This is a genomic window from Rhizobium sp. CAU 1783 (assembly GCF_054551725.1).
The window spans coordinates 1-57,061 of record NZ_JBTOLM010000006.1 but is presented as its reverse complement, the minus strand read 5'-3'; the positions used below and the strand labels follow the sequence as shown (position 1 = coordinate 57,061).

49 protein-coding genes (1 of these 49 cut by a window edge) are annotated in these 57,061 nt (G+C 62.7%); 17 read left to right on the top strand and 32 right to left on the bottom strand.

What is annotated here, in order from left to right:
- From mog to minE, 4 genes are all read left to right on the top strand, one after another.
- Nucleotides 1–238, top strand: partial view of a molybdopterin adenylyltransferase gene (mog, locus tag ACX93L_RS20055; protein ID WP_459406478.1) — the final stretch only. It extends 284 nt beyond the left edge of the window; only the last 238 of its 522 coding nucleotides appear in the window; the start codon falls outside the window, past its left edge; it ends in the stop codon at nt 236–238.
- Between the two features lie 563 nt (nt 239–801).
- Entirely contained in the window at nt 802–1,539 is a 738-nt protein-coding gene (gene minC / locus ACX93L_RS20050; RefSeq protein ID WP_459406477.1) for a septum site-determining protein MinC, read from the top strand.
- Between the two features lie 30 nt (nt 1,540–1,569).
- Nucleotides 1,570–2,385: a septum site-determining protein MinD gene (minD, locus tag ACX93L_RS20045; protein WP_459406476.1), complete on the top strand. Its 816-nt coding sequence runs from the start codon at nt 1,570–1,572 to the stop codon at nt 2,383–2,385.
- Nucleotides 2,382–2,642 carry a cell division topological specificity factor MinE gene (gene minE / locus ACX93L_RS20040; protein WP_459406475.1) on the top strand — a complete coding sequence of 87 codons (261 nt, stop codon included), beginning with the start codon at nt 2,382–2,384 and terminating at the stop codon, nt 2,640–2,642. The genes minD and minE overlap by 4 nt, the downstream gene beginning before the upstream one ends.
- Before the next feature lie 83 nt (nt 2,643–2,725).
- Here minE and ACX93L_RS20035 read toward each other — a convergent pair whose 3' ends face one another.
- On the bottom strand, nt 2,726–3,187 hold the full coding sequence (locus ACX93L_RS20035) for an Lrp/AsnC family transcriptional regulator (protein WP_169595184.1): 462 nt from the start codon (nt 3,185–3,187) through the stop codon (nt 2,726–2,728).
- Nucleotides 3,188–3,314: 127 nt separating this feature from the next.
- On the opposite strand from ACX93L_RS20035, the gene alr reads away from it, so the two are divergent.
- From alr to recQ, 3 genes are all read left to right on the top strand, one after another.
- Nucleotides 3,315–4,433 (top strand): alanine racemase, encoded by a 1,119-nt coding sequence (gene alr / locus ACX93L_RS20030; protein WP_459406474.1) that lies wholly within the window; start codon nt 3,315–3,317, stop codon nt 4,431–4,433.
- 23 nt (nt 4,434–4,456) lie between these two features.
- Nucleotides 4,457–5,707, top strand: a complete 1,251-nt coding sequence (locus tag ACX93L_RS20025; RefSeq protein ID WP_459406473.1) for a D-amino acid dehydrogenase — start codon at nt 4,457–4,459, stop codon at nt 5,705–5,707.
- 131 nt (nt 5,708–5,838) lie between these two features.
- Nucleotides 5,839–7,698 carry a DNA helicase RecQ gene (gene recQ / locus ACX93L_RS20020; RefSeq protein ID WP_459406472.1) on the top strand — a complete coding sequence of 620 codons (1,860 nt, stop codon included), beginning with the start codon at nt 5,839–5,841 and terminating at the stop codon, nt 7,696–7,698.
- Nucleotides 7,699–7,711: 13 nt separating this feature from the next.
- Here the strand turns inward: recQ and ACX93L_RS20015 are convergent, their stop codons facing one another.
- The 9 genes from ACX93L_RS20015 to ACX93L_RS19975 all read right to left on the bottom strand — a co-directional run bounded on the left by ACX93L_RS20015 (nt 7,712) and on the right by ACX93L_RS19975 (nt 19,143).
- Nucleotides 7,712–10,117: a polysaccharide biosynthesis tyrosine autokinase gene (locus tag ACX93L_RS20015; RefSeq protein WP_459406471.1), complete on the bottom strand. Its 2,406-nt coding sequence runs from the start codon at nt 10,115–10,117 to the stop codon at nt 7,712–7,714.
- A 106-nt stretch (nt 10,118–10,223) separates the two neighbouring features.
- Nucleotides 10,224–11,129 (bottom strand): UTP--glucose-1-phosphate uridylyltransferase, encoded by a 906-nt coding sequence (locus ACX93L_RS20010; protein ID WP_459406470.1) that lies wholly within the window; start codon nt 11,127–11,129, stop codon nt 10,224–10,226.
- Nucleotides 11,130–11,134: 5 nt separating this feature from the next.
- Nucleotides 11,135–12,139: a glycosyltransferase family 2 protein gene (locus tag ACX93L_RS20005; RefSeq protein WP_459406469.1), complete on the bottom strand. Its 1,005-nt coding sequence runs from the start codon at nt 12,137–12,139 to the stop codon at nt 11,135–11,137.
- Nucleotides 12,136–13,065 carry a glycosyltransferase gene (locus ACX93L_RS20000; protein ID WP_459406565.1) on the bottom strand — a complete coding sequence of 310 codons (930 nt, stop codon included), beginning with the start codon at nt 13,063–13,065 and terminating at the stop codon, nt 12,136–12,138. The genes ACX93L_RS20005 and ACX93L_RS20000 overlap by 4 nt, the downstream gene beginning before the upstream one ends.
- A gap of 14 nt (nt 13,066–13,079) precedes the next feature.
- On the bottom strand, nt 13,080–14,102 hold the full coding sequence (locus ACX93L_RS19995) for a glycosyltransferase family 2 protein (protein ID WP_459406468.1): 1,023 nt from the start codon (nt 14,100–14,102) through the stop codon (nt 13,080–13,082).
- Nucleotides 14,092–15,309, bottom strand: coding sequence for a glycosyl transferase family 1 (locus ACX93L_RS19990; protein WP_459406467.1), 1,218 nt, complete (start codon nt 15,307–15,309; stop codon nt 14,092–14,094). The genes ACX93L_RS19995 and ACX93L_RS19990 overlap by 11 nt, the downstream gene beginning before the upstream one ends.
- Before the next feature lie 33 nt (nt 15,310–15,342).
- Nucleotides 15,343–16,125 carry an endo-1,3-1,4-beta-glycanase ExoK gene (gene exoK / locus ACX93L_RS19985; protein ID WP_459406564.1) on the bottom strand — a complete coding sequence of 261 codons (783 nt, stop codon included), beginning with the start codon at nt 16,123–16,125 and terminating at the stop codon, nt 15,343–15,345.
- Between the two features lie 15 nt (nt 16,126–16,140).
- Nucleotides 16,141–17,259, bottom strand: coding sequence for an acyltransferase family protein (locus ACX93L_RS19980; protein WP_459406466.1), 1,119 nt, complete (start codon nt 17,257–17,259; stop codon nt 16,141–16,143).
- 405 nt (nt 17,260–17,664) lie between these two features.
- Nucleotides 17,665–19,143, bottom strand: a complete 1,479-nt coding sequence (locus tag ACX93L_RS19975) for a lipopolysaccharide biosynthesis protein (RefSeq protein WP_459406465.1) — start codon at nt 19,141–19,143, stop codon at nt 17,665–17,667.
- Nucleotides 19,144–19,264: 121 nt separating this feature from the next.
- Between ACX93L_RS19975 and ACX93L_RS19970 the strand changes: the two genes are divergently transcribed.
- The gene (locus ACX93L_RS19970) at nt 19,265–20,230 is read left to right on the top strand and encodes a glycosyltransferase family 2 protein (protein ID WP_459406464.1); all 966 of its coding nucleotides are present in this window, start codon (nt 19,265–19,267) and stop codon (nt 20,228–20,230) included.
- Between the two features lie 74 nt (nt 20,231–20,304).
- Nucleotides 20,305–21,258 carry a polysaccharide pyruvyl transferase family protein gene (locus ACX93L_RS19965; protein WP_459406463.1) on the top strand — a complete coding sequence of 318 codons (954 nt, stop codon included), beginning with the start codon at nt 20,305–20,307 and terminating at the stop codon, nt 21,256–21,258.
- Here the strand turns inward: ACX93L_RS19965 and ACX93L_RS19960 are convergent.
- Both ACX93L_RS19960 and ACX93L_RS19955 read right to left on the bottom strand, forming a co-directional pair.
- Nucleotides 21,249–22,265, bottom strand: a complete 1,017-nt coding sequence (locus ACX93L_RS19960) for a glycosyltransferase family 2 protein (protein ID WP_459406462.1) — start codon at nt 22,263–22,265, stop codon at nt 21,249–21,251. The genes ACX93L_RS19965 and ACX93L_RS19960 overlap by 10 nt on opposite strands.
- Before the next feature lie 128 nt (nt 22,266–22,393).
- Nucleotides 22,394–22,675, bottom strand: a complete 282-nt coding sequence (locus tag ACX93L_RS19955) for an exopolysaccharide production repressor protein (RefSeq protein WP_459406461.1) — start codon at nt 22,673–22,675, stop codon at nt 22,394–22,396.
- A 753-nt stretch (nt 22,676–23,428) separates the two neighbouring features.
- Between ACX93L_RS19955 and ACX93L_RS19950 the strand changes: the two genes are divergently transcribed.
- From ACX93L_RS19950 to ACX93L_RS19935, 4 genes are read left to right on the top strand one after another with little or no spacing between them, the layout of a single operon-like run.
- A complete protein-coding gene (locus ACX93L_RS19950) occupies nt 23,429–24,106 on the top strand; it encodes a sugar transferase (RefSeq protein ID WP_459406460.1) in 678 nt (225 codons plus the stop codon).
- 58 nt (nt 24,107–24,164) lie between these two features.
- Nucleotides 24,165–25,433 carry a polysaccharide biosynthesis/export family protein gene (locus tag ACX93L_RS19945; RefSeq protein ID WP_459406459.1) on the top strand — a complete coding sequence of 423 codons (1,269 nt, stop codon included), beginning with the start codon at nt 24,165–24,167 and terminating at the stop codon, nt 25,431–25,433.
- A gap of 7 nt (nt 25,434–25,440) precedes the next feature.
- Nucleotides 25,441–26,748 carry an O-antigen ligase family protein gene (locus ACX93L_RS19940; protein WP_459406458.1) on the top strand — a complete coding sequence of 436 codons (1,308 nt, stop codon included), beginning with the start codon at nt 25,441–25,443 and terminating at the stop codon, nt 26,746–26,748.
- Nucleotides 26,745–27,719, top strand: coding sequence for an acyltransferase family protein (locus tag ACX93L_RS19935; RefSeq protein WP_459406457.1), 975 nt, complete (start codon nt 26,745–26,747; stop codon nt 27,717–27,719). Before ACX93L_RS19940 ends, ACX93L_RS19935 begins: the two co-directional genes overlap by 4 nt.
- Nucleotides 27,720–27,740: 21 nt before the next feature.
- Here ACX93L_RS19935 and ACX93L_RS19930 read toward each other — a convergent pair whose 3' ends face one another.
- The 11 genes from ACX93L_RS19930 to ACX93L_RS19880 form a co-directional block, all read right to left on the bottom strand.
- Nucleotides 27,741–28,934 (bottom strand): saccharopine dehydrogenase family protein, encoded by a 1,194-nt coding sequence (locus tag ACX93L_RS19930; RefSeq protein WP_459406456.1) that lies wholly within the window; start codon nt 28,932–28,934, stop codon nt 27,741–27,743.
- Between the two features lie 48 nt (nt 28,935–28,982).
- Nucleotides 28,983–30,494, bottom strand: a complete 1,512-nt coding sequence (locus ACX93L_RS19925) for an aldehyde dehydrogenase family protein (RefSeq protein WP_459406455.1) — start codon at nt 30,492–30,494, stop codon at nt 28,983–28,985.
- A complete protein-coding gene (locus ACX93L_RS19920) occupies nt 30,491–31,528 on the bottom strand; it encodes an aminoglycoside phosphotransferase family protein (RefSeq protein WP_459406454.1) in 1,038 nt (345 codons plus the stop codon). Before ACX93L_RS19920 ends, ACX93L_RS19925 begins: the two co-directional genes overlap by 4 nt.
- Nucleotides 31,529–31,578: 50 nt before the next feature.
- The gene (locus ACX93L_RS19915; protein ID WP_459406453.1) at nt 31,579–31,926 is read right to left on the bottom strand and encodes a cupin domain-containing protein; all 348 of its coding nucleotides are present in this window, start codon (nt 31,924–31,926) and stop codon (nt 31,579–31,581) included.
- Between the two features lie 16 nt (nt 31,927–31,942).
- Entirely contained in the window at nt 31,943–32,284 is a 342-nt protein-coding gene (locus tag ACX93L_RS19910; protein WP_459406452.1) for a cupin domain-containing protein, read from the bottom strand.
- Nucleotides 32,285–32,296: 12 nt separating this feature from the next.
- Nucleotides 32,297–32,659: a cupin domain-containing protein gene (locus ACX93L_RS19905; protein WP_459406451.1), complete on the bottom strand. Its 363-nt coding sequence runs from the start codon at nt 32,657–32,659 to the stop codon at nt 32,297–32,299.
- A complete protein-coding gene (locus ACX93L_RS19900; RefSeq protein WP_459406450.1) occupies nt 32,652–33,947 on the bottom strand; it encodes a nucleotide disphospho-sugar-binding domain-containing protein in 1,296 nt (431 codons plus the stop codon). Before ACX93L_RS19900 ends, ACX93L_RS19905 begins: the two co-directional genes overlap by 8 nt.
- Nucleotides 33,948–33,964: 17 nt before the next feature.
- Nucleotides 33,965–35,023: an ABC transporter ATP-binding protein gene (locus tag ACX93L_RS19895; RefSeq protein WP_459406449.1), complete on the bottom strand. Its 1,059-nt coding sequence runs from the start codon at nt 35,021–35,023 to the stop codon at nt 33,965–33,967.
- Nucleotides 35,020–35,808 (bottom strand): ABC transporter permease, encoded by a 789-nt coding sequence (locus tag ACX93L_RS19890; protein ID WP_459406448.1) that lies wholly within the window; start codon nt 35,806–35,808, stop codon nt 35,020–35,022. The genes ACX93L_RS19895 and ACX93L_RS19890 overlap by 4 nt, the downstream gene beginning before the upstream one ends.
- The gene (locus tag ACX93L_RS19885) at nt 35,805–36,668 is read right to left on the bottom strand and encodes an ABC transporter permease (protein WP_459406447.1); all 864 of its coding nucleotides are present in this window, start codon (nt 36,666–36,668) and stop codon (nt 35,805–35,807) included. The genes ACX93L_RS19890 and ACX93L_RS19885 overlap by 4 nt, the downstream gene beginning before the upstream one ends.
- A gap of 129 nt (nt 36,669–36,797) precedes the next feature.
- A complete protein-coding gene (locus ACX93L_RS19880) occupies nt 36,798–37,868 on the bottom strand; it encodes a polyamine ABC transporter substrate-binding protein (RefSeq protein WP_459406446.1) in 1,071 nt (356 codons plus the stop codon).
- Between the two features lie 215 nt (nt 37,869–38,083).
- Here ACX93L_RS19880 and ACX93L_RS19875 point away from each other — a divergent pair, with 215 nt between their 5' ends.
- Genes ACX93L_RS19875 through ACX93L_RS19865 form a run of 3 tightly spaced genes read left to right on the top strand, consistent with a single transcriptional unit; the run spans nt 38,084 to nt 41,834 of the window.
- Nucleotides 38,084–39,016: a GntR family transcriptional regulator gene (locus ACX93L_RS19875; RefSeq protein ID WP_459406445.1), complete on the top strand. Its 933-nt coding sequence runs from the start codon at nt 38,084–38,086 to the stop codon at nt 39,014–39,016.
- 18 nt (nt 39,017–39,034) lie between these two features.
- Entirely contained in the window at nt 39,035–40,303 is a 1,269-nt protein-coding gene (locus ACX93L_RS19870) for a glycosyltransferase (protein ID WP_459406444.1), read from the top strand.
- 55 nt (nt 40,304–40,358) lie between these two features.
- A complete protein-coding gene (locus tag ACX93L_RS19865) occupies nt 40,359–41,834 on the top strand; it encodes an aldehyde dehydrogenase family protein (RefSeq protein WP_459406443.1) in 1,476 nt (491 codons plus the stop codon).
- A gap of 88 nt (nt 41,835–41,922) precedes the next feature.
- Here the strand turns inward: ACX93L_RS19865 and ACX93L_RS19860 are convergent, their stop codons facing one another.
- The 6 genes from ACX93L_RS19860 to ACX93L_RS19835 all read right to left on the bottom strand — a co-directional run bounded on the left by ACX93L_RS19860 (nt 41,923) and on the right by ACX93L_RS19835 (nt 52,074).
- Nucleotides 41,923–44,484 (bottom strand): GcvT family protein, encoded by a 2,562-nt coding sequence (locus ACX93L_RS19860; RefSeq protein WP_459406442.1) that lies wholly within the window; start codon nt 44,482–44,484, stop codon nt 41,923–41,925.
- Nucleotides 44,485–44,671: 187 nt separating this feature from the next.
- On the bottom strand, nt 44,672–45,169 hold the full coding sequence (locus ACX93L_RS19855) for a MaoC family dehydratase (RefSeq protein WP_459406441.1): 498 nt from the start codon (nt 45,167–45,169) through the stop codon (nt 44,672–44,674).
- Between the two features lie 17 nt (nt 45,170–45,186).
- Nucleotides 45,187–46,836: a long-chain-fatty-acid--CoA ligase gene (locus ACX93L_RS19850; protein ID WP_459406440.1), complete on the bottom strand. Its 1,650-nt coding sequence runs from the start codon at nt 46,834–46,836 to the stop codon at nt 45,187–45,189.
- 28 nt (nt 46,837–46,864) lie between these two features.
- A complete protein-coding gene (locus ACX93L_RS19845; RefSeq protein WP_459406439.1) occupies nt 46,865–48,628 on the bottom strand; it encodes an acyl-CoA dehydrogenase C-terminal domain-containing protein in 1,764 nt (587 codons plus the stop codon).
- A 24-nt stretch (nt 48,629–48,652) separates the two neighbouring features.
- Complete coding sequence (locus ACX93L_RS19840) at nt 48,653–50,950, bottom strand: FAD-dependent oxidoreductase (protein WP_459406438.1); 2,298 nt, start codon at nt 50,948–50,950, stop codon at nt 48,653–48,655.
- A 2-nt stretch (nt 50,951–50,952) separates the two neighbouring features.
- A complete protein-coding gene (locus ACX93L_RS19835; protein WP_459406437.1) occupies nt 50,953–52,074 on the bottom strand; it encodes a thiolase family protein in 1,122 nt (373 codons plus the stop codon).
- 403 nt (nt 52,075–52,477) lie between these two features.
- On the opposite strand from ACX93L_RS19835, the gene ACX93L_RS19830 reads away from it, so the two are divergent.
- Nucleotides 52,478–53,122: a TetR/AcrR family transcriptional regulator gene (locus ACX93L_RS19830; protein WP_459406436.1), complete on the top strand. Its 645-nt coding sequence runs from the start codon at nt 52,478–52,480 to the stop codon at nt 53,120–53,122.
- Between the two features lie 2 nt (nt 53,123–53,124).
- Here ACX93L_RS19830 and ACX93L_RS19825 read toward each other — a convergent pair whose 3' ends face one another.
- From ACX93L_RS19825 to ACX93L_RS19815, 3 genes are all read right to left on the bottom strand, one after another.
- Nucleotides 53,125–55,314, bottom strand: coding sequence for a methyl-accepting chemotaxis protein (locus tag ACX93L_RS19825; protein WP_459406435.1), 2,190 nt, complete (start codon nt 55,312–55,314; stop codon nt 53,125–53,127).
- 306 nt (nt 55,315–55,620) lie between these two features.
- On the bottom strand, nt 55,621–56,898 hold the full coding sequence (locus ACX93L_RS19820) for an L-fuconate dehydratase (protein ID WP_459406434.1): 1,278 nt from the start codon (nt 56,896–56,898) through the stop codon (nt 55,621–55,623).
- Nucleotides 56,899–56,926: 28 nt separating this feature from the next.
- Nucleotides 56,927–57,061 (bottom strand): fumarylacetoacetate hydrolase family protein (locus tag ACX93L_RS19815; RefSeq protein WP_459406563.1); only part of this gene is annotated, 135 nt, incomplete at its 5' end.

The window sequence follows — 57,061 nt, the reverse complement described above, 5'->3', positions numbered from 1 at the left end:
TTTCGGCGAACAGTTGCGGCGTGCAAGCCTCGAACAGACGCCGACCGCCATCCTGTCGCGCCAGACGGCCGGCACGCGCGGCAAGACGCTGATCATCAATCTCCCCGGCAAGCCGAGTTCGATCCGTTTCAGTCTCGACACCATCTTCGCCGCAGTGCCCTATTGCCTTGACCTGATCGGCGCGGGCAGGATCGAGACCGACCCTGCCAGGATCAAGGCATTCCGCCCGCCCGTTTGAGGTACTGCTCGATACATCGTATCCACTGCATTCACTAAATATCGAGGGCTATCCTTTTTGTGAATTCCGTGGCACTCTGAGCAGGCTGGCGAACCCGCCCCCCTTACTTCGCCGGCAATAATCTCCCGCCTTCTTCGTGGAGGCGGGTTCTTTTTGATCGCATGCGATCGATGGCAAAGACCCTTGGCCGGGCGACACCCCCGACGTTTATCAGAAGGCAGCCTATGCCGACCCGACGGCTTTTCGAATCAGCCGTAATCGCAACCCCGTTGCAGGTGGAGTCCCGGCAGGTTCCGGCACGTGGCTTAATTGGCCGACCGGCACGCAATGGCGCGCCCGTGCCCATGGAAAACCGGCCATGCGCATTGATCTCCCCCTCTTAAGCGGCCGAGCAAGTCCGGCAAAAAAAGGCGGACGGTCACATCTGCCCTCGAATGTCTAAGGCTCAGGAAAATATGTATTTTCCTGAAATTTTCGGCGATCCGGCGCAACGGCATCGCGGCCGACGTTAACCATTTGTTAACCATATCGAAGGTACCAAGGATAACCAATTCTTAACGCAGATGACCAAAGTGCTAACAGACGCCCGCTCGATCCGAATCAAGGGCCGCTCCTTTCTGGCGGTGGTGTTGTCGCCCGACCTTCCCCTCGAGGACTGGTTGGTGCGGCTCGACGATCTTGCAGCGCGCTCTGCCGGCTTCTTTCTCGGTCGTCCCGTCGTGCTCGATGTCACCGATCTGGAGATCGACCGTCCGCAATTGAAGGGGCTGATCGCCGAACTCGGCCGCAGGAACGTGAGCGTTATGGGCATCGAGGGCGGACGGCCATCGCTGGTCGAACCCGGCATGCCCCCCGCGCTGAAGGGCGGCCGGCCGGCGGCGGATTTCGAGGTGGCCGTCGCAGAACCGGCAAACGAGGCTGCCGCCCCAGCAGACGCCGCCAAGGCTGAGCCGCCGGTGACGCGCCAGGCACTCCAGTCGCTGATCATCAGCGAACCGGTCCGCTCGGGCCAGTCGGTGATCTTTGCCGATGGCGATGTGACCATCATCGGGTCCGTCGCTTCGGGCGCCGAGGTGATCGCCGGCGGTTCCATACACATCTATGGCGCCCTTCGGGGGCGGGCGATGGCGGGATCGATCGGAAATGCGAGCGCGCGGATTTTTTGCCGCAAGCTCGAAGCCGAACTGGTCGCCATCGACGGCATCTACAAGATGGCGGAAGACATGCCCCAGAACCTCCGCGGACAACCGGTCCAGTGGTGGCTCGAAGGCGAAACGATCATGGCAGACAAACTCAATTGAGCCGCAGCCGGCCGAAGACAGGAGAGCAAGATGGGGAAGGTAGTGGTCGTCACTTCAGGCAAGGGCGGGGTCGGCAAGACCACCTCGACGGCCGCATTGGGTGCTGCCCTCGCACAGCGAAATGAGAAGGTCGTCGTCGTCGATTTCGATGTCGGCCTGCGCAATCTCGACCTCGTGATGGGCGCCGAGCGTCGCGTCGTCTACGATCTGATCAACGTGATCCAGGGCGATGCCAAGCTTCCGCAGGCGCTGATCCGCGATAAGCGTCTGGAAACCCTCTTCCTCCTGCCTGCTTCCCAGACCCGCGACAAGGACAACCTGACGCCGGAAGGCGTCGAGCAGGTCATCAACGAACTGAAACGCTATTTCGACTGGGTCATCTGCGACAGCCCGGCGGGCATTGAGCGCGGCGCGACGCTTGCGATGCGCCACGCGGACATGGCCGTGGTGGTCACTAATCCGGAAGTCTCGTCGGTGCGCGATTCCGACCGCATCATCGGCCTGCTGGACTCCAAGACGGCCAAGGCGGAACTCGGCGAACGCATCGAGAAGCATCTTCTGCTGACCCGTTACGACGCCACCCGCGCCCAGCGTGGCGACATGCTGAAGGTCGACGACGTTCTTGAAATCCTGTCCATTCCGCTGCTCGGCATCATCCCGGAAAGCATGGACGTCCTGCGCGCCTCCAACATCGGTGCGCCGGTGACGCTGGCCGATGCGCGTTGTGCTCCGGCGATGGCCTATTTTGATGCGGCACGCCGGCTGGCGGGCGAAGCCGTGCCGATCGAGATTCCCGGCGAAAAGCGCGGGCTCTTCGGCAAGATCTTCGCGCGGAGGGCGGCATGAGCATATTCAGTCTGTTCCGCAAGCAGAGATCGGCGCCGATGGCGCGCGAGCGCCTGCAGGTCCTGCTCGCCCACGAGCGTGCTTCGGTTGAATCCGACCTCGTCGCCGTGCTGCGGGAGGAAATCCTCGCCGTCATCGCCAGACACGTCCAGGTCGACGGCGATCGGGTCCATGTCAAGATGGATCGTGACGAGCACGTCTCGATCCTCGAGATCGAGGTCGAAATCCCGCTCGACGCGGCACGTCTCGCTGCCTGAGCCTTGAAGACCAACGGAGCGCCGAAGGGCGCTCCGTCCGAGTCCGGGTCACGCGTTCACAGCGCTGAAGACCACCTCCGCCCCTAGCGTCGCTTCGGCGCGACGGCCAGCACGTTCCGGATCGAGAAGCTGGAATGAATGCGTAACACGCCCGGAAGCTTGGCGAGGATCTCCTTGTGGATCCGTTCGAAATCGCCTGGCGTCTCCACCTCGACCCGCAGAAAATAGTCGGACCCGCCGGTCATCAGGTAGCATTCACGGATTTCCGGGTGTCTCCTGACGGCCTCCTCGAAGCGGTTGAGGTGGTCCTCGGTCTGCCGTTCCAGCGTGATGTTGATGATGACCGCAATCGCGCTGGTCTCGTCGCCAAGTCCGACCAGTGCGGTATAGCCGCGGATCACCCCGCCCTTTTCCATCAGGTGAATGCGACGCAGGCAGGCGGACGGGGATAGCCCGACGGCCTCGGCCAGCTTCGTGCTGCTGATACGGGCGTCGAGCCGCAGCATGCGAATGATATTGCGGTCTATGGCATCCAAGGCTTGCAAGGGAAATTTCCAATTTTGCGCGTGAACATATCAATATGATCAAGAATTGCTCGTTATTTGCATGATTTGCAAGTTTCACGATTGATATTTGCGTTACAGTTTTCTCAGGTTCTTACGGAGTGGCTTGATGGACGCGCAACGCTTCAAGGTATCGGCAAATGTGGGGTCGGCCGGACGGCTGACGATTGATCTCTCAGCCCTCCGGGCGAATTATCTCCGCCTCTGCGCAACGGTGGCTCCGGCTCGCGCGGCGGCCGTCGTCAAGGCCAACGCCTACGGTCTTGATGTTGCTCGTGTTGCTCCGGTGCTCGATGCGGCTGGTTGCCGCGATTTCTTCGTCGCACAGTATGGCGAAGCCCTCGAATTGAAGCCGCATGTTTCGGCAGAAGCCCGCATCTACGTCCTGAACGGTCTCCTGCCCGGTTTTGAAGGCGATTGCGCGACCCGTGGCATCGTGCCGGTGCTCAACTCCCTGGAGCAGGTGGAAAACTGGAACGAGTTGGCAAAGGCGCGCGGCCAGAAACTGCCGGCGCTGCTGCAGTTTGACACCGGCATGTCACGGCTCGGCCTGTCGATGGCAGAAGCTGTCTTTCTCGCGCAGCAACCCTCGCTCCTGGACGGCGTCGACGTGCGCTACATCATGAGCCATCTTGCATCGGCCGATGAGGCCGAGAGCCCGCAGAATGTCGCGCAGGCGGCTGCGATGCGCGAATTCGCCGAACTCTTCCCCGACCATCAGCTGTGCTTCGCCAACTCGGGCGGCATCTTTCTCGGGAGTGACCTCCACGGCGCGCTCGTGCGCCCGGGGATCGCCCTCTACGGCGGTCGCCCGACCGATGTCATCGACACCCCGATGCAGCCGGTGGTCAGCCTCGACGTGCCCGTCGTCCAGACCCGGACGGTGCCCGCGGGAACGCTGGTCGGCTATTCCGGCGCCTATGTGGCGAAGGAAGAACGCCGGCTCGCCACCCTGTCGGTCGGCTATGCCGACGGCCTGCCTCGCTCCCTGAGCGACCGCGGCGCGGTCTATTGTGACGGTGTTCGCCTGCCGATCGTCGGCCGCGTCTCAATGGACAGCCTGATCGTCGACATCAGCGATCTGCCCGCCGGCCGGTTGAAGCTCGGTGATCACGTCGAAGTCATCGGCCCGCATCAGTCTCTGGAAGACCTTGCGGCGGATGCCGGAACCATCTCCTACGAAATCCTGACAAGCCTCGGCCGCCGCTTCCAGCGGCGCTATCGCTGAGCTCTATCGAAATTGGGTCTGCCATGAAAGTCACTATCCTAGGTGCCGGCGTCGTCGGCGTAACCTCCGCCTATTATCTCGCCAAGGCCGGTCATGAAGTAACCGTCATCGACCGTCAGGCGGGTCCGGCTCTAGAAACCAGCTTCGCCAATGCCGGCGAGGTTTCGTTCGGCTATTGCTCGCCCTGGGCCGCACCCGGGATCCCGCAGAAGGCACTGAAGTGGATCTTCATGGAACACGCGCCGCTGATCCTTCGCCCGAAGGTCGACGGGGCGATGATCTCGTGGATGCTGAAGATGCTGTCCAACTGCACGTCCTCGCGATATGCGATCAACAAGAGCCGCATGCTCCGCCTTGCAGATTACAGCCGCATAGCCCTCGCCGAGGTCCGCAGCGAGACCGGGATTGCCTATGATGAACGCATGCAGGGAACGCTGCAGCTCTTTCGTACTGAGGCGCAGCTGGACGCCTCCGCGAAGGATGTGAAGGCACTGGCCGCGGACGGCATTCCCTATGAAGTCCTCGATCCGGAGGCCTGCATTCGCGTCGAGCCGGCCCTTCGCCATGTGCGCGAAAAGATCGTCGGCGGCCTGCTGACGCCGAAGGACGAAACCGGCGACTGCTTCAAGTTCACCAACGCGCTTGCCGCGAAGGCCGAGGCTCTCGGCGTCGTCTTCGACTACGGACGCACCATCAAGTCGATTGTCGTCGAAGGTGGCGAAGCCAAGGGAGTCGTGACCGATCGCGGCATGACGAAATCCGACGCGGTTGTCGTCGCGCTCGGCAGCTTTTCGCCGCTGATGGTCAAGCCGCTCGGCATCAGCCTGCCGGTCTATCCGGTCAAGGGCTATTCGCTCACCATCCCGATCACCGATGCGACCCGCGCCCCGGAATCGACCGTCATGGACGAGACCTACAAAATCGCCATCACTCGCCTCGGCGATCGCATCCGTGTCGGCGGCATGGCGGAAATCTCCGGCTATACCAACGATCTCGGCCTTGCCCGACGCCGTACCTTGGAGCATTCGGTGACCGACCTCTTCCCCGGTGGAGATGTGTCCAAGGCGGACTTCTGGTCGGGCCTTCGTCCGATGACGCCGGATGGCACGCCGGTCATCGGCGCGACCAAGGTCCGTGGCCTTTACATGAACACTGGCCATGGCACGCTTGGCTGGACCATGAGCTGCGGTTCGGCCAAGGTGCTGAGCGACATCGTGACCGGCAGGACGCCGGAAATCGAAACCAAGGACCTGGCAATCGCCCGCTACAATTGAGCGGAAGTTGCCGGAGACTGACGGCCGGCACGGCGATTTCGCTGAGGACGGAGGTGGCCGCGGGGGCGTTCGCACTCGCGGCGGCGGCAGGATTTGTGCGATAGTGGACGCCTTCTCACGAAAGCGATTCCATGCCGCAGACCAGAAACTCCATCGATCATCTGTTTGAAACCGAGGGCGCGAAGAACCCGCTCGCAGTGCTCAAGCAGGTCTACGGCTATCCCGCCTTTCGCGGGCGGCAGGCCGAGGTGGTCGAGCGCGTGGTGTCCGGTGGGGACGCCGTGGTTCTCTTCCCGACCGGGGCCGGCAAGTCCCTGTGCTTCCAGATCCCGGCCCTCTGCCGCGATGGGATCGGCATCGTCGTTTCCCCGCTCATTGCCCTGATGCGCGATCAGGTCGAGGCCCTCAGGCAGTTGGGCGTGCGCGCTGCCGCCCTGAACTCATCACTGTCGCGCGAGGAATATGTCGAGGTTCGCCGTGCGATCGACAGAGGAGAGCTGGATCTCCTTTATGTCACCCCGGAACGTATCGTCACGGCAGGCTTCAAGGACATGATCGGCAATGCTCGGATCGCGTTGTTTGCGATCGACGAAGCACATTGCGTCTCCCAGTGGGGCCATGATTTTAGGCCGGAATACCGCGAGCTCGGCCGGCTTGGCGACGACTATCCGGGCGTGCCGCGCATCGCATTGACCGCGACCGCCGACCCGCACACGCGCGAAGACATCATCGACAGGCTCGGTCTTCACGCGGCCGAGGTCTTCACGACCTCCTTCGATCGCCCGAACATTTCATATGAAATCGTCGAGCGCGACCAGCCGCGCCAGCAGCTCCTGCGCTTCCTTTCACGCCATGAGGGATCGAGCGGTATCGTCTACTGCCTGTCGCGTGCGAAGGTCGAGGACACTGCCGAATGGCTGAACACGCAAGGCGTTCGCGCGCTGGCCTATCATGCCGGCATGGAGCGCCCGATCCGCGATGCCCATCAGGACGCCTTTCTCAAGGAGGAAGGGCTGTGTCTGGTCGCGACCGTGGCCTTCGGCATGGGCATCGACAAGCCCAACGTGCGTTACGTTGCGCATCTCGACCTGCCCGGATCCGTCGAGGCCTATTACCAGGAAACCGGGCGTGCGGGCCGTGATGGTCTGCCGTCCGATGTCTGGATGGCCTATGGTATGGCCGACGTTATCCAGCGGGGGCGGATGATCGATGAAGGCGGCTCGGCCGACGAGGTGAAGCGCGTGGAGCGCGCCAAGCTCAATGCCCTGTTGGCGATCTGCGAGACGCCGGGCTGCCGGCGCCAGGCGATCCTCGCCCATTTCGGCGAACCACATGCAGGCGGCTGCGGGAACTGCGACACCTGCCTGAAGCCGGTAGAAACCTGGGACGGAAGCGAAGCGGCTATCAAGGCACTCGCAGCGATCTACCGGACCGGCGAACGGTTCGGCACCGGGCACCTGATCGACGTCCTGTTCGGCGTGGAAAACGAGAAGACTATCCGGTTCGGGCATGTGGATATGCCGGTCTTCGGTGTCGGAAAGGAGCTTTCGTCGAAAACCTGGCAATCGGTCTACCGTCAGTTGCTTGCCGCCGGCCTCGTCAGTGTCGATCATTCGGCCTTCGGCGCGCTTCGCCTCGAGCCGGACGCCCGGGCCGTTTTCCGACGCGAACGCGAGGTTCGCTTCAGGAAGGACCGTCCGACGAGCGGCAAGGCATCGAAGGCGGCATCGGCGAGTTCCGTCAACGCACGGTCGATGTTGGCGGGCTCCGACATGGAGCTGTTCGAGGCCCTTCGCGCGGCCCGCATGGCGATCGCCAAGGAGCTCTCGGTCCCCCCCTATGTCGTCTTTCCTGATACGACGCTTGTTGCCTTCGCGACCGATCGACCTACGAGTCACAAGGCCCTCCTCGGCATTTCAGGTGTGGGGCAGTCCAAGCTCGAACGCTACGGCGATGCCTTCCTCGAAGTGATCCGCGGCTACCAGGAATGACAATGCAAGGCGGTCACGACCGGACCGGCCGTGCCTCCGTTGCCGCGGCGGGGGCAGTCGAGGTTGGTGGACGTCGTGGCGGGCCGACATCCGGCATGCGCGACTGGTAGTATTTGTCGTAGGCGTTACGGAATTTCTCCGGCCCGCCGAAATCGCTGTATCGGGCGAGCTGGTCCATGTCCGTCTTGTTGAGGAGGACGCCGAGGATCTTGGAGGCGATCAGTGGTTCGGCCTCCAGGAGATCGGAAACCAGTCGGGTCGGCGTCTTGCCCCATTCCACGACGAAGACGAAACCGTCGACCTGTCCGGCAAAGGCCTTGGCATCGACCACCGGGCCGAGCGGCGCAAGGTCGACAATGACATAGTCGAACATCTGGCGGGCGCTGTCGATCAGGCCTGCCATGCCGGAAGACGCGAGAAGCTCGTTGGTGTGAGGAAGCTGCTCCCCATAGGGACGAGGCAGGATCGGCAGGATGGCGAGCTTCGATTGCGGGTCGACCCGGACGAGGCTGGTCCAGGGCGCATCGCCGATGACGGCCTCCACGAGCCCGGCCTTGGGGACGGGCTTCAGCATGCGGCTCAGCCTCGGATTGCGAAGATCGGCATCGATCAGCAGGGTGCGCTTGCCGCTTGCGGCGAGAAGCGCTGCGAAGTTGGCCGCGACCGTCGTCTTCCCTTCGCCCGGTAGTGCCGAAACCACGCCGATGACGCGGCTTCCCCGCCCCTGGAGAACGATGTCGCAGGCAAGCTTGGCGTTTCTCAGCGTCTCCGCGAAGGCGGAACGCGGCGCCTCGAGAACGAGACGCGTCATGCGCTCGAGCGGCAGTTCCGGTGTCGGCTCGGGCGCAGGTTCGCGCCCCCGCTTCAACCATGTATTGAACTGGTCGAAGGGCTTCTTTTGCGCGCCTCCGACAAGAGGCAGGTAACCGAGCGGTGTCTGGCCGAGAACCGATCGCACATCGCCGCCGAGCCTGAAATACCGCTCCCGCATTTCCTGCACGAATGCCAGTGCGCCCCCGGCCATCAGTCCAAGCACGGCAGAGAGCGCAAGCACCATCGTCTTCTTCGGACTCGACGGTGAAACGGGTACGCCCGCATCCGAGATGACCCGGGCTTCCGCGATCGGGAAGGACTGTTGCTGCGAAGCCTGTTCGTAACGGTCGAGATAGGACTGATAGAGCGACTTCAGCGCCGTCGCTTTCTGTTCCAGTTCGCGCAGCTGAACCAGCGACTTGTTGGCTTCCGAGTTCTTTCCGGTGACGCCCGCGATACTCTCTCGAAGCGACTTTTCCCGCGACTGGGTGACCTCGAACTCGTTGCGATAGCCGTCGGCAAGACGCTGGATTTCCTGGAAGATCTGCTGGGCGACGTCGCTCTTCTCCGTCTTGAGCGCGACCGCCTGCGGATGGTCTGCGCCGAAGCTTCCGGTCACCTCGCGTTCGCGTTGCTCGATCGACAGATAACGCCCTCGCAACTCGCGGATGACGGTGTTGTCCGTCTCTCCCGAGCCGATCATCGCATTCTTGACCGCATTGTCCGGGCCTTGGTCGATGATCGCCTTGAACTGGTTGTAACGCGCCGAGGCCCGTGCCACGTCGGCTTGGGCAATGATCAGCTGGCTGTTGAGGTCGGTGAGCTGCTGTTCGGACATCAGCTCGCCACGCGTGGACGTGAGCCCGTTTGCCGCCTTGTAGCGCTCGGCCTCGAGCGAGGCCGCCTGGGCCCGTTCGCGAAGATTGTCGAGCCTGCCCTGCAGCCAGACCGAGGCCCGTTCAGCGGCATCGAAGTTGGCATTAAGCTGGTCCGCGAGATAGGCGTCGGCATAGGCGCGCGTCACTTTGGCTGCGAGCTGCGGATCGGGTGAGCGATAGGAAAGTGCCACCACCGCGCTGCGGCCGACCCGTTCGACGGCAATGCCCTGCTGCAGCATGGCGGCTGCCTTCTGCCTCCTGCCTTCGAGGGCTGCCTCATCGGAGACGGCGGCGAGGAAGAGGCTGACCGTCCCGCGCAGCCAGGATTTGGCTGTTCCCGCCAGAGACTTCGGGGGATCGAGAATGGTCTCGTTGTCGGCAAGCGCGGCCTCATCGACGACACGCAATGCGAGCTTGTTCGATTTCAGGATTTCGACAGCGCTGGAGATCTGTGTGTCCGCCTGTTGCTTGCTCTGCTGGGAGGCCAGTTCTTCTTCGGCATACCGGGAAAGCTTCTCGTCGAGCAGGATTTGCGTCATCGAGGTATAGATGGGCGTGGTGACGAGCAGGTATGCGATGCCGAGCACGACGAAGACGGCGGTGGTAAGACCTATGGTCGTTGCGCGTCTCAGGATCGAGGCGAACAGCCGGTCGAGATCAATGAAGGAATCGGCGTCGTCCTTCTCCCGGTGCAACACGCCGTTCAATGGCAGGGTTCTCTGGTTCATGGGCGCGTTCGTCTCCAAATGGGGGTCCGGCCGGGGCGAATGCCCCCGCCGGCCAGTCGCTGAACATGGGGCCGGCGTCCACGGAAGGAGAGGCCGGCGGATCGCTTCACGCTGCCCGGATCCGGCATTCGTGGTTGAGCACCATCTCGCGCACGGAATCGAAGACCAGGCCGCTGATGTCGGTGCGTGCGAGTGCGAAGGCGACGTTGGCTTCGATGAAGCCGTGTTTCGAACCGCAATCGAAGGTCCGCCCGTCATAGGGATGGGCGTGGAAGGACTGGCGTTTTGACAGCGTCACCATGGCGTCGGTCAGCTGGATCTCGTCTCCGGCACCGCGCGGCTGATGGGCGAGGATGTCGAATATCTCCGGCTGAAGGATGTAGCGGCCGTTGAGGTAATAGTTGGAAGGCGCCTCGCCGGGGCGGGGCTTTTCCACCATGGCGGTGACCCCGAAGCCATGGGGTACGGGTGATCCCTTACCGACGATCCCGTATTTGCAGGCGTCTTCCGGAGAGCATTGCTCGACCCCCAGAACATTGCCGCCCGTTGCCGAATAGAGGTCGGCAAGTCCGGCCATGCAGCCGCGCGTCCCATAGGAGATCATGTCCGGCAGAAGCAGCGCGAAGGGCTCGTCGCCGATGAGGTCGCGGGCGCACCACACCGCGTGGCCGAGGCCAAGCGGCGCCTGCTGGCGGGTAAAGCTCACCGATCCCGCGACGGGCAGCATCTCGGCCAGTTCGGAAAGCTGGGCTGTCTTGCCGGAGCGGGAGAGCGAGGAAATGAGCTCCGGCGTGTCGTCGAAGTGATCCTCGATCGCCTGCTTGTTGCGGCCGGTGACGAAGACGATGTGTTCGATGCCGGCCTCGCGCGCCTCCTCGACCGCGTATTGCACGACCGGGCGGTCAACGATCGTCAGCATCTCTTTCGGCATTGCCTTGGTGGCAGGAAGAAATCGTGTTCCGTTGCCGGCAACGGGAATGATCGCTTTCCTGACGGTCTTCTTGAGGTTCATGGCACTTATCCTTTGCTGGCGTGAGGGCCGTTGGCCGGGTTGTGGCGTTTCGCTGGGGTTTCAGAGGGGCGGCCTTTCGCGGTGATGAGCCGCCTCAGGCGAACCGCGATCGGCATCCGGAGGTGGCGAAGGGCGGCGGGATCAGAGATCGCCGTGCACAGGGCGCCGGTATAGGACCGCCGCTTCAACTGTCCGACCAGTGTCAGGAAGGAGCGCGCCTGCCGCAGGCTTCGGTGACGCAAGTTTTGTGCGGCAAACGCCTTCCGATCGAGGCGGTAGCGGCGCAGGAAGGCCGCATCGGCGGCCAGCATGGCCTCCACATGGTGCACCTCGAGGACGCGCGAGATCGAACCCTCGGTCACCGAATAGAGGTAGCCCACGCCGGGGCAGACGATACACTCGCCGCCGACCGCAAGGGCGGACGCGAGCAGCATATAGTCCTCGCCGATCCGCAGGCTCTCGTCGAAACGCAAACCATGATCGTTCAGAAACCGCTTGAGGAAGACCGGCTTCATGTAGCCGAAATTATACTCGTCGCGGAAAAGTACGTTCGAACCGATGAAATCGGCGAGTGTCAGGAACGGAAGTGTCGCAAGATCGAGTTCGTCGAACATCGCACGCGAGTTTCCATCTCCTGTCACGACAGCGAGGTTATCGACGGCAATCTCGGCGCTACCTGCTTCAGCCTTGTCGATCATGCGGGCCAGACGGTCCGGACGCATCGTATCGTCCGCGTCGAGAATTGCGATCCAGCGACCTTCGGCGATATCGATGCCGGCATTGCGCGCGCCGCCCGGCCCCAGGTTTTCTCGAAGCGGCACGAACCGGAGGCGCGGGTCTTCGAAGCCCGCGACGACCGCGCGTGTCCCGTCGGTGGAGCAGTCATCGATCACGATGACCTCCAGCGACACGTCCTCCTGATCGAGCGCGCTGGCGATCGCGCGCTCGATCGTCCCGGCTGCGTTGAAGGCTGCGATGATGATGCTGACGTCCGGTGTCGACACGGTCATGATGCTGTCGTCCCCAGTTGTCCGTATTGGTGAATTTCGCGCACGCCGGCGAGGCCCGCCACGACGCCCGAATGCAGAACCGCACGAAGGGCATAACGGTTCCGCGGAATCGGGAAGGGCGCGCAGGCGATGGCGGCGAGCGCACAGAACCCGAGCTTGGCTCCGGCGAGAACCAGTTGTTGCAACCGGTGCCCTGCGGCCCCGCTGGCGGCCAGCAGGCGGCCATGTGTTTGGCCCATCCGGTAACGCCGCCTGGTTAACCAGGAGAAGCGCGCCCGTAGCGACGGAACCGGTTCATGGACGATCGCGTCAGCGGCAAAGTCGATCCGCCCGCCGGCCCGGTGCATGTTCGTGAAGTAGTCGGTATCCTCGCCACCGCTCTTGCCGAGCGAGAGTTTGAACCGGCGTCCGGCAAGCGAATGGGATCCGGTCCTCAGAAGCGCATTGCAGGTGTAGCCCGTGCGGATCCGTCCCGCGACCCAGACCGGCGCGGTCGAATGGAAGTCACCCCGGCGCATCCATTCCGGCGCGTCGATCTCGTATTCGGCGACCACCGGGCCGAGCACGGCGTCCGCGCCCGTCGCCTCGGCGACAGCCAGAAGATTGACGAGCCAGAACTTCGACGCTGTCTCGTCATCGTCAATGAAGGCGAGGAAGTCGCCGTCGCTGTTGTCTAGGCATGCATTGCGGGCGATCGAAATATTGGCCGCAGGGCAATGCAGGTAGAGGATCTCGAACGGCACGGTTGCCCGCATGGCCTCGACCAGCGGGCGGGCGCTCGGTTCGGTGTCGTTGTCGGCGATGATGATGCGCATCGAAACAAGTTCCGGCACCGCCATGATTACCAGTGAGTGGAGGGTCTGCTCCAGCGCCGGGCGACGGAAGGTGCAGATGCCGACGTCGACGCGCAATGGGGCGGGGTGCATGTCGGGCGAAACTGTCATCCGGCGATCTCCCGTCGTTGCGCATAGGCGCGCCCGGGGCGGCTAGGGGCAAGGAGTTCGCGCCAGAAGCCGGCGGACCAGGCCAGATGCATGACCATCGCCGAGAAGGCGGCGAGAGGGCCGTACGGATTGCGCTGCCCGACCGCCAGCCAGGCGCCATAGGCGATGCAGGCACCCGCCCAGGCGAAAAAGGGAATGACCGCCGCCCAGTTCATCACGGCGAGCAGGGCGCCTGCCGTCACCGGTGCGACCGCAAGAGGGATCATCTGGCGCAGGCTCGGCCAGGCGCGGTGTTTGAGGATGTTGCGGGCGCGCCCCCGGCCATAGCCGAAATACTGACGGAAAAGCGGGATCACCCGGGTGCGGGGATAGTAGACCATGCTGGTCTTGTCGGTCATCCAGATTCGATAGCCGGCTTTGTTCAGCCGAAAATCGAGTTCCGCATCTTCGTTATGCTGGAAGGTCTCGTCATAGCCGCCGATCTGCCGGAAAGCCGAGATCCGCATCAGGGCATGATGCCCATGATCCGTCCAGTGACTGGCGGCGCCGGCACGGTGTCGGGATCCGCCATTGCCGAGCTTCGAGTTTTGCGCCAGTGCGGTGGCCTTTTGAAACCTGCCGAAGCCAACAGTCTGCATGCCCACGACTACGGAGTCGGCATCGGTCGCGCGTGCTTCCTCGACCAGCGTCCGGCAGTAGTCGCGAGGATAGTCGCCATGGGCGTCGATGCGGATGAGATAGTCGAAGTCATTTCCATAAGCCGCGACCGCTCCGTTGACGGCCGCGCTCTGAATGCGTTTCGGATTGTCGAGCAGGGACACCTTCGGATTGGCGGTGGCGATCCGTACGACGATCGCACGGGTTCCATCCGTGCTGCCGCCGTCGGCAACCACGATCCGTGCATCGAGATCGTCAAGCGCATCGCCCAGGTTTTCGATCACGCCTTCGATGTGTTCGGCTTCGTTGAGGCAGGGGATGACGATCAGGCACAGCGCCGATCCGCGTTCGTCATTCGTCATGATAGCTCTCCTTTGCGATGGCGCTCGACGGGAGCGGAAAGGTCATCCGTTCCGCACGACCGCCGCCGGCAAGATTCGACAGGCGTCTCACCAGCCGTTCGCAGTCGGTGCGATCGAAGGTCCAGGGCGCAGGCCCCTGGGCGTGGATTCGATCGCAGGCCTGACGATGGGCTGCGTCGGTCATGGTTTCGAACAAGGCGGAAAGGCTCGCCGGATCGGCAGCGGGAAGGATCAGGCCAATGCCTCGCTCATTCAGAAAGCGTGCGGTTTCGGTGCCTTCGAGCGCGATCGGAACGGCACCGTGTCGGCAGCTCTCATAGAGCCGGTTCGGTAGCAGCCATGACGAATTCTTTCCCTCCTCGAAAAAGTCGATCGCCCAGGAGAAATGAACGCCCGCATAGATTCGCGTGAGGTCTTCCGGGTTCCGGTAAGGTCCGTGGAAGGACATGAAGGGCTCGTCTCGCAGGAAGCCGTCGAAGTCGTCGAACTCGGAGTAAGCCGGCCGGCCTCGCAACACGACCTCGGCCCGGCCGCCCATGGCATGGGAAAACGCGGACAGAAGCCTGAGCGACTTCGCGCAGCGCAATGCTCCGAACCATCCGATACGCCAGGGCTGTGCGGTCATCCGGGTAGGAGGCGACGGCGGAGGAAGATCGTCACCATCATCGTCAAGATCGAGGACCTGGTTCTGCAGCAGGAGTGTCGGCAGGTCGAGGCCAGAGAGTGGGCGGAAATAATGCTCGACGAAGGCCGGAGAGCTCGTGATCAGCAGCTTCGCCCCGCGTCCAAGCCTCGCTTCGGCTCCGCGCATGACCGATCCGACCACATCGTCGCGCAGCATCAGGCGGTGGATGTCCAGGCATTCGTAGGCGATCGGAACCGTGCTTCCGAAGAACGCCGCCGCACGGTTCGCAACGGCGAGCATTTCGAGATTGCGTGCCACGATGACGTCGGGCTTCGCCACGGCGCGCAGAACGGTGCCGATGGACAGGCAGGACTTGGCGACGGCACCGATGCGCTGACCGAAACGCCCGTCGGACGTCACCCCGAGTTCGATAGGATTGACGCCGTCGATTGCCGCCAGCGGGTTCGCCGCGCGGCGAAAGCCGGCAAGCGTTACCTCTGCTCCGCCGGCAACGAACATCATCACGCGGCGGCGAACCGCGGGGTCGGCCAAGTCATGGACCAGATAGAGCAATTTGAGCATCGGAACTCCGTTCTCCTGTCCGTGGAACGTGCGTCAGTTCAGCATGCAGACGATGGATTCCTCGAACTGGCAGGCCTCGCCTGCAGCCGTGAAGGCAAGGCGATCGATCTGCATTTTCGCGGGAGCCGAATAGGACATGGTGCCCATCCAGTCCTTGAGCGTGTCGGTGCCCCACAGGCTGAGGAAGATCTTCTGGGCGTTTTGCGGGATCTTGGTCGGATCGGTAACTTCGTGCACCATCCGGCCGTTCACGAAGTATCGCAGGCGGTCCTTTTCCCAGACGAAGGCATAGTCGTTGAAGTCGGAAGCTGCGCCGCCGGGCACGCCGGCCAATTCCTCGTTGCCCCCCTTGCCGCCCACATACTGGTTGAGCTGGACACGGGATAAGTCCTTACCCAGAACCTCGAAGTCGATCTCGTCATGCGGTTGCTTGTCGGCCGGCCCGATATAGGTGAAGAAGGCCGAGTTCAGCCCGGAAGCGTCCGCGGATTTCATTCGCGCTTCGTAGGTGCCGTAGCCGAACCGCTTGCGGGTCTGGATCTCGCCGCATGCATAGTCGCGCTCGCCGGTCGCGCGCTTTTCGAAGGTCAGTTCGACTGCGCCGCCTGCAATACGGACCTGCTTCCTGGACCAGGTGCAGTTCTGGTGAGAGCCATTGTTCCAGCCGTCCGATATGTACCAGATCGCCGGATCGAGTGTGTCGAAGGCCTCGACGAAGGACGTTCCGCTAGATCCGTCCTGCGCTTCCGCCGTTCCGGCGAGGCATGCCGCGGCGAGCATCATCGAAGCGAAGCGAATGGGCTGTTTCAGGTGCATCTGTCTCAAAGTCGGTTACCTCTGTTGGGACAAGATTTTAGTGGTCGGAGCGCTCGTCGGGCGTAATGCCCCCCGATAGGCGCCCAGGCGGTTGCCCGTCAGGACGGCCAGAAGGCGAGGCGCCACTCGGCCCATCACGGCGTGGGAGGTTGCCAGCAATGCGAGCGCAACAACCGGTGCGGAGAAATAGAAGAGCGGATAGCCATCGAGACCCGTCCTGTTCCAGGCCATCCACAGAGCCACGAGCAGCGGATAGTGGGCGCAGAAGATCCAGAAGCTGAGGCCGCCGCCGGTGCCGAGGGCCTGTCCGGCACGGGTACGGATCAGCAGACTGGAAAGCGCCCAGGCCCCGACGATGCCGGCGATGGCAGTGACACCTCGGAGCACGTCGACCCAAACGGGATAGTCCGGACCGGTAACGTAGAGGATTGCTGCAAGCAGCACGGAAGCCGACGCGACGGCGATGGTCACCGGCCAGGCGTAGGCATCCAGTCGCTTTACGTCGAGACCATGCAGAGCGGCGTAGGCACCGAAGCTGAAGCCGAAGAGGATCGACTTCTTCAGGAAGATCCCGTTGGGCAACGGCAGCACGGCATAGGCGAAGAAGATCAGCAGCGTGGTCCGTGGATAACGCATGACCAGCTGACCGATTACCGGCGAAAGCGCCAGGCAGAGCAGGAGGTCGCGCAGGAAATAGAGCGGCAGGTTGATGGGCCAGCCCTCGAGCGCGAGCGCGTGGTTTGCGATCTCGCGGGGCGTCGCGCCGATCACGTCGGGCAGATAGCCATGTCCGAGGCCGGCCGCCTGGGCGCTCAGAACGAGGAGCAGGAATGCACCGTTCCAGAGGAGAAAGGGGACAAACACCGTCTCCGCCTTGGAACGCATAACCTTGGCGTATTGGAAGCCGGAGAGGCCGCGACGAAAGAGCAGGTAGCCGGATATGGCGCTGAGGCAGGGCACGCCGATGCGGAACAGGCTGTCGCCCAGATAGACACGGATCCAGTCCGCGGCATCGTCGGTGCCCAGGTACGGACTGTGCGGCGGATCATAGGGAATGTGTACGAACACGATCCCGGCGATGAGCAGAATGCGCATCAGATTGATCCGCGATGATACGTTCGCGTCGACGTTCACGATGTCAGTCACCCCTATTGGGGACGCGATCAGATCGCGGCCGTTTCAACCAGAGCAGACTTGAGCCCGCATCCTTAGGCTAGGTTCGGGAGGGGGAGGAAAATATGGCGTTGCAGCGAAAATTGCGCCAAGGCTTGCTGCGGCGCAGCAGAGAAGATGCGGAATTGACGCAACCACCGGCGGTGCGCTTTCCTCGCTCGGTTGTGAAAAAGTCAGTGCTGGCGGCGTGTTAGACAGAAGCCGAGCATGCCGGTTTTCGGCCCCATCGGCACTAAGTTTCAGATGCAACTTTTTTCACGAGGCGAGGTGTTTAGAGCGGCAAATTGTGCGGTCGTCGCAGCGATTGTGTCGCAAAGAAGGCAAGTTTGAGCCTGTAGCGCGTGTCGCGGCCCCCTTCGATCGAGCCTATTCAGCGACCGAAACGGCTGGGCTGGAGCTCCGCTTGCGAACCAGCTCGCCGAGTTTCAGGAGCAGCTGGCGTTCGAAGACCAATGTCATGACGCTGTAGATCGCCCCGCCAATGGCGATGCCGACGATGAGCTGGGCGGCCGGGTTGGGCAGAAGATGACCGTGGGCTTCAAGGAGATAGCGAACGACCAGGGCCATTGCGATCGACGTCAGCATGGGCCGGCTCGTAGTGAGAAGGCCTCGCAGGGGTGCGCGGTCCGCGCGGTAGACGACCCCGGTATATCCGACAAGCATGATCGCGTTGACGACGCACAAGGCAATCATCGCATCGACAAGCGTTCCACCCATGGCCGCGTAGGCGACCGCTCCAGTCGTCGCGGCGGCGCGGAAGACGGCCCACCAGAACAGCATTCCGCCGCGACCAATTCCCTTGAGATAGGGGATATAGGTGCTGCATGGCGTGAGAATGCCCTTGGACAACGAAAGCAGCGCCAGCACCGGCCAGGCATGGGCCCATTGCTGCCCAAACAGGACGCGCATCGCGGGCTCGGCGAGCGCCCAGAGCCCGAACATCATCGGTGCGAGCAGGACGGTCGTCACCTGCGTGCTGAGCAATAGCGCCTGAAACCGGCGCTCCCGGTCATGCATCATGCTGCTGAACGCGGGAAAGAGAACGCCCATGACCGCAGAAAGCACGACCTGGTTCGGAATGCTGGAAAACCGGTTCGCGGCAGAATAGGCCCCGGCGTCAGCAAGCCCGAGATAGCGTGAAATCACCACCATCGGCGACTGGAAGGTGATGAAGTTGGCGATTTCCGAGCCCATCATCCCGAGACTGAAGCGACCAAGGGAAACGACGCTGCGTGGATGGAAGACAGGCCGCGGCCTGTAGCCGGAAACCACATAGAGACCGACCAGGCGGATTGCCGCTGAAGAGAAGAGCTGGGCGATCAGGGCCCACACGCCCGCGCCGAGAAGAGCTAGACCGACCGCGATCAAAGCGCCGGCCGACTCCGAAATCATGCTCCACAAGGCATCCCGGGAAAACTGCATGCGTCGCGCGAGCAGGGCATAAGCCACGTCACCGGCCAGTTGAAGCGGAATGAGCAGGCTCATGATCCGCAGGAGGTAGCCGGCCTCCGGTGCTCCGCAGAGCGCAGCAAGTTCGTCGGCTGTCAAAAATATGCCGAGAGCCATGGCGGCAGAGATGGCGAGATTGGTCCAAAAGACCGAGTGGATCGTGGTCAATTCCTCTTCGCGCTGGATCACCAGTCCGGAGGCAAAACCGGCGCCTCCGATCATGGCGAGGAACTGAACGAGGGCGAGCGCAACCGCCACTGCACCGAACTCCTCGGGCGAGAGGATGCGCGCCAAAATCGGCACGGTGACAAATTTAAGCCCGAATGTCCCTGTCTTGGATAGGACGCTCCAGCCGACGTTTCGGGTCACCGATTTCGCATTGACTGCTGGGGGCATGGCGAGATCCTGACGATACGGTGGTGGGAAAAGGCAATAAAATCAAGGCGCCTGGCAAGGCGGCAACCTGATGGGGCGGAGACCGCGTAACCTCTTTTAGATAAACCGCAGGGGCGAAAAGATGGCGAAGCTGACAGTTATCATTCCGTACTACCAGAAGGAGCCGGGCATCCTGAGGCGCGCATTGACCGCCGTCTTCGCGCAGACTTTCCAGGATTTCGACGTCCTCGTCATCGACGACCAGTCGCCGTTCCCTGCCCGCGAGGAACTGCTTGCGCTTCCGCCGGAAGAGGCCAGTCGCATCACCGTTATCCGGCAGCCGAACGCCGGACCTGGCGGTGCCCGCAATGCCGGCCTCGACGCCGTGAAGCCCGAAACGGAATACGTCGCCTTCCTCGACTCCGACGATGTGTGGTCCACCGATCATCTCGAAAACGCGTATCGTGGGATGACGCGCTTCAAGGCGGATTGCTATTGGGCATCGATCACCGGCGGGGACGACTTCTACTACCATTTCGGCATTTCCGAACTCGCCGAGACGGAAGAGGTTCGGCGGCTGCAGGACGAGCCGCTGATGGTGGAGCTTCCCGAAATGACCAGCGTCATGCTGAAGAACTGGAGCTTCCTGCATCTCTCCTGCATGGTAATCGGGCGCAATCTGTCTCGTTCGATCCGCTTCGAAACCGAGCTGAGGCTCGCTGCGGAGGACGTGTTGTTCTTCTGCGACTGCGTGCTTGCTGCTGATCGCGTCATTCTTTGCGACACGCCTGGCGCGGTCCGCGGCGAGGGCATCAACATCTTTCATGCGATCGACAATGACTCGCCCCAGTTCCTGAGGCAGCAGTTCAACACCTGGGTAGCGCTCGATACTCTCGAAGAGCGTTTTTATGGGCGGTCAGCGGAGGTCGCATCGATCCGCAGCTACAAGCAGACCGCCCGGCGCCAGGCGCTCTGGAGCCAGGCCCGCCTGGTCAGGCGCCGGAAGATGCCCCAGCTCAATCTGCTCGCCCGGTGGATCTGGCGAGACCCGCGTCTGCTCGGTAGCGCCGTCGAACTGGCGGTCGGGAAGCTCTCGCACCACTCGTAAGGCCGCGGCCTTCGGCGACAATCTGTGGCAAAGGCCGATGGGATGCCCATATTGGCCGCAACCAGGAGAAAGCCATGAAACCCTATTACTGGGAATCGCAGCACGGCAACTTCGGCGACGATCTCAATCTCTGGCTCTGGGATTTCCTCCTGCCGGGTTTTCGCGATGCGCATCCTGATACACTTCTCGTTGGTGTCGGGACGGTACTCAACACCGCGTTGCTGCCCGACGAGGGGCGAAAACTGGTCATCGGCAGCGGTTATGGCTACGGGACGATCCCGGACATGCGCGACCACGAGCGCTGGGATGTCCGTTGCGTGCGCGGTCCCCTCACGGCGGAGCGTGCCGGTGTGTCACCAGACATGGGGATCGTCGATCCCGCGGTCATGGTCGCCGAGATGCCCGAGTTCAAGGGACTCGCGAAGCGTCACCGCAAGAGCTTCGTACCGCATTGGGAGACGGCGCTTGCGGGCGTCTGGCCGGCAATTTGCGAAAGGGTTGGGCTGCATTACATCGACCCACGTGGAGAAGCGCGGTCCGTGATCCGCGAAATTGCCCAGTCGGAGACAGTCATCGCCGAATCCATGCACGGGGCGATCCTGTCGGATGCCTTTCGCGTACCATGGGTTGCCGTCTCGACGTCGAGAAGCATCAATAGCTTCAAGTGGAACGATTGGGCGAGAACCGTCGGGGTCCGCTACGCGCCGCGCCGCATTCCCGTTTCGACACGGGCCGAGGCGAAGCTGAAGGGAGGGCGCTTCTGGGGCATGGCGTTCCAGGGCGAGCAGACGGCCTCGGTCGGGGATCCGAACAGCCGCATCATCGGAGAGGATGTGCTCGTCGCAGCAAGCAACCCGCGCCAGACCACGCTGCGCGTCGCCGCCAAGCACGCGCTCGCGCTGCCGTCGACCGTGGCCCTCTGGCAGGCAAGCCGTGACGAACCCCAACTCAGCAGCGATTCCGTGCTCTTCGATCGAAAGGCGCGGTTGCTGGCCGTCCTTGACGGTGTGCGTCGGGACTATCTTTGAGGGACCTGGGTCCCGGGTAAAAGATACCGTAGTCTGGTCCCATCGTCCTGGAGATCATTGCCGGCAGTCGATCTCTTGCGGAATCGTTCGACCTTGTCAGCAAGGATGCCGGCGGTGATGGATGGCAGTGCCCGCGGTCGCAAGAACGCATAACCGAGCGCAGCACCCCGTCCTTTGCTGTTCTTGAGGTCGAGAAAGTGCCGCAGCTCGTAGCGACCGCGCACATGCCGCTCGTGCCGGCGGATCAGGTCGGAAACCTCGCGACTGAGGCCGGCCGAGCCCAGGACGGCACGATCGGCCTCGTAGAGGCGTCGGAGATCTTCCGTCCGATGATGTCCGCTCAGCGAGTTTCGCCGCACCACTGCACCGTAGCCGCAAACATGGCTGATCCTGTATCGCGCACCCTTGGTCAGGGCGCGAAGGTAGAGGTCGTAATCCTCCCCCAGACGCAGATCCTCCCTGTACAGCAGGCTGTTCCTTTCGAGGAAGTCGCGCCGCATGACGGGTTTCAGGAAGCCCGTCTCGCCGCGGGCCTTGCCACGCCGCGAGATGTTTCCCTCGATGAAACGCGCAGTGTCGATCAGCATCGACGCCGGCTGGAACTCTGCGACCGCGAGGTCCACGTCTTCTGCACGTCGCTCGTCGATGAACGCGATGTTGTCCGCGACGAAATCCCAGTCGGAAAGCGAGAGAAGGTGGCGAAAGCGCCCGGGAAGGAAGAAATCATCGGCGTCGAGCACGGCGATCAGCGGTGCGGAGGAGGCGGCGATCGCGTGATTTCGTGCCGCTGCCGGCCCGCGATTCTGCTCGAAGTGAACTACACGCAGTCTGTTGCTGCCATCGTCGGCCGTCTGCGCCGTCGCGCCCGTTGCATCGCTTGAGCCGTCGTCGATGACGAAGACTTCGGCAACTTCAGGCTCGTTGAGCGCGGACCGGACCGCGCGGGCAATGGTGGGGGATGCGTCCTTGGCGGCGATCACGACGCAGATGGATCGTGTGGTGGCCATGCCTCACTCCTTCTCCGATGGGGAGCATTCTCCCGAACCGTCAGGGTTGATGGAGCGACCAGCATGGCGGGTGATCGTGACGCAAAAGGGGCGATATGTGCGGTTTGCGCCGAAGACGGGTTCAAACGCTACGGATTGGAATGACCGGGTGTCTTGAGGGAGGAGACCTGCGCCGCCTTGGCGTCCGCGTCCTTTTTCACCGTTTCACTGGTCGAGGCGGCGCTTGCCTTTTCTCTGGACGCTTTGGCCACGAGGTAGAGAACGCCGGCGAAGTAACCGACCTGCAGCAGTATAGCGCAGATCAAGGTTTGCAGCGCCGTGCTACCGATCGATCCGGTCAGCGCATAGGTTCCGATCGCAAAAACGACCAGTGCGCCGATCATGCTCAGGAAGACGCGAGGTCCGTACATCAGGCGGCCTCATGTCTGAACATCTGTGTCATGGCAGATCTGCCTTCTCCTCTAAGGCCGCCAAACATATATATTAGGACCAGCCTTTCACTTCAATGTCTTTGCTGACGCAGAAGTCGTGAGTTCGGCTCACGCTTTGTTCATAGGAGATTTGGCTTTCGGCTCCGTTACTGCGTCGCGGCAGAATTCAGGGGCTGCAGTCCGATCCATAGTCGGCCCCGCCCGAGATTCCTCGTCAGCTCTCAATTGGGCCGGCATTGCCACAGTTGCACCCGTGTCGAGCGCTTCAGCACCATCCCGGCCGCGGACCAGGGCCGTCTTGCGATCACGTTTTGTTACAACATAAGAAAATTCGAATTGAAAAATGTGCGTCGCAACATAATGTTGCGACGCAAAATAAATCCAAATGAGCCTGTATTGTCTCCCTCCGATTTTCGTCGGTCCTGCCTGCCCGAGTATTGTTCGGTCAAGGTGCGCATATCAGGCGATCAAAATTCAGTAAGAGAGCGTGAAGCTCCGGAAAGAGAAAGACCCGGCGCGGAGCTTTATACGTCAGGTGGCTCCATTCGCCGTGATTTATAATTGTTTCAATTGCAATCATTCGATCACGAATGCCGGCCGATCCCGATGCATCCGGCCGTTGCCTTAATCTTTTGGCGGCTCGGACAAATTGTGACCACAGACTGCAACTTGGATAGTGCGCTGCGTCCCGTGGGACCCGACCAATCGCAAAACGTAAATGGAGTCACCTCTATGAAGTCCGCGACTCGATCGGCCAGTTCGCCGTTTATCCGCACGTCTACGCCCGGATTGTCTCCGGTAGGCGGAATCTCCAAGAGGGGATTCGACATCACGATGGCCACGTTGGCCCTCGTTTTTCTCAGCCCGATCTTCCTGATGCTCATGGCACTGGTGAAGTTCTCTGATGGTGGCCGTGTATTTTATGGCCACAGCCGCATCGGTCACAGCGGCCGCCCCTTTCGTTGCCTGAAGTTTCGCACCATGCGTGAGGATGGCGATCGCATCCTCAAGGCTTACCTGGAGGACAATCCGCAAGCCTATGAAGAGTGGCGGGCGACACGCAAACTCCAGCATGACCCGCGCGTGACGTCCGTCGGGGGCGTCCTGCGAAAGCTCAGCCTTGACGAGCTTCCGCAACTGATCAACATCCTGCGCGGCGAGATGAGTATAGTCGGACCACGACCGGTCGTCGAAGATGAACTCGAACTCTATGACGCGGCGGCGCAATACTATCTGCAGAGCCGCCCGGGTCTCACCGGTCTCTGGCAGGTCAGCGGTCGCAACGATGTCTCCTACGAATCGCGAGTCGCGCTCGATTCGCACTATGTCCAGAACTGGTCGCTCATGACGGACATCAAGATCATCGGCTTGACCGTTCCCGCAGTCTGCCTCTCGCGCGGCAGCTACTGAATTCCCGCATGGTCCACGGCTCGTGGACGAGACTGCTCAACAGCCAACGGGGAACCACATGCAAGAACTCTCTCAGAGAGGGGTGCGTCAGCGCCCCGGAAAAGCGTTTTGTTTCGCACGTGTCGCAACATGCCTTGCGCTGCTGGCCACATCTTTTGCCAACGCCCAAGCAGAAGACTATCGCCTGGACGTCATGGACAAGCTGCGTGTCCGTGTCGCCGAATGGCGCACCGCCGAGGGTGCTGTCCGTGACTGGGCGACCGTCAGCGGAGACTATACGGTCGGAGCCTCCGGCGCGGTGTCGCTGCCCTTCCTCGGCGAACTGGAAGCCACGGGCAAGACCACCGCAGAGGTTGCCGATGAGATCGGCAACAGGATGCAGCAGCTCTTCGGTCTGCGCGACCGCCCGTCCGCTTCGGTCGAGCTGGCGCAATACCGGCCGATCTATCTTGCGGGAGAAGTCCAGACGCCGGGCGAATACCCTTATGCGCCGAACCTCACCGTATTGAAGGCGCTCAGCCTCGGCGGCGGCCTGCGGCGCGGTGATGCCGGCCAGCGGTTTGCGCGGGACTTCATCCGTGCGGAAGGCGATTCCAGCGTCCTCGTTGCCGAACGCAACCGTCTGCTGGTGCGCCGTGCCCGCCTCCAGGCCGAGATTGCCGACAAGGCCGAGATCGCTCTGCCCGCCGAGCTCGAAAAGGCGCCGGAGGGCGCCGAGTTGTTGGCAAGCGAAACGGCATTGATGAAATCGCGCGAAAAGCGCCTCAAGCTGCAGCTGACGGCGCTCGCCGATCTCAAGACCCTGCTGCGCAACGAAATCGATTCGCTCGGCAAGAAGTCCGAAACGCAGTCGCGCCAACTCAAGCTCGTCGAGAGTGATCGAGAGAAGGTCTACAACCTGTCCGAACAGGGTCTGACCGTGAGTTCGCGGCGGCTCGCCATCGAGCAGCAGGTCGCCGACCTGCAGGCGGGGCTCCTCGATATCGACACCGCGTCCCTGAAGGCGCGTCAGGATATCAGCAAGGCGAGCCAAGACGAAACCAACCTCACCAACGACTGGGATGCCCAGTTGGCTCAGGAACTGCAGAACACCGAGCGGGAACTCGATACCGTGGCGCTGAAGCTTGGAACAAGCCGGGATCTGATGGCGGAAGCGATGATGCAATCCGCAGACGCGGCGACCGTTGCCAAACAGACGGCGGCAAGCGTCACCTATGCGATCGTCCGTGAAACCGACGGTCACGCCAAGGAAATCCCTGCCGACGAAAACACCAGGGTGCTGCCGGGCGATGTCGTCAAGGTCACCGCGGCAGTGGCAATGCGGTGACGGCGCCATGCGGATCGCGAAATCCAGCCTCATCTGCCCGGGCGAAAACCGGACCTATGGCGTGGCTGCGATCGCGCTGTCGCTGTTCGTTTTCGCCTATTCGTCCCGTTTCGGTCAGGTCTCGATTCTGGCCTACTACGCACTGTGGTTGCCGCTGGCACTCATCGACTACCGCCGTGTCCTCGGCAACTACGCGCGTTATGGCTGGATCTTCGCCTTCGCGATCTTCGCTTGCCTTTCGGTCTTCTGGTCCGCTGCGCCCGGGCAGACGGCGCGCACCGGTGTGCAGTATCTCTCCCACGTGATCTGCGCCCTGATTGCCATGAGGGTGATCGACATTCGCACATTGGTGCGCGGCGGCATCCTCGGGGCTGGATTGGTGCTCGCTTATTCCCTGTTGTTCGGTGTCTACCATCTCGATCCGTTGGACGGCAGCTACAGTTTCGTCGGCGCCTTCGCGTCGAAAAACCAGCTCGGCTTCTACGCTTCGCTTGGGCTGCTGTTCGGATTCGCGGCGGTCGTGATTCTCGCTGAGCGCGGTTTCTGGATGCTCTCCAGCGGTGCCGTGATGCTGATTGCGGCCTATTCTCTGCTCGCATCCCAATCGGCAACATCGGTGCTGACGACGGCAGCCGTGATCGGCATCGCCTTTGGTGTCCGGATGCTTCAGGCGCTTTCGCCGCGCAATCGGAAAACGCTGTTCTTCGTTGGCGTGGCGATAGCCATCTTCGGCGGTTTCGCCTTTCTGAATGCCGGTGGCGCCGATCTTGTTCTCGGCGCTTTCGGCAAGGATTCGACCCTGACCGGCCGCACCTATCTCTGGCAGCAGGGTCTTGAGGCGGCGGCGGCCAATCCCTATTTCGGCACCGGTTACCAGGCCTATTGGGTCCAGGGCTTTTCAGAAGCCGAACGGCTTTGGGAAGAGTTTTTCATCGGCTCGCGCTCCGGCTTCCATTTCCATAACACCTTCATCGAGGCCGTGGTCGAAACCGGGGGTTTCGGCCTGCTCCTGCTCTGCCTTCTGCTGGTGGTGACGGTTACCGGGCATCTTCGCCGACTGTTGAGCAATATCTCGGATCCGGAGTCGGCGGTCCTTTTCGCCATCATGACGCTTCTCGTGATGCGTGCCTTCGTCGAGATCGACGTGTTGACGCCGTATCACGTGGGCTCGTTCCTGCTCTATGTCTCGGCCGGGAAGCTGACCGAGGCGAGGCGCAGTCTCTCGTGGCGGCGGGCACGGATCGCGGGCCGCCATGCTGCGACCCGGGACCTGGGGCCTACCGGCGATGCACTGGCCGCGAGGGCGAGCCTGTGACGCTCCACGGCATCCAGTATCTGAGAGCCGCGGCGGCCATCGCGGTCGTGCTTTTTCATGCGGCGGAAAAGACGGGCTACCATTTCGCGATCGGTGCCGCCGGAGTCGATATCTTCTTCGTCATCAGCGGCTTCATAATGTGGGTGATAGGTGCACGCCGCGAACCGACGCCGCTGGAATTCCTGTCCGCCCGACTGCGCCGCATCGTACCGGTCTACTGGCTGGCAACCGGGGTGATGATCGCCGGAGGGTTGGCGGGCCTGTTCCCCAATCTGGAACTGACCATCGAACACGTTGTTGCATCGCTGTTTTTCATTCCGGCCCGCTCTCCGAGCACCGGAGAGATCTGGCCAGTGCTGGTTCAGGGCTGGACGCTCAATTGCGAGATGTTCTTCTACGTCGCCTTCGCGGCCTCTCTTCTCCTGCCTCGGTCCTGGCGACTGCCGACAATCGCCATCCTGTTCACCGCTCTGACCTTCGCCGGCTTCCTGGGCTTGAGCGACAACGCAATACTGGTCACCTACACGCGGCCGGTCATCCTGGAGTTCGTCGCGGGAATGGTCCTCGGTCAGGCATGGTTGAGGGGTCGCGTGCCGAGCCGCTCAACAGGTCTCTGGCTCGTCGGAATATCGATAGCCGGCTTTGCATTAATCGGAATTCGTGGTCTGCCCTTCGATACCCTGATCTGCGGCCCGTTGAGCATGGCCCTGGTACTTGGCGTGCTCGCGCTGGAGAATACCGGCGGGCTGCCCAGAGCAGCGCTGCCGGGCTTTCTCGGAGACGCATCCTATTCGATCTATCTCTGGCACACCTTCGCCATATCGGTTGTCGCCAAATTGGGATCGTCCTTGTCCGTACCTCCCGCCGCGATATTCCTGATCGCGACGGCATCCGGAATTCTGATCGGCATCGTGGCGTACAGGCTGCTGGAACAGCCGGTCCACCAGTTCACGCGTCGCCTCGTGCAGTGAGTTTTGCTGTTCGCCGGCCGCTCAGTCGTCGCTCGAACGGGTACTGATGATGAACTTGCGCTTTTCCAGCTCCTTGAAATAGGAGGGCACGTCGAAATACTCTTCCGGCGCCCAGACGCCCGGCTTCATGGCGTTGGCAAGGATCAGCTGGGCGGCAATCGAACCGTTCATCGAAGTGCAGGCGTCGACATAGGGCGCATACATCGCGTCCGGTTTTACGACGACCTCGACGGTGACCGTCCGGGCAACGCCGTTCTTGCGGCCCTTGCCGACGGCGAAATGGATCTCGTGGCTGTCCTGCGACGGGATCTTGTCTGCATTCTTCTTGATGTTGCGTTCAATCACCTTGTTCAGCACGTCGAGCGGACGAACCTTGACGCCACCAACCTCAACGGGTTCGTTGAAGTCGCCGAAGCCCGCCTTGACCAGGCCGACCCAGGCCTCATGCTCGCGATGCGGCAGGTGCAGCTTCCAGGAAAACTCCTTGATGCCCTTTTCCTTGATGCCGTCTGCGAGCGGCACGGTGAGCTGTTCGGAATGAGGCGAATGCATGAACTCGCAGCGTCCCCAGGGTTCGGGTAGGTCGAGGAATTCGCGCCCGCTCATCGGCGGGCAGGTCACATGCTTGCCGTCGTAGAACTGCGTACTCTCATGGGCATACTCCGCAAGCACCGTCGAGACGCTGTAAGGGGGAACCAGCACCGGGTTCTCGTCGCCGACCAGTTCGGCGGCCCAGTAGAGATTGATCTTGTTGATCTCGTCCAGTTGATCGGCCACCGCACGGCAGATCACGTTCGACATGCCGGGATCGGCGCCGACACCGATGACCGCGGTGACGCCGGCAGCCTTGAAGCGCTCATGCTCGGCCAGCTGCTTGACGGTAAAGGTGCCAAGGCCGCCGAGGTCGATATAGGCGACCTTGGCGGCAAGCGCCGCTTCAAAGATCGTCATCTGGAAACCGAGCAGGGTCGGCACGCAATTGATGCAGATGTTCGCGCCGGCGATCGCCGCATTAAGGGCGGCAGGATCGGTGACGTTGAGGTCGACGAGCTCGATGCGCGGATCGGCGAGTTCCGCCGCCAGCGCTTCGATCTTGTCGCGAGCCGCATCGCAGACGCGGATCGTCTTGATATCGACGATGGTGCGCTCGGAGACGAGATCGCGGACGATGCCAGCGCCCATGAAACCGGCGCCGCCTAGGAGGGTGATGATCATTGTGAAAGTCCTTTCATGAAATGTGCGGCCGTCTCGGCTGCGAAACGTTCAGGCGTGCTTGCGGCCGCCCGTCTCGTAGAACCAGTCGTCCGGATAGGGGTACCACCACTCCTGCCGCACCGGCTTGTGGTCGATGATGACCATTTTGGAGCGGCGGAAGGTGTCGAGTCCGAGCCTCGACAGTTCGCGGCCGATGCCGGATTTCTTCCAGCCGCCGAAGGGCAGGGCGTCATTGTCGATCAATGGGTTGTTGACCCAGACCATGCCGGCCTCCAGGCGATCGGCGGCGTCCATTGCTTCTTCAAGCGAGGTGGTGAAGACCGAGGCGCCGAGGCCGAACTCGCTGTCGTTCGCCTTCTCAAGCGCCTGATCGAAATCCGTGACACGCATTACGGCCGCGACCGGGCCAAAACACTCCTCGCGCATGATCGCCATGTCGGGCGTGCAGCCGGTGAGGATGGTCGGTTCGTAGAACCAGCCGACAGGTTCGGACGGTGGAATGCGTCCGCCGATCTCGACCTTGGCGCCCTTGGCGACGGCGTCATCGACCAGCCGGATCACCTTGGCGCGGGCCGCCTCGGAGACCAGCGGGCCGATCTCCGCCTTGGTCAGGCCATTGCCGATGCGCAGGCGCTTCGTCTCCGCGACGAATCTCGCGATGAAGTCGTCATGCACCGCGTCGACGACGAAGAAGCGCTCGGCCGAGGTGCAGACCTGGCCGGACATGTGGAAGGCGGCGGTGACGGCACCGGCGGCCGCTACGTCGAGCGGCGCATGGGCGGTAATGATCATCGGGTCGGAGCCGCCGGCTTCGATCACGGCCGGCTTCATCTGGCCGGCGGCGGCGATCGCAACGGCGCGACCCGCCGCGACCGAACCGGTGAAGGCGACGGCATGCGTCTTCGGCGAAGCGATCAGCGCCTCGGCGAGCGTGACTCCACCGGGCAGGCAGGCGATCAGGCCTTCGGGCAGGTCGGCGAAGATCTGCATGAACTCGAGCGTCGACAGCGTCGTGGCCGGCGCCGGCTTGATGATGCAGCCGTTGCCCGAGGCGAGCGAGGCCGCGACCGTCCAGCACATCAGAAGGATGGGGAAGTTGAATGGCATGATGTGGACGGACAAGCCCAGCGGCTCGTAGCGGGAAAACTGGAAGGATCCGGTCTGCGTCGTTCCGGCGACCTTGCCCGCCTCGTCGCGTGCCATCTCGGCAAAATAGCGGAACGCGCCGGCGCAATTCGCCACCTCGCCGATCGCCTCTGGATAGGGTTTGCCCATCTCCCGCGACATGATTTCGGCGCAGGCCCGCATGTCGGTCGCCTCAATGCGGTTGGCGATCCTGTGCAGGATGGTCGCGCGGGTCTTGGCGTCGAGGACCTTCCATTTGCGCTGGGCGGCCGTCGCGGCGTCGAGGACTGCCTCCATCTCGGCCGGTGTCACGTCACAGATGACGCCAACCTTTTCCAGTCGCGCGGGATCGATGACATCGCTCGTGCGGCCGAGGCTGTTCTTGTAGGTGCCGTCGGCAAAGTAGGTCGGTGCGGAAATGTCGTAGCTGTTCATGTCGGCCTGCCTGTTTCGCAAGGGATCGGTGATTGCGGCGCGCTCGGTGCGTGGCTGCGCCAGAGGGGAAGCGTCTCGTCCATCATGGCCCGGATCGGATTGAGTTGCGCCTGTTTCAGGGCTCGGTCGAGCAGTCGCGCCACGCGCGGCAGGTGCACGAGGTAGCCATGCTTGCCGTCGCGTTTCGACAGCCTCTCGAAATTGCCGAGAATCTTGGTGTGGCGATGGGCGGCAAGCAGCCAGTATTCGGCGATGAAACGCTGGCGATCGAGGCTGGGGCGCCCGGCCAGGTAACGCTTGACAAGCCGCTCCTCGAGCGCCGGGTCGATATCCCGGCGGGCATCCTGCGTCAGGGACACGAGATCGTAAGCCGCGGACCCGATCAGCGCGTCCTGGAAATCGAGCAGCCCGCAGGCGGCAACGCCATCGCGGCCCTCGATCACCATCAGGTTGTCGACATGGTAGTCGCGCAGAACGAGAGCGTCACGGCAGTCGGTCACACCCGCGAGCGCGGTCTTCCAGAGGTCGAGGAAACGGGTCTTGAAGCCGTCGACATCAACATCCGGCGCGCATTGCGGCACGAACCAGTCGGTAAACATGGATAGCTCTTCGAACAGCGGACCATGGTCATAGGAAGGCACATCGACCTCGGTCGCGCCCGGCGCTTCGTGCAGATGCACCAGCGCGTCGACGGCCAGTCCGTAGAGGCCTTCTTCCGAATGCCCCGCAGCAAGAAGTCGTGTGAATGTGCCCTGTCCGAAATCCTCGATCAGCGCCAGCCCTCGTTCGAAGTCGACAGAGAAGACCGTCGGAGCCGAGAGCCCGAGCGCCTTGAGGTGACGGCTGATCCGGACGAAGGCTTCGAAGTCGGGCGCGCCCGGCTCGACTTCCATCAGCAGCTTAGGGGCGACTTCGAGCCGGTAGTAGCGGCGCGGCGAGGCATCCGCCGGCAGCGCCCGGGCTTCCGGCTTGGCTTCAAAATGCGCGGCAATGAACTCCCGGCGTGCGTCCGGCAGCGTTTGGCTTTGCAGCATGGCGGTTCTCTGGTTTGAATGGGCCGACGCGGCTCGTCGGCCGGTCATCATCAGCGGATCATGTAGACTTTCTTGATCGTCTCATGGACGGTACAGACACCCTTCCAGTCCTTGGGGAAGAAGGCTGCGGTGTCGGGAGTGATCTCGATCACCTCGCCGGACTCGTGGACGTAGGTGCTGCGGCCCTCAAGGAAGTGGCAGAATTCGTCGCGGGTCACGTGGCATTCCCATTTGCCCGGCGTGCAGACCCAGAGCCCGCATTCGCTTTCGCCGTTCGGGCCCTTGTGGATCAGGCGGCCGGAAACGTGGCTCTCGCCATCGATCATCGTCGGGATAATGCCCCAGTCGACGAGGTCGGTCTGTTCGAGCGGTTTGTACATCAAAGGTGCGCTGGTCATTTTTCAGTTCCTGAAGTCAGCGGCTCATGAAAGCCTTGGACAGTGTTTCGGTGATGATCGACGTGCCGGTCCAGCCGGCGGGAAAGAAGACGATCGAACCCTTGGCGACGGCGATTTCCTCGCCGCTTTCGTGGATGTAGAGGCCGCGCCCGCCGAGAAAGACGCAGAACTCGTCGCTGGCGATCGTCACCTTGCGGGTACCCGGTGTGCACGACCAGATGCCGCATTCGCTCGATCCGTCGACATTGGCGCTAAGGATCTTGCCGCTCATGCGCGGAGTGCCGGCAGTCGCGGTCGGGCTCAAGCCCCAGTCGTCGAGCGGTACGTCGTCCGCGTTGGTCCATGTCGGTGCGGTCATCGGGGAAGCGCCTCAAACCAGCATGTAGATGTTGCGCATCGTCTCGTGGACCGTGCATTCCCCGGTCCAGCCGGCCTTGAACATCACGGCCGTACCGGCCGACACCTCGACAACTTCGCCATCGTCGGAGCGATAGGTCGCAGAGCCTGCGACGAAGTGGCAGAACTCGTCGCGCGGGATCGACAGCCGCCAGCGGCCGGGCGTGCACACCCAGATGCCGGTTTCCGGCTGGTTGTTCGGCCCCTTGAACAGCAGGCGGCCGGTCGATTTCGAAACGCCTTCGAGGGCATCCGACTGCACGCCCCAGTCGACTAGGTCGTCAAAGGTGGTGGCGCCGTGGATATGCGGCGCCGAGGAGTTGAGCGTATCAGCCACTGTATTTCCCCGTCTTGACGAGTTGGTCCAGGATGCCGGCAGCCTTCTGCGGGCCGTTCTGCCCCTGCATGTGCTTTGCGGCGGCGGCGAGCTTGGTCTTCATCGTCGGGTCGTTGATCATGTGGTCGAGCTTGGCGGCGAGTTCCTCGTCGGTCCAGTCGTACCGCGGCATCTTGAAGCCGTGACCGGTCTCATCCACGCGGGTCGCGTTGTCATGGCCGTCCCAGACATAGGGCATGATGATCGCCGGCTTGCCGAAGTAGAGGCACTCGGTGAAGGAGTTGTTGCCGCCGTGATGGATGACCGCGTCGACCAGCGGGATGACCGAAGGCTGCGGGAACCAGCTGTCGACTATGACGTTGTCGGGAAGGTTCTCGTATTGGTCCTTGTAGTCGCCGACATTGACCAGCGCGCGATAGGGCAGCTTGCCGACGGTGGCGATGATCCGCTTCAGGAGATGGGTGTCGCCGGCGCCGAGAGAGCCGAAACTGACATAAAGCAACGGCTTGTCGTTGTTGGCCTTGAAGACCGGGACCTCGTAGGGCTTCTCCGAGCGCACGCAGCCTTCGAGATACTGGAACTGACTTGGGCTCAGCGGATGTTCGCGTTCGAACTTCACCGGCTCGGGATAGAGCAGCAGGTTCATGAATGGCGAAGCCTCGAAGAACTGGCCGATCGGGTAGGCATCTTCGCCGGTCGATTTCAGGAATTCGTTGAAATCGTCATGGATCGGCTTGATGACTTCGTTGAAATGATCGCGATAGGCGGCGTGGCAGGCATAGTCCTTGGCGCCACAGCCCGAGAGATGCGGCGGGATCTTGGGGTCCTCGATCTCGTTTTCCGAGCAGGAGATGATGCGCACCCACGGCTTGCCGAACTGCTTGATCGCTGGAAACAGGATGACATTGTCGACGCAGATGAGGTCCGGCTTGATCTTTGCCAGCACACCCGGCAGGTCTTTTTCTGCCCATTTGGAGCTGTCCACGATCGCGGTCCAGCAATCCTTCACGTAATTGTCGATCTGTTCGTAGGGGCTCTTGCGGAAGTTCGGGATGTGGCCGTTGATGAAGTCCTCCCAGAACTTCGCCATCTGTTCCGGCGGCATGGGTTCGGACAGGTTCACCGGATGGGCCTCGAAGCCGTAGCCCTGATAGACGGACACGAAGCCTGGATCGGACAGGAAGACGGCCTTGTGGCCGAGCGCCTCGACGGCCTGCGCGATGCCGACGGAGTTAAGCGCCGGTCCGAAGGCCGCTTCGGGAAAGAATGCAATCGTCTTTTGCGACATGGGGTTCCCCTCGTTTCTTAGTTCTTGAATAGCCGGGTGCGATCGGGATCGATCGTGATGTGGATCGGGTCGCCGACGCTGTGGGGCACGGCGGCCTTGGCCGGGACCCGGACCTGCAGCGGCGTCTGGCTGGCCGCGATCCTGACGTGGAGCACGCGGTCGAGGCCGTGATAGGCCATGTCGACGATCTTGCCCTCAGAGCTGTCACCGCCGGCCGTCACCGTGATGTTCTCGGGCCTGATGGCGAGCGTGGCCGCCCCTCGGATCTCGGTGGAAAGCTTGACGCTGATGCCATCGGCCGCGAAGCTTCCGTCCGGGCCGACTGTGCCGTCGATGAAGTTCATCACGCCGATGAAGTTGGCGACGAAACGATCCGACGGCGTCTCGTAGACCTCTGCCGGCGAACCGCACTGCAACAGCCTGCCGTCCTTCAGGATCGCCATCCGGTCCGCCATGACCAGGGCCTCCTCCTGGTCGTGGGTGACGATGATGAAGGTGATGCCGACTTCGTGCTGAAGACGCTTCAGTTCGAGTTGCATGCGCTCGCGCAGCTTCTTGTCGAGCGCGCCAAGCGGTTCGTCGAGGAGAAGCACCTTCGGTCGCTTCACCAGCGCACGGGCAAGCGCCACGCGCTGCTTCTGCCCGCCCGAAAGCTGGTCAGGCTTGCGATCGGCATACTGGCCGAGATCGGTGACGCCCATGATTTCCTCGACCCGCCGGGCGATTTCCGTCTTCGGCAGCCTGTCCATCTCCAGGCCGTAGGCGAGGTTCTTGGCCACCGTCATGTGCGGAAAGAGGGCATAGGACTGGAACATCAGGTTCAGTGGACGCTTCTCGGGCGGCAGCGGTGCGATGTCCGTTCCTTCGAGCAGGATGCGCCCTCCGCTCGGAGCCTCGAAGCCGGCCAGCATTCTCAGAAGCGTGGTCTTGCCGCAGCCGGATGGGCCGAGCAGGGCGAAGAACTCGTTCTTCCGGATGTCGAGGGACACACCATCGACGGCCGTGACAGGGCCGAAGGTCTTGCGCAGACCGTCGATCTTCAGGATCGTTTCTTGTGTGGTCGAAGTGTCGGTCATTGCATCTGTTCTTTGTTGAGCCATTGGGAGACGAGTAGTGCCAGCGCGCTGACTCCCATGACGATCGTGGCAAGGGCGTTGATTTCCGGCGTGATGCCGAAACGGATCATCGAATAGATCTGGATCGGCAGCGTGATCGAGGAACGGCCCGCGCCGGCCGTGAAGAAGGCGATGATGAATTCATCGACCGAGAGCGTGAAGGCGAGCAGGCCACCGGCGACGATCGCCGGCAGCAGGACCGGGAAGGTGACGCGCCAGAAGGTCGTCCAGCCGGAGGCGCCAAGATCACGCGACGCCTCGACGATCGAATAATCGAAATGCTTCAGTCGCGCCCGGACCACGGAGCTGACAAAGGCGAGGTCGAAGATCACGTGGCTGATGATGATCGTGTGCAGGCCGAGCGTGACGTTGAGCAGCGAGAAGAAGGTGAGGAGCGCCACCGCGAGAACGATGTCGGGAATGACCATCGGTGCGAAGGCGAGTGCCTCGAGCCCGGTGCTCTTGCGGCGACGCGTCTCCATGCCCAGCGCCAGCAGCGTGCCGAGCGCGGTCGAGATCAGCGTGGCGAAGACGGCGACCACCAGCGTGTTCCAGGCTGCGCCGAGGATTTCATGATTGCCGGCGAGCGCCGCATACCATCTGAGCGAAAAACCGGACCAGCTGGTAGGCAGGCCGGCCTCGTTGAACGACAGGCCGACGAGCACCGCGATCGGCAGGTAGAGGAAACCGAAAACGCTGGCGAGGACGAGTCGGCCCGGCAGCCGCGAGGAATGGGCCGTTCTCATGTTTCTGCCCTCCCGCGTTCGCCGCCGGCACGCGCGGTTGCACGGCCCTGCAGCATCAGGAGGACGATCATGACGAGGATCAGAACCAGGCCGAGTGCTGCGCCGAATGGCCAGTCGTTGGCGGTCAGGAACTGGTCGTAGACGACATTGCCGATCATCTGGAAGCGACCGCCGCCGAGCAGGGCGGGCGTCACGAAATTGCCGATCGACAGCACGAAGACGAACACGCCGCCTGCGGCCACACCTGGCATGGTAAGAGGAAGGGTCACGCGCCAGAAGGTGCGTATCGGGCCGCCGCCAAGATCGCGCGATGCTTCCATCAGTTCAGGATTGAGTCGCGACAGCGTCGAATAGATCGCCAGGATGACAAAGGGCAGGTAATTGTAGACGAGGCCGATGATCACCGCTCCCTCGGTGTAGAGCAGCGACAGTGGTTCGCCTTTGTAGCCGAACCAGTTTAGCAGGTTGTTGATCAGGCCCTCGCGGTTCAAGAGCACCATCCAGGCATAGGTGCGGATCAGATAGTTCGACCAGAAGGGCAGCACTGCGAAAAACAGCAGCATGGGCTGGCTGAGCCGCGGTGCGCGGCTGATCGCATAGGCCGCCGGATAGGCGATCAGCACCGCGAGAAGCGTGGCCGTGCCGGCGATCCGGGCGGATGTGAGGAAGATCTTGGCATAGAGCGGATCGGCGACGCGCGCGAAGTTCTCGAGCGTGAAGGTGTATTCGATACCGCCCCATATCCCGCGCTGGAAAAAGGCGTAGGAGAGGATCAATAGGCAAGGTGCCACCATGAACGCCACGAGCCAGGCGACAGCCGGCGCGGCCAGCAGGTTCGATCGGGTGGATTGATAGGACATGCACAGGTTCCAGGCGATGGGTTTGCCTTGGCCGCCGAAAACGAGACTTGGCAGCCAAAGAGGTGCCGATGAGGGAGACCGACATCTCCCCCATCGTCTTGCAGTGTGCGGGTCTCTTCGACTGCAGCCTTAGTTGGCGGCCTTGATCTCGCTGACGGCGCGAGAATAGTCCTTCTGTGCGGCGCCGAGATCGCGCAGCAGTTCGTACTTGGTCAGTTCGGCCGGCGTCATCGCCATGTTGGGGTATTGCTCGAGCAGGGCCTTGTCGAGGCTCTCCATGGCGGCCCTGTTGGGCACCTTGTAGAGGATGTTCTCGGCTGCCCAGGCATGGTTGGAGGCGTCGAGGATGAAGTTGATGAACTTCATCGCCGCATCCTTTTTCTCCGAATTCTTCATGACGACGATGGTGTCGACCCAGAGATCCGAGCCTTCCTTCGGCACGACGAACTTGATGTCCTTGTTCTCGGTGATGCCGTAGTTGCACCAGCCGTCCCACGCATGCACCAGCGAGGCTTCGCCGGATACCAGCTTGGAGTAGAAGGTAGTGTCGTCATAGGCGAGAAGTGTCTTCTTCGCCTCGATGAGGAGATCCTTGACCTCGGTAATCTTGGCCGGATCCGCTTCGTTGACCGAATAGCCCTTTGCCAGTTCACCCGCAGCCATCAGCCAGCGGTCGGTTGCCAGCATCGTGGTCTTGCCCTTGATATCGTCGGACGGCTTGAGCAGGTTCATCCAGCTGTCCGGCGCGGTCTTCACCAGGTCGGAGCGATAGCAAAGGCCCGTCGTGCCCCAGGTGTAGGGCACGGAATAGGTGTTGCCCGGGTCGTAGGCGAGGTTCGCCGCTTCGGGGTAGAGATTGGCGAGGTTGGGAATGGCGGCGCCGTCGAGCGGCTCAACGAGGCCCTGATGGTTCAGGATCTCGGCGAAGGGAGAGGAGACGAAGACGACGTCATAGCCCTTGCCCTGGCTCGCCATCAGCTTTCCCATGATTTCCTCGTTGGTGGCGTGGTTGACCACCTCGATCTCCAGGCCGGTCGCGGCCTTGAAAGTTTCGGCGATATCCTTCGCCATGTAGCCATCCCAGTTCGAGATGACGAGATCGGCAGCATTGGCCGCACCGGCGGTGCCGGCAAGCATGGTCGCTGCGAGCAGTTTCACGGCAAAGGCATTGGTCTTGAAGTATCCGCTCTTGGTTCGCACGGATCTCTCCCCTTTTTGATGATTGTTCCAACCTCATTCGGCGAAGCGTCGGTGGTCCGATCTCGTGTCGCCGTTGGTCGCCAGTATTATTTATAAAAAAAATACGTCAATAGGGATTTTACATTTTCTGAACTGGTGCCAAAATCGCACTCGAAAGACTTGCGAAACGACGCCACAAAGGCCAGCATGCGGCCTTTGTGAGGGACAGGTGAAGCATGGTGACAGAGCCGGGACGCATTCATCACCGCCATGTGGAATTGGCGCAAAGAATACTGGATTTCGCCAGCGAGCGCGGCATGTCGCCGGGCGAGCGACTCGCCGAGCAGGCGCTCGCTTCGCACTGCAATGTGTCGAGAACGCCGGTGCGAAAGGCGCTTCAGGTGCTGGCCGAGCGCGAATTGGTGACCGCGGATACCGAAGGCGGTTTTCTGCTCGCGGTCGATCCTGTCGCCCTGCCGCGGCTCGACGATGTCGGCGAGAATGACGGGGAAACGGAAATCTACGGTGCGATCCTGCGGGATCTTTCCGCCGGGCGGATCGCCGAAGCACAAACGGTCGCAGGTCTCCAGCGGCGTTATGACGTATCGCGCCAGACGGTACAAAACGCGCTACAAAAACTCTCCGAGGACAATCTCGCCGAGCGCGGCGCAGGCCAGCAATGGCTGCTCAAGCAGTTCGCGCTGGGCGCCGACGCGGTCGCCAAGTCCTACGAATACCGGCTTGCAACCGAACCCCTGGCGCTCACCTTGCCTGAATTCCGCCGCGACCTGCCGGCGCTGACGTCTCTTCGCCAATCCATGCTGATCCTCAGGAGCATGAGCGAGGGCGATTTCGACCGCAAACTGTTCGAGCGGACAGATTTCGACTTTCACATGCTGGTCGCGCGCGGCTGCGGAAATCCCTTCATGGCCGAGGCGCTCGCCAACCACCATCGCAGGCGCCGTGCTACGGCTGCTGCCGGTCACGTGAACACTTACCGGCTGATGCAGTCCAACCTCGAGCATATCCAGATTCTCGAGCAGATCGAGCGCGGCCAGATGGAGCTTGCCGCCGATCTGATGCGTGTGCATATACAGCTTTCGCAATCGCTCCGGCCTCGTCTGGCCGGCCGCGGCGTTCCTCCCGCCTTCAAGCTCGTTTCGCGATAAGTCAGCAAATACAATTCCATGGCACCTTCGAAGACCATCGCCCTGTTCCCTGAAGCCAGCTACGGCGCCGCACTCAACTGTGTCGGCATCGCGCAGGAACTGCGCCGGCTCGGTGCCCGCCCGGTCTTCATCTGTCATCCGGGGTTCAGCGGCGTGTTCGCCGAATACGGCTTTGCCGAGTACCAGCTCGGGGAGAGTGGCCCGGCCCAGACGACGGACTGGAACGATTTCATCAGCCGGCATCAGGATGCCTTCCGTCAGTCGCCTTTCGAACAGCTGACCACCTATGTCGGCCCGACCTGGGACGCCATCGTCGAGACGGCGATCGGTGTCGAGGAGCCTTTGCGCCAGCTACTTGCCCGTTTGAAGCCTGATGCGATCGTGCTCGACAACGTGGTGATGTTCCCGGCGATCGCGACGGCCGGCGTCCCTTGGATCCGCGTCGTATCCTGCGCCGAGACGGAAATCCCGGACCCGCTCGTTCCGCCTTATCTCTCGGGTCTTGGCGGGACGCCCGATTCGGAGTGGAAGGCCTTTTCCGCGACCTATGAGAAGATCACTGCGGCGTCGCACAAACGCTTTTCGACTTTTCTCGCCGAATGCGGATTGAAGCCGCCGCCCGCACCGCTTTTCCTCGACGCTTCGCCGGATCTCAATCTGCTGCTCGCTCCGGAGATCATCCGTCATCCTCGCGCGGTGCCGCTCGATCCTGAACGTTTCGTCTTCCTCGATGGCTGCGTCCGGCACGAGACGCCCTACCAGGCGCCGCGTTTTGCCAGCCACAACGACGCCGAACTGGTGCTGACCAGCTTCGGATCGCTTGGCGCCATGGATGTCGACATGCTGCGACGGATGATCGACGTTTTCGCCAGCCTGCCTTACCGCTTTCTCGTCAACGCGGGCCACTGGCGGGACGAATACATCCAGGTGCCGGACAACGTGTTCATCGACAGCTGGTTTCCCCAGCCGTCGGTCGTCGAGCAGTCGAGCCTCTTCATCCATCACGGCGGCAACAACAGCTTCTGCGAGGCGCTGTATTTCGGCGTGCCGTCGCTGGTCCTGCCCTATTGCTGGGATGGTCACGACAATGCGCGCCGCGCCGAGGAGGCCGGCGTCGGCAAACGGCTCGACCGGTATGACTGGGCGCCCGACGAGCTCTCCGACGTCATTCGGAGCCTGCTGTCCGACCGGGCGATGCAGGCGCGTCTCAAGGACAATGCCCGCAAGATGCAGGCCTTCTCCGGGGCAACACGCGCCGCCGAAGCGATCCTGAAGGTGACCGGCTGAGCGGGTGCCCGACCCTGCCGCGGATGCCGAAAACAAAAGCCAAGAAGGGGAAATCATGAAGCAGAAGCTTTTCATCGATGGTCAATGGGTGTCGCCTGTCAGGGGAGGCACGTTCCCGGTCGTCAATCCGGCAACGGAAGAGGTCATCCACCACGCACCCGCCGGAACGGCCGAGGACATCGACCTGGCAGTCCTAGCCGCAAGGCGCGCCTTCGACACCGGCCCGTGGCCGAAACTCAGCGGGAGCGAGCGGGCGAAATATCTGCGTGCGATTGCCGCAAGGCTCAACGAACGCAAGCATGAGCTTGGGCGCCTGGAAGTGATCGACAACGGCAAGCCCTTGCCCGAGGCCGTCTGGGACATCGAGGACACCGCCGGCTGCTTCTCCTACTATGCCGATCTCGCGGAGGAACTGGAGCGCAACCCGGAGGAAGTCATCGCACTGGCCGAGCCGCGTTTCTCGTCCAAGGTGGTGCGTGAGCCGATCGGCGTCGCCGGTGCGATCATTCCGTGGAACTATCCGCTGCTGATGGCCTCCTGGAAGGTCGCGCCGGCACTGGCCGCCGGCTGCACCATGGTGCTGAAGCCATCCGAACTCACGCCGTTGACGGCGCTGGAACTTGCCGGCATTGCCGAAGAAGTCGGCCTGCCGGCCGGCGTCCTCAATGTCGTCACCGGTTTTGGCCTCGATGCCGGCCAGCCGCTGTCCGAGCATCCGGGTGTCGACAAACTCGCCTTTACCGGGTCGGTTCCGACCGGTGCCAGGATCATGGCGGCGGCGGCCCGCGACATCAAGAATGTCAGCCTCGAACTCGGCGGCAAGTCGCCCTTCATCGTCTTTGCCGACAGCGATATCGAAAAGGCGGTCGAATGGATCATGTTCGGCATTTTCTGGAACCAGGGGCAGGTCTGCTCGGCCACTTCCCGCGTGCTGGTCGAGGAGAGCCTCTATCCGGTGCTGATGGAGCGGCTGGTTGCCGAGACCGCAAAGATCAGGATCGGCGACGGTCTGGGTGACGGAACGCTGCTCGGTCCGCTGGTTTCCAAAGGCCAGTATGAAAAGGTTCTTGGCATGATCGAGCGCGGCCGCACCGAAGGCGCCAAGGTCGCTTTTGGCGGTAAGCGCCCGGCCGGCCTCGACACCGGCTATTTCCTCGAGCCGACCATCCTCACCGACATGAACGAAGACAACTTCGTCTGGCGTGAAGAGATTTTCGGCCCTGTGGTCTGTGTCAAGACGTTCAGGGAGGAGGCCGACGCGATCCGCATGGCCAATGACAGCAGGTTCGGCTTGGCCGCCGCCGTCATGTCGAAGGACAAGGCGCGCTGCGAGCGCGTCGCCCGGGCCTTCCGTGCCGGAATCGTCTGGATCAACTGCTCGCAACCGACGTTCACCGAGGCACCCTGGGGTGGCTACAAGCAGTCGGGGATCGGCCGCGAACTCGGCCGCTGGGGGCTTTCGAACTATCTCGAGACGAAGCAGATCACCTCGTTCAACAGCGAGGAGCCGTGGGGCTGGTATATCAAGTAGCGCCACCTCTGTACGAACGGGCCCAAGGAAAAGGGCGCCCGACTGGCTGGTCGGGCGCCCTTTCGATTGGCTGTAGGCGGAAAGCTGATCAGCTGCGCGGCTTCAGGTTTTCCGGGTCGTAGAGCGGCTTGTAGCCGACGCCGGCGACCTCGACCGGATAGGTCTCGGCAAAATACTCGACATTCAGCTTGCGGCCGACCTGGCAAAATTCCCAGGGCAGATAGGCGAGCGCGATGTTCTTGCCGATGGTCGGACCGTAGGCGATCGACGTCGTGTAGGAAAGACGGCCGAGCGAATCGACGAGCTGCTTGCCGGTTTCCGGATCGAGAACCGGGAGCGATCCGACCGGATAGCGCTTCACGCCCTTCGCATCCGTGTTTTCCGTCATGACGAGGGTGCACAGCATGGCCGGCTGGTGTTCGCGGGCCTTGTACTCGAGGTGCTTGGCCTTGCCGCGGAAATCGGCGTCCTTGACCTTCGGACGGGCGAGATCCGCCTCGATCAGGTTATACTGGGTGAGCAGGTCGGCGTTCTGCAGGCGAAGGCTCTTTTCCATGCGGCGCGAGTTCGCATAGGTCTCGACGCCGAAGGCCATGACGCCGGTGGCACGAAGCGCATCCCAGACGGCCAGGCCGTCCTCGTACTTCATGTGCAGTTCCCAGCCCTGTTCGCCGACATAGGAGATGCGGAAGGCCGTGACCGGCTTGCTGGCGATCTCGATCTGCTTGATCGCCGCAAAGGCGAAGTTTTCCTGATCGAGGCCCGCAGGATCGGCGACAGCCTTCTTCAGCGTGTCGCGGGCGTTCGGACCCCAGATGCCGATGGTGATGTACTTCTCCGAGACGTCGGTGATCGTGACGTCGAGGCCGCGGTCCTCGGCCACACGCTTCATGTAATGGAAGTCGCGCGGACCGGCGTCGGCACCGTTCACGAGGCGGCAGCGGTCGGCCATGCGGAAGACCGTGAAGTCGGCCCGCACCATGCCTTCGTCGTCGAGGAAGTGGGTGTAGATGCCCTTGCCGATGTTCGCGTCGCCACCGATCTTCGCGGCGCAGAGCCATTCGAGCAGTTCGACGTGGTCGGGACCTTCGATGTCGACCATGTGGAAGTGGGAAAGGTTGACGATGCCGCAATCTTCGCTCATCGCCAGATGCTCGGCATTCGAAACGCGCCAGAAGTGGCGGCTGTCCCACTCGTTTTCACGGACCGGAACGCGATCGCCGTACTTTTCCAGAAGATGCTCGTTGGCCTTGTAGCCATGGGCACGTTCCCAGCCGCCGAGTTCCATGAAATAGCCGCCGAGCTCGACTTCGCGCTCGTAGAACGGCGAACGCTTGATGTTGCGGCCGGTCGCATAAGGCTCGCGGGTGTGCACGGCCGGGAAGTAGATCTTCTGCGCGGCCTCGTAGGTGCGGCCGTGGATGAAGTCTTCCGTCAGCTGGTGCGGGTAGAAGCGGGCATAGTCGATCGAGTTGTGGTCGATTTCGGTGCGGCCGTCGGTCATCCAGTCGGCGATCAGCTTGCCGTAGCCGGGACCGTCCTTGACCCAGATGGCGACGCAATACCACAGGCCACGGACCTTCTGGCTTTCGCCGCAGGACGGGCCGCCGGCGGCGGAAACCTGCAGCAGGCCGTTGAAGGAGTGGCTCTCATTGTAGCCGAGCTCGCCGAGGATCGGCGTCAGTTCGATGGCGCGCTCGAGTGGTTCGAGGATCTGCTCCATTTCCAGGTCGCGCTGCGACGGCGAGAGACGAGCCTCGTTCTTTTCGAGAATGTCACGCGGATGGCAGAGGCGCGGATTGTCGGTTTCGTAATAGCCCCACTCGATTTGGCCACCTTCGGTGGTCTTCGGGTCGCCCGTGTCGCGCATATAGGCTGAGTTGCCCTGGTCGCGCAGCAGCGGGAAGCCGATTTCCTTGCCGGTGCCTTCGAACTCGTTGTACGGACCGAAGAAAGTAAGCGGGTGGTCGACCGGCATGACCGGCAGGTCTTCGCCGACCATTTCGGCGATCAGGCGGCCCCAGATACCGGCGCAGACGATGACGTGGTCGGCCATGATGGTGCCGCGGTGGGTGACGACACCCTTGATGCGGCCGCCCTCGACGATCAGCGCGGTGGCCGGCGTGTTGCCGAACATCGTCAGCTTGCCGCTCTTCTCGGCGGCATCGACCAATTTGCCGGCAACCGTCTGGCTCCGCGGAATGACGAGACCGGCATCCGGGTCCCAAAGGCCGCCCTGGACCATGTCTTCCTCGATCAGCGGGAACTTTTCCTTGATCTCGGTCGGCTCGATCAGGCGTGCGCGGGTGCCGAAGGCCTTGGCAGAGGTCGCCTTGCGCTTGATTTCTTCCATCCAGGCGTCGTCGCCGGTGCGTGCGACTTCAAGACCGCCGATGCGGGCATAGTGGCCCATCTTCTCGTAGAAATCGATCGAGTACTGCGTCGTCCAGACCGACAGGTAATCGTGGCTGGTCGTGTAGCAGAAGTCGGAAGCATGGGCCGTGGAGCCGATGTCGGTCGGGATGCCGGACTTGTCGATGCCGACGATATCGTCCCAGCCGCGTTCGATCAGATGGTGGGCGATGGAGGCACCGACGATGCCACCCAGCCCGATGATGACCACCTTCGCCTTGTTCGGAAATTCTGCCATAACTGCACCCTCGATTTGGAACCGGGCCGGACTCTAGGGCCTGCAATCGCGGAACAGAAGCCTTTTTGCGACATTCTAGGAATGCAGCACGACCAGAATCCGAGAAGGTCGGAAACCTGACCGGCGAGGAAGCGGGAGGAAGGCCAAACTGGCCTTCGTCAAGGCATCGATGGCCACCTTGCGGCCGTTACCGTTCCGAGGCGGGGATTGCCACGTCCGACGCTGCTGCTCCCCGGCGCCAGACGATGATTTTCGGCGTGAAGACCTGAACGATCTCGCCGTCCTGATTGATTGTCTGGCTGCGAAAGGTAACGAGGCCTCGTTCCGGCCGGGAGCGCGAAGGGGCGATGGTCACCACCTCGCTTTCGACATGAATGCGATCGCCGGGTCGTGTCGCCTTCGGCCAGGCGATCTCGCCGCCGGCCCCGATCAGCCCGCCTGCGAGAGGAAGGCTTCCCACCAGCAATCGCATGGTCGTCGCGGCGGTGTGCCATCCGCTCGCGGCGAGCCCGCCGAACAGGCTTTCCTGGGCCAGTTCCTCGTCGAGATGGAAGAACTGCGGGTCATAGCGGGCCGCAAAGTCCAGGATCTCGTCGCGTTCGAGGATGTGGGCAGCGCTCAAGAAGCGCTGTCCGATCACAAGATCTTCGAGATAGAGCCTTTTGCCCTGTGTGATGGCACTCATGACTTCCGGTTCCGGTTTCAGCCGCCCAGTACCGCGTCCGGCGAACGCTTGGCGTACTCGTCGAGAACGATCTGGCGGATCGCGGTCTTGAGCAGCTTGCCGGTTGCCGTGTGCGGCAGTTCCTCGACGATGATGACGTCGTCGGGAATGCTCCACTTGGAGATCTTGCCGGTATAGACATCGAGCATGTCGTGGCGGGTAAACGTCTGGCCGGGCTTCACCACCACCACGAGGACGGGACGCTCGCCCCAGCGGGCGTCGGGAGCGGCAACCACCGCCGCTTCCTTGATCGCCGGATGGGCCTGCGCGATGTTTTCCAGTTCGATGGAGCTGATCCATTCGCCGCCGGATTTCACCACGTCCTTGGTGCGGTCGACGATCTGCACGAAGCCGTCCTCGTCCATGGTGACGACGTCGCCTGTGTCGAACCAGCCTTCGACGGCATGCGCCGGGCTCTTTTCGGTATTGTAGTAACCGGCCGCGACCCACGGGCCGCGCACCAGCATGGCGCCGAAGGCCTTGCCGTCGCGTGCCACCGGCTTCCCGTCGCTGCCGTCAATGCGGAACTCCATGCCGAACAGCGGGCGGCCCTGCTTGGACTCAAGCATGAGCCTCTGTTCGGCCGAAAGCTTTTCGTGCTTGGGGAGGAGCGTCGCCGCAAGCCCGATCGGGCTCGTTTCCGTCATGCCCCAGGCATGGCGAACCGTGACGCCCATGTTGTGGAAACGGCTGATCATGATCGGCGGCGTGGCCGAGCCGCCGATGGCGACGCGCTTCAGGCTCGAAAACTTCTGGCCATGGGCATCCATCCAGTCGAGCAGGCCGAGCCAGACCGTCGGCACGCCCGCGGTCGCGGTCACGCCTTCGCCTTCGAACAGCGAATGCAGGCTTGCGCCATCGAGGTTCGGGCCGGGCATGACGAGCTTTGCCCCGACCATCGGCGCCGCGAACGGCAGACCCCAGGCATTGACGTGGAACATCGGCACGACCGGCACCACCGCGTCATTGGCCGAAAGGCTGAGCACATCCATGAAGCTGATCGCCATGGCATGCAGCACGCTGGAGCGGTGGCTGTAGAGCACGCCCTTCGGGTCGCCTGTGGTGCCCGAGGTGTAGCACAGGCCGGACGCGGTGTTCTCGTCGAACACCGGCCATTCGAATTCGTCCGACTCGTCTGCGATCAGCGTCTCGTAGCAGACGAGGTTCGGTAGCACCTCCGACTTCGGCATGTGCGCCTCGTCGGTCATCATGACGACGGCCTTCAGCGGCGCCAACCGGTCTGCCAACGCTTCGAGGATCGGCAGGAAGGTGAGGTCGGAGAACAGCACGCTGTCGTCGGCATGTTCGATGATGTAGCCGATCTGCTCGCGGAAGAGGCGCGGGTTGATCGTGTGGCACACGAAGCCCGAGCCTGATACGCCGTAGTAAAGCTCCATGTGGCGGTAGCCGTTCCAGGCGAGCGTGCCCACCCGGTCGCCATGCTCAAGGCCGAGCTTCTTGAGCGCGTTGGCGAGCTTCTGGCTGCGCTTCGAAAGATCCGCATAAGTGTAGCGATGGATGGGGCCTTCAACGGTCTTCGAAACCACTTCCGTGCTGCCGTGATAGGTCGCTGCATGACGCAGGATCGACGACACGAGCAGCGGTGCATTCATCATCATGCCAAGCATGGTCTTCTCCTCCCGGGATAAACTTCGATCAGAACAGGTCGGCGTCGAGCGCCATGATATCGGCGGCGCCGGCGCGGATCGCCGCGTCGAGCGCCGCGGTCTGCGGCAGCAGGCGGGCCGCGAAGAAGCGGGCAAGCGCGAGTTTGCGCTGTTTCAGCGGCGACGTTGCATCGGCCGAGGCTTTTTCGGCCATGCGCACCCAGAGCCAGCCAAAGCTCACCAGCGCGAAGAAGCGCAGGTAGTCGGTGGCGCTCGCTCCGGCCTCCACCGGATCAGCGCCCTTGGCCAGCAAGTCTTCCGTCAGTTTCTCGAGCCGGGCAAGAGCCTCAATGACGGAGATCTTCACCGTCTCCAGTTCGGCCGAACCCTTCGTTGCCGAGAGATCATCGCGCACCAGCGCGAAGAAGCCGCGCGCTACGGCGCCGTTTTCCATCGGCAGCTTGCGGCCGACGAGGTCCATGGCCTGCACGCCGTTGGTGCCCTCATAGATCTGGGCGATGCGGGCATCGCGCACATACTGCTCCATGCCCCATTCGCGGATATAGCCGTGGCCACCGAACACCTGCTGCGACTGGACGGCGATCTCGAAGCCGAAATCGGTGAAGGCGGCCTTCACCACCGGCGTCAGGAGTGCCACGAGACCATCGGCCTTGCGACGAGCCTCCGGATCGGGATGGCGGGCGGCGATATCCATCTGCAAGGCGGTCCAGATGGCAAGAGCGCGGCCGGCCTCGGTCAGCGACCGGCCGGTCAGCAGCATCTTGCGCACATCGGCATGCTCGATGATCGGCACGGGGCCGCGCGCACCGTCGACGGAACGGCCCTGCAGGCGCTCGCGGGCGTAGGCGACGGCCTTCTGGTTGGCGGCCTCGCCGATGCCGAGCCCCTGAATGCCGACGAACAGGCGTTCGGCATTCATCATCGTGAACATGGCGTTGAGGCCGCGGCCGGGTTCGCCGACCAGCCAGCCGATGGCGCCGTCATAGTTCATCACGCAGGTCGGCTGGGCGTGAATGCCCATCTTGTGCTCCAGCGAGCCGACCGACATGCGGTTGCGCTCGCCGAGCGAGCCGTCTTCCTTGACGAGGAACTTGGGCGACAGGAACAGGCTGATGCCCTTCACGCCCTTCGGCGCGTCGGGCAGGCGGGCCAGCACCAGATGCACGATGTTGCCACCGAAATCCTGGTCGCCGGAGGAAATGAAGATCTTGGTGCCCTTGATGGCGTAGGAGCCGTCGCCCACCGGCTCGGCGCGGGTGGTCAGCAGGCCGAGATCGGTGCCGGCTGAGGATTCAGTGAGCGCCATCGCCCCCGTCCATTCGCCGGAGATCATCTTCGGCAGATATGTCTGCTTCAGCTCGTCGCTCGCATGGTGCGCGATCGCCTCCACCGCACCGCGAGTCAGGCCCGGAAACAGGCCGAAGGAGAGGTTGGCGGAAGACAGCATCTCGTCCAGCAGGATCTGCAGCACGCGCGGCAGGCCCTGTCCGCCGAATTCCGGATCGCCCGACAGCCCGCCCCAGCCGGCCTCGACGAACGCCTTGTAAGCGTCGGCGACGCCCTTCGGCGTCGTCACCAGCCCGTTTTCCAGCTTGCAGCCTTCCTCGTCGCCGGGGCGGTTGAGCGGTTCGAGGATCTCGGCGCAGAACTTGCCGCCTTCCTCCATGACGCTTGCTGCGAGTTCGGTATTGACCTCTTCAAAGCCGGGAAGGGCGGCCATCTGCGCGTCGAAGTCGAAGACCTCGCCGAGCAGGAAGGAGATGTCGTCGACGGGAGGGATATAGCCAGCCATGGGAGTTTCCTTGCCTCTTCTTGTTCAGTTGCGCAGCGGTTTGCCGGTCGAAAGCATGTGCTTGACGCGGTCCACGGTTGCGGGTGTTGCGAGCAGGTCGACGAAGGCCTCGCGCTCCAGCGCGAGCACATCGTCTTCCGTGAGCGGTTTCAGCGGATCGGCGGAAGGACCACCGGTCAGAACATTGGCAAGCGCGCGCCCGACTACCCCGTCATGCGTGGTGGCCCGACCGGCGAGCGCTTCGCCTTCGATGATGTTGTGGATCGCGGAAGCCCCCGATGGGCCAGACATGGCGATGTCAGGCGGTTCCGGCGCGACATAGCCTTCGGCGAGCGAAAGCGCCTTTGCCTTGGCGTCGGCGATCAGCCGGCTGCGGTTCATGGTGATACCGTCGGTGGCCTTCAGGAAGCCGAGATTGCGGGCATCGAAGGCGCTGGCCGAAACCCTGGCGGGCGCGATCAGGTTGAAGGCGGCAATCGCCGGCGCGACCGGTCCGCGCAGCGCGGCGGTCGATGCCGAGAAGCGCAGCATCATTTCCTTGCAGCCGCCCCAGCCTGGTACGACGCCGATGCGGGTTTCGACGAGGCCGATGGAAAGCTCCGCATGGGCCTGGATCGCGTCGCAATGCAGGAGGATCTCGCAGCCACCGCCGAGCGCCAGCCCGGCTGCAGCACCAACCACCGGGAAGGGGGCATATTTCACCGCCTTGAAGGTGCGGTGGCCATGGTCGATGAAGGCGCCCAACGCCTGGCGGCCGCCCTTTTCCACCGTGTCGAGGAAGACGCGCAGGTCGGCGCCCGCGCTGAACACGGCGGCATCGCTGCCGATCACCAGTGCCTTGAAATCCTTCGCTGTGCGTTCGACAGCCTTGTTGATGGCGTCGAGCAAAGCGGGATTGTAGGTGTTCATCTTGGTGCGGAATTCGAGGCAGGCGACGCCGTCGCCGAGATCCCAGAGGCTTGCCGCGCCCCAGTCCTCGACCGGCTTGCCGGCGAGCTTGAGGTCGGAAATGAGCAGCACGCCGTCACCCTTGGCAATCGGTTCGACCGTGCCGCCAGGCAGGAGGTTGGCGCGCCTGCTGTTGACGACCGAATAGAAGCCGCCTTTTTCGGCAGCAAGCGAGAGGTAGGCGGGGACAGTAACGCCGCGCGCTTCGAGCCGCGCCTTCAGCCAGCCTGCGCCAAGCCGGTCGATCAGTTCGAACGGACCCTGCTTCCAGCCGTAGCCGGTGCGCATCGCCTCATCCACGGCATCCGGCGTGTCGGCGATATCCGGCACCAGCGACGCGGCATAGGCAAGCGCCTTTTCCATGACGACCGAGGCATAGCGGCCGCCTAGGCCGGCATGCTCCATCAGTGCGCGCGGATCGCCGCCCGAGGCATCGAGGCTCTCGGAGGAAACCGCCTTCTGCGGCCGGTAGTCGCCGGTTTTCAGGTCGGTCACGTCGCGCGACTTGCGGTCGGGCGAAAGCCGCACGAAGCCCGCGCCGCTTTTGCGGCCGAGACGATTTTCCGCGATCATGCGGGCGATCAGCGCCGGTTCGGCGTCGTAATCCTTCACCGCGTCGCCTTCCGGCGTCGCATTCTGCAGGCTGCGCAGAATCGTTGGCATCAGGTCGATGCCAACGAGATCCAGCAGGCCGAAGATGCCGGTGGAGGGAATACCGAAGGGTTTGCCGATGATGGCGTCGGCCTCCTCGACATCGAGGCCGAGTTCGATGGCCTCGTTCTGCGCCACCACCATCCAGTAATTGCCGATGCGGTTGCCGATGAAGCCGGGCGTGTCCTTGCAGACGACCACGCTCTTGCCGAGGCCGCGATCCGCGAAGCCACGGATCGTCGCGGTCACTTCGGGCTTGGTTGCCTTGCCCGAGACGAGTTCCAGGAGCCGCATGATGCGCGGCGGATTGAAGAAATGCGTGATGAGGAAGTCGGCGGCGAAACCTTCCGGCAGACCATCGACCAGCGAATGCAGCGGAATGGTCGAAGTGTTGGAAGATACGATCGAACCCTTCTTCCTGACGCCGTCGATGGCGCGGTAGAGCGTCTGCTTGATCTCCAGCTTTTCCGCGACAGCCTCGACGATCCAGTCGGCGTCGGCGATCAGCGCCAGGTCGTCCTTCGTCGAGCCGGTGGTGATGCGGCTCGCGAATGCCGGGTCCATGAAGCCGTTGGCCTTGAGCTGGCGGGCGACGCCGCCGTCGGCGAACTTCTTCTCCATGTCGAGCAGCACCACGTCCAGCCCTGCATTGGCGAGATGGGCGGCGATGCCCGAACCCATGACGCCCGCGCCGATGACGGCGGCCTTTCTGATCTCAGCCATGATTACGCGGCCTCCAGAACCATGGCGATGCCCTGACCGCCGCCGATGCACTGGGTGGCGAGCGCATGGCGTCCGCCGTCGCGCTTCAGGAGCAGCGACGCCTTGCCAACAAGGCGGGCGCCGGTCGCACCCAACGGATGGCCGAGCGCGATTGCGCCGCCGTCGCGGTTGAGGCGGGTGGGATCGATGTCGAGGTCGCGGCAGCAGGAGAGAACCTGCACGGCGAAGGCCTCGTTCATCTCGATCACGTCGAGATCGGCGGCGGAAATGCCGGCGCGTTTCAGCGCCTTGCGGCTCGCCTCGACCGGGCCAATGCCCATGATCTCGGGCGCGCAGCCGGAAATCGCATATCCCGAGATGCGGGCGAGGGGCTTAAGGTTATGGCGCTTAACGAAGTCCTCCGAGCAGACCAGCGTCGCGGATGCGCCGTCGGTGAGCGGCGAGGAATTACCGGCGGTGACCGAGCCGCCGGCCTTGAAGGCGGTCTTGAGGCCGGCGAGCTTTTCGGCATCGGTGTCGCGCGGGCAGCCATCGGCGGTGACATCGCCGATGGGAGCGATCTCTGCGGCCAGCCGGCCATCTGCACGGGCGGCGAGCGCCTTTTTCTGGCTCTCCAGAGAATAGGCGTCCTGTTCCTCGCGCGAGACGCCGTAGCGGTCGGCGAGGTTCTCGGCCGTCAGCCCCATGTTGAGGAAGGCGATGCGCTGGGCGTCGCTCCAGGCCGGGTTCGGCATGGGGTTGAACCCCATCATCGGCACGCGGCTCATGCTTTCCACGCCGCCCGCGACGAAGGCGTCGCCCGCGCCCATGGCGATTGCGCCGGCCGCCATCTGGATTGCCTGCATCGAGGAACCGCACCAGCGGTTGACGGTGGAGCCGCCGACAGTTTGAGGAAGTCCGGCGATCAGCGCCGCGCAGCGGGCGATGTTGAGGCCCTGTTCGCCTTCGGCAAAGGCGCAGCCGAGGTTCACGTCTTCGAGTTCGGAAGGGTCGATGCCGGAGCGGCCAACCAGCGCCTTGATGACGGCGGCTGCGAGATCATCCGGACGAACGCCGGCAAGCGCGCCGCGATAGGCGGGCGCAAAGGGGCTGCGCAGGTAATCGACGATATAGATTGCGGTCATGGTCATTTCTTTCCTGTTCTCGTCTGTCGCCGTCGCCCATCTCGCGGAGGCGCCGCTTGCCGATGATGATCTCTGGTTGGCCCGGAAGGGCTTCAAATCGGAATGAGGTGCCGATCCTGCCGTGCGGCGGACGGACGCCTTGCAGCCAAACGGTCACGTCCCGCTGCCATCTCCCAGAAGCGAGCGGCCGTTTCACCACTTTGTGCAATTGCCTGAGACCATCCGATCAATCGTTCGTCCTCCAACAGGAGACGATATGTATCAAACGATTGTTACAGTTCGCAAGTGCGAAATTTTGGATGCCTCGATCCGGCCGGAATTCGCCGTTTGGGAAAAACGCCGGTCTGCGCTAATAGCGTTGACGAGATGTGATCGTGCACAACAAGAAACGCCGGGAGAGCCAATGACTGAAGGGGACGGCCAGGACAAGACGCGCCCGCTGCAGAGCAGGCTCGGCGGAGCGTTGGCGCAGAGCGATCTCAGCGAGCGTCACCGGGATATCTTGGAGGCTGCTGCCCTTCTCTTTGCCGAGCGCGGCTATGCTGCGACCTCGGTGCGCGACATCGGTGAGCGTGTCGGCCTGCTTGGCGGCTCGCTTTATCACTACATCAAGTCGAAGGAAGCACTGTTCGTCCGTATCCACGATCTCGCCTTGCAGGTGGCCGAGGACCGGATCAGAGCGGCCATGGCTGGCATCGATGATCCCTGGGCAAGGCTTGAGGCGGCCTGTGTCACCATGATGGAAATCCAGCTCGACCCCGATTCGCTGACCATGCCACTGATGAACGACTTTGCCTCGGCGCCGGCAGAGATCCGCAGTCGGCTTGTGGAGAAGCGCGACGCCTTCGAACACATCTTTCGCGAGCTGATCGCCGATCTGCCGCTCGATCCAGCGCTTGACCGCGGTGTCTATCGCCTGCTGCTGCTCACCTTGCTCAACAACATCAGCGGCTGGTACCGACCTGGCCGGATGACGCCGGAAGAGATCGGCCGCCAGATCGTACGCATCTTCCGGCATGAGGCCGACGGGGTGACGGCCAAGCGATGATTTTATGCTGAGCGCGCAAAGACCCCGTTTGCCGATTTGGCTCGGCTCGCGATGCGCTGCCCCTCGTCGGTTCGGAAGGCACCGAGCTGGCCGCGCAGCTTGCCCGTTTCCCCGGCAAGGGATTGGGTGGCCGCATTGGTCTCCTCGACCATGGCCGCATTTTGCTGCGTGATCTGGTCGAGCTGACCGATTGTCGCGCTGATTTCCGCGAGCGCAACCGACTGTTCCCTGGACGATTGCACGATGGTCTCGACCTGCTGGTTGATCCGCTGCACATGCGTTTCGATGCCGGCAAGCGCCTCACCCGTGTGTCCGACCAACGCCACGCCGCTGGCCACGTCGCGCGATGAGCGCTCGACTAGTCCCTTGATTTCCCGTGCCGCCACCGCGGAGCGCTGCGCAAGTTCGCGAACCTCCTGGGCAACCACGGCAAACCCCTTGCCGGCCTCACCGGCGCGGGCCGCCTCCACACCGGCATTGAGCGCCAGCAGGTTTGTCTGGAAGGCGATCTCATCGATCACGCCGATGATTTGTCCGATCTGGTCCGACGATCGCGCGATCTCCCGCATGGCCGAGACCGTATTGGCGACGATCTGCGTCGCCTCCGCTGTATCGTTGGTGGCGGTACCAACCGCAGATCGTGCCTCCTCCGCACCGCTTGCCGACATCTTCACGGCGGTTGCGACTTCTTCCAGCGCAGCAGCCGCCTCCTCGAGGGCCGCAGCCTGACCGGCCGTGCGATGGGCCAGATCGTCGGCGGCGCCCTGAAGGTTTTTGCAGCCGTCGTTGATTGACGTGGCATTCGAGCTGGCCACGGACACGAGCCTTTCGAGAGTGTTCATTGAAGCGTTGAAAGCGATCCGCAGCGGTTCGAGGCTTGAAGACAGCGGCTGCTCGATGCGATGTTGGAGATTGCCGTCGGCGAGCGCCCCAAGTCCCTTGCCGAGTTCGGCGAGCGCCAGCTCCAGTTCTTCAGCCCGCCGTGAGCGCTCCCGTTCGACGCTTTCTGCCTCCGCCTGCCGCTCTGCAGCGCGTTGCAGGTCCTCTATGCGCTCTAGCTCGACCTTATGCTTCGCGGCCGCGATGGCATGACCGACCGCCCGTGCCATCGCCCCGGTCTCATCTTTCGAGTCCATCGAGTCGACAGTGACGTCGGCCTTGCCGCTTGCCAGGTCTTCCACCGCAGACGTCAGCCGCTGCATCGGCCGCACGACGCCGAGCCCGATCCAGATCGACAAGATGAGCGCTGACGAGCCGGCAATCGCCAATATGGAGCCGATGAATACAAGCGCCGCTGTCTCGCGGCGCGCGAGATTGACGGCATCCTCGCGGATCCTGGACATGATTTCCTTCTCGACCTGCCGCATGATGTTGATGCGGTCTGTCGCGGCGGCATACCACCGGCCGGCGTCCCAGCCTGAAAGGTCGGCATGCTCCCCGGCTGCCAGCAGCTGAGAACGCATCGCGGCGAGCTCCTTCTGCGCGTCGGGACGGATGTCTTCAAGGGTCGCTTCGGGCGTGAGATTGGCTGTGCCCAAACCATCCAGCAGGGTGGATTGTGCACCGTAAAGAGCGGAGAGCCGCAGGATGGTTGCACCGTCGATTTGACCCGACGAGAGAACGCCGTTCCCGAGTGCGCGCTCCTGTCCGGCATACTCCTTGGCGAGCGACAGCTGATTGTAGGCATCGATCTCGTTGCCGAGCTGTCCTGCCATGCCGCTGTCGGCCAGTGATTGCGGGATGGCCAGGAGCCTGCCGACCAGTTCGACATAGGCCGCATTGCTCTGGGCGACCGTGACGGCGGCCCTGTCTATCTCTCCGCGTATCTTCAGAACGTCTTCGTGCAGGAGCCGTCCGATGTTTCTCGCGGCGTCGCCGAGGTAAACGGTGTCTGCAGTCTGCAGCGCGACGGCAAGTTCGTCGAATCGGGTGCGGGCCTTTGCGAGCCGCTCGCGAGCCTCCGGACGCTTGCTGCCGAGATATCCCGCGCTTTCTCCGCGTTCGGTCTGCAACTGATGGACCGTTTCGCCGACGGCTACGATGTAGTCGCTGACGGTCACCAGCGATGTGGCTTGGCGGTAGGATTCCAGGTTCCTGTCGATGCGATCATAGGCGAGCCCGGCGACGAGAAACAGGGGAAGGGCGACCGCAAGCAGAATCCGCTTGGTGATCGAAACATTGGACAAACGCATGGACGACAGCTCCGAAGATACCGGCGTCATGCCGTGCGGCCGCGGTTCATCCGTGGCAAGGAAGTTCGAGCTTGTCGGTAGACGGTATAGCGCCTGGCGTCTTTGTTGTGTCGCAAAGAACGCAACCGAAGCGCGCAAGGGTTGGCTGGCCGATGCCAGGGGAATTTTGGGCGGCTCCGCAAGAGCCGCCCGACAGTCGGTAATCAGAGTAATTCCAGCAAAATTGTGAAGCGGCTTTGCGTCCGGAATTACGTGAAAACAAAGAGATAGATCATTGAAGGCGACTCCTTTTTCGCCGGAAATGCTCTAGCCTTCGAAGCGGTAGCGCTCGATCGATTCCGGCTTCATCTCGATCGAGAAGCCGGGCAGGGACGGCGGCATGTAGGCGGCGTTCTCGATCCGGCAGGGATCGATGAAATGCTCATGCAGGTGATCGACGAACTCGATCACGCGGCCTTCCTTCGTGCCGGAGACGGCCACATAGTCGATCATCGACAGATGCTGGACATATTCGCAAAGGCCAACGCCGCCGGCGTGCGGCCAGACCGGAAGGTTGTACTTCGCCGCCATCAGCAACACCGCCAGCACTTCGTTCAAGCCACCCATGCGGCAGGAGTCGATCTGCACGATGTCGATCGCGCCGCCGGCGATCATCTGCTTGAAGACGATGCGGTTCTGGCACATTTCGCCGGTCGCGACCTTGACCGGAGCGACTGCCTCGCGGATCGCCTTGTGACCGGCGATATCGTCGGGGCTCGTCGGTTCCTCGATGAAGAACGGCTTGTAGACGGCAAGCTCGTTGATCCAGTCGATGGCCTGGCCGACTTCCCAGACCTGGTTGGCGTCGATCATCATGTAGCGATCGTCGCCGATCACCTCACGGGCGATCCTGAGACGGCGCTTGTCGTCTTCGAGGTCACGGCCGACCTTCATCTTGATATGGGTGAAGCCCTGGTCGACGGCCTCCTGGCAGAGGCGCCGCAATTTCTCGTCATCATAGCCGAGCCAGCCGGCCGAGGTGGTGTAACAGGGATAACCTTCCTTCTCGAGTGTGGCGATGCGCGCCGCCTTTCCGGCTTCGGCCTTTTTCAGGATCCCCAGCGCTTCTTCCGGCGTCAGCGCATCGGTCAGGTAACGGAAGTCGACGATCGATACGATTTCCTCGGGGCTCATGTCGGCAACCAGCCGCCACACCGGCTTGCCGGACTGCTTTGCAAGCAGATCCCACACCGCGTTGACAACGGCGCCGGTCGCGAGATGCATCGCGCCCTTGTCCGGGCCGATCCAGCGCAGCTGGCTGTCGCCGGTGATGAAACGCCAGAAGCGGCCCGGATTGGCCTTGATCCAGTCGAGATCGAGACCGACAACGAGATGCTCCAGTGCATCGATCGCTGCGCAGCAGATTTCGTTGCCGCGGCCGATGGTGAAGGTCAGCCCGTGGCCTTCCAGACCCGGCTCGTCCGTGCCGAGCACGACATAGGCCGCCGAATAATCCGGGTCCGGGTTCATCGCGTCCGAGCCGTCGAGGCTCTGCGAGGTGGGGAAGCGCAGGTCGATCGAGCGCAGGCTGGTGATTTTGGTCATGGGTCTATGCCTTGGTTCTGCGATTGTCTTACGCGTCTTGCCTGAACGTCTGCTTCTGCGCACCGAGGCCCTGGATTCCGAGTTCGACGGTGTCGCCGGCTTTGAGGTAGCGGGGCGGCTTCATGCCCATTCCGACGCCGGGGGGCGTACCAGTGGAGATGAC

Excerpts from the sequence above, each read along its gene's own strand:
- minC (WP_459406477.1), top strand. The coding sequence starts at position 802 with ATGACCAAAGTGCTAACAGACGCCCGCTCGATCCGAATCAAGGGCCGC.
- minD (WP_459406476.1), top strand. The coding sequence starts at position 1,570 with ATGGGGAAGGTAGTGGTCGTCACTTCAGGCAAGGGCGGGGTCGGCAAG.
- minE (WP_459406475.1), top strand. The coding sequence starts at position 2,382 with ATGAGCATATTCAGTCTGTTCCGCAAGCAGAGATCGGCGCCGATGGCG.
- alr (WP_459406474.1), top strand. The coding sequence starts at position 3,315 with ATGGACGCGCAACGCTTCAAGGTATCGGCAAATGTGGGGTCGGCCGGA.
- ACX93L_RS20025 (WP_459406473.1), top strand. The coding sequence starts at position 4,457 with ATGAAAGTCACTATCCTAGGTGCCGGCGTCGTCGGCGTAACCTCCGCC.
- recQ (WP_459406472.1), top strand. The coding sequence starts at position 5,839 with ATGCCGCAGACCAGAAACTCCATCGATCATCTGTTTGAAACCGAGGGC.
- ACX93L_RS20015 (WP_459406471.1), bottom strand. The coding sequence starts at position 10,117 with ATGAACCAGAGAACCCTGCCATTGAACGGCGTGTTGCACCGGGAGAAG.
- ACX93L_RS20010 (WP_459406470.1), bottom strand. The coding sequence starts at position 11,129 with ATGAACCTCAAGAAGACCGTCAGGAAAGCGATCATTCCCGTTGCCGGC.
- ACX93L_RS20005 (WP_459406469.1), bottom strand. The coding sequence starts at position 12,139 with ATGACCGTGTCGACACCGGACGTCAGCATCATCATCGCAGCCTTCAAC.
- ACX93L_RS20000 (WP_459406565.1), bottom strand. The coding sequence starts at position 13,065 with ATGCACCCCGCCCCATTGCGCGTCGACGTCGGCATCTGCACCTTCCGT.
- ACX93L_RS19995 (WP_459406468.1), bottom strand. The coding sequence starts at position 14,102 with ATGACGAATGACGAACGCGGATCGGCGCTGTGCCTGATCGTCATCCCC.
- ACX93L_RS19990 (WP_459406467.1), bottom strand. The coding sequence starts at position 15,309 with ATGCTCAAATTGCTCTATCTGGTCCATGACTTGGCCGACCCCGCGGTT.
- exoK (WP_459406564.1), bottom strand. The coding sequence starts at position 16,125 with ATGCACCTGAAACAGCCCATTCGCTTCGCTTCGATGATGCTCGCCGCG.
- ACX93L_RS19975 (WP_459406465.1), bottom strand. The coding sequence starts at position 19,143 with ATGCCCCCAGCAGTCAATGCGAAATCGGTGACCCGAAACGTCGGCTGG.
- ACX93L_RS19970 (WP_459406464.1), top strand. The coding sequence starts at position 19,265 with ATGGCGAAGCTGACAGTTATCATTCCGTACTACCAGAAGGAGCCGGGC.
- ACX93L_RS19965 (WP_459406463.1), top strand. The coding sequence starts at position 20,305 with ATGAAACCCTATTACTGGGAATCGCAGCACGGCAACTTCGGCGACGAT.
- ACX93L_RS19960 (WP_459406462.1), bottom strand. The coding sequence starts at position 22,265 with ATGGCCACCACACGATCCATCTGCGTCGTGATCGCCGCCAAGGACGCA.
- ACX93L_RS19955 (WP_459406461.1), bottom strand. The coding sequence starts at position 22,675 with ATGTACGGACCTCGCGTCTTCCTGAGCATGATCGGCGCACTGGTCGTT.
- ACX93L_RS19950 (WP_459406460.1), top strand. The coding sequence starts at position 23,429 with ATGAAGTCCGCGACTCGATCGGCCAGTTCGCCGTTTATCCGCACGTCT.
- ACX93L_RS19945 (WP_459406459.1), top strand. The coding sequence starts at position 24,165 with ATGCAAGAACTCTCTCAGAGAGGGGTGCGTCAGCGCCCCGGAAAAGCG.
- ACX93L_RS19940 (WP_459406458.1), top strand. The coding sequence starts at position 25,441 with ATGCGGATCGCGAAATCCAGCCTCATCTGCCCGGGCGAAAACCGGACC.
- ACX93L_RS19930 (WP_459406456.1), bottom strand. The coding sequence starts at position 28,934 with ATGATCATCACCCTCCTAGGCGGCGCCGGTTTCATGGGCGCTGGCATC.
- ACX93L_RS19925 (WP_459406455.1), bottom strand. The coding sequence starts at position 30,494 with ATGAACAGCTACGACATTTCCGCACCGACCTACTTTGCCGACGGCACC.
- ACX93L_RS19920 (WP_459406454.1), bottom strand. The coding sequence starts at position 31,528 with ATGCTGCAAAGCCAAACGCTGCCGGACGCACGCCGGGAGTTCATTGCC.
- ACX93L_RS19915 (WP_459406453.1), bottom strand. The coding sequence starts at position 31,926 with ATGACCAGCGCACCTTTGATGTACAAACCGCTCGAACAGACCGACCTC.
- ACX93L_RS19910 (WP_459406452.1), bottom strand. The coding sequence starts at position 32,284 with ATGACCGCACCGACATGGACCAACGCGGACGACGTACCGCTCGACGAC.
- ACX93L_RS19900 (WP_459406450.1), bottom strand. The coding sequence starts at position 33,947 with ATGTCGCAAAAGACGATTGCATTCTTTCCCGAAGCGGCCTTCGGACCG.
- ACX93L_RS19895 (WP_459406449.1), bottom strand. The coding sequence starts at position 35,023 with ATGACCGACACTTCGACCACACAAGAAACGATCCTGAAGATCGACGGT.
- ACX93L_RS19890 (WP_459406448.1), bottom strand. The coding sequence starts at position 35,808 with ATGAGAACGGCCCATTCCTCGCGGCTGCCGGGCCGACTCGTCCTCGCC.
- ACX93L_RS19885 (WP_459406447.1), bottom strand. The coding sequence starts at position 36,668 with ATGTCCTATCAATCCACCCGATCGAACCTGCTGGCCGCGCCGGCTGTC.
- ACX93L_RS19875 (WP_459406445.1), top strand. The coding sequence starts at position 38,084 with ATGGTGACAGAGCCGGGACGCATTCATCACCGCCATGTGGAATTGGCG.
- ACX93L_RS19870 (WP_459406444.1), top strand. The coding sequence starts at position 39,035 with ATGGCACCTTCGAAGACCATCGCCCTGTTCCCTGAAGCCAGCTACGGC.
- ACX93L_RS19865 (WP_459406443.1), top strand. The coding sequence starts at position 40,359 with ATGAAGCAGAAGCTTTTCATCGATGGTCAATGGGTGTCGCCTGTCAGG.
- ACX93L_RS19860 (WP_459406442.1), bottom strand. The coding sequence starts at position 44,484 with ATGGCAGAATTTCCGAACAAGGCGAAGGTGGTCATCATCGGGCTGGGT.
- ACX93L_RS19855 (WP_459406441.1), bottom strand. The coding sequence starts at position 45,169 with ATGAGTGCCATCACACAGGGCAAAAGGCTCTATCTCGAAGATCTTGTG.
- ACX93L_RS19850 (WP_459406440.1), bottom strand. The coding sequence starts at position 46,836 with ATGCTTGGCATGATGATGAATGCACCGCTGCTCGTGTCGTCGATCCTG.
- ACX93L_RS19845 (WP_459406439.1), bottom strand. The coding sequence starts at position 48,628 with ATGGCTGGCTATATCCCTCCCGTCGACGACATCTCCTTCCTGCTCGGC.
- ACX93L_RS19840 (WP_459406438.1), bottom strand. The coding sequence starts at position 50,950 with ATGGCTGAGATCAGAAAGGCCGCCGTCATCGGCGCGGGCGTCATGGGT.
- ACX93L_RS19835 (WP_459406437.1), bottom strand. The coding sequence starts at position 52,074 with ATGACCGCAATCTATATCGTCGATTACCTGCGCAGCCCCTTTGCGCCC.
- ACX93L_RS19830 (WP_459406436.1), top strand. The coding sequence starts at position 52,478 with ATGACTGAAGGGGACGGCCAGGACAAGACGCGCCCGCTGCAGAGCAGG.
- ACX93L_RS19825 (WP_459406435.1), bottom strand. The coding sequence starts at position 55,314 with ATGCGTTTGTCCAATGTTTCGATCACCAAGCGGATTCTGCTTGCGGTC.
- ACX93L_RS19820 (WP_459406434.1), bottom strand. The coding sequence starts at position 56,898 with ATGACCAAAATCACCAGCCTGCGCTCGATCGACCTGCGCTTCCCCACC.